The sequence below is a fragment of the Siminovitchia jepli genome (assembly GCF_047228825.1).
In the GTDB taxonomy this organism is placed as follows: Bacteria; Bacillota; Bacilli; order Bacillales; family Bacillaceae_C; genus Siminovitchia.
In genome coordinates this window covers 1-42,459 of sequence record NZ_JBFEGN010000025.1, presented here as the reverse complement: position 1 = coordinate 42,459, position 42,459 = coordinate 1, and the positions used below count along the sequence as shown (strand labels likewise).

Annotated in this window: 46 protein-coding genes, 1 other RNA gene and 1 other annotated feature; of the genes, 40 read left to right on the top strand and 7 right to left on the bottom strand. The window is 42.7% G+C overall.

Annotation, left to right across the window (positions count from 1 at the left end):
- Window positions 1-85: 85 nt before the first annotated feature.
- The gene (locus AB1L08_RS10720; protein ID WP_413064641.1) at window positions 86-1,027 is read right to left on the bottom strand and encodes a YaaC family protein; all 942 of its coding nucleotides are present in this window, start codon (window positions 1,025-1,027) and stop codon (window positions 86-88) included.
- Window positions 1,028-1,162: 135 nt separating this feature from the next.
- Between AB1L08_RS10720 and guaB the strand changes: the two genes are divergently transcribed.
- The 3 genes from guaB to serS all read left to right on the top strand — a co-directional run bounded on the left by guaB (window position 1,163) and on the right by serS (window position 5,762).
- Window positions 1,163-2,629 carry an IMP dehydrogenase gene (gene guaB / locus AB1L08_RS10715; protein WP_413064640.1) on the top strand — a complete coding sequence of 489 codons (1,467 nt, stop codon included), beginning with the start codon at window positions 1,163-1,165 and terminating at the stop codon, window positions 2,627-2,629.
- Window positions 2,630-2,776: 147 nt separating this feature from the next.
- A complete protein-coding gene (locus AB1L08_RS10710; protein WP_413064646.1) occupies window positions 2,777-4,117 on the top strand; it encodes a serine hydrolase in 1,341 nt (446 codons plus the stop codon).
- Between the two features lie 108 nt (window positions 4,118-4,225).
- Window positions 4,226-4,441: a binding site (T-box leader), on the top strand.
- A gap of 46 nt (window positions 4,442-4,487) precedes the next feature.
- On the top strand, window positions 4,488-5,762 hold the full coding sequence (serS, locus tag AB1L08_RS10705; RefSeq protein ID WP_413064639.1) for a serine--tRNA ligase: 1,275 nt from the start codon (window positions 4,488-4,490) through the stop codon (window positions 5,760-5,762).
- Window positions 5,763-5,796: 34 nt separating this feature from the next.
- Here serS and AB1L08_RS10700 read toward each other — a convergent pair whose 3' ends face one another.
- Window positions 5,797-7,083, bottom strand: coding sequence for a LysM peptidoglycan-binding domain-containing protein (locus tag AB1L08_RS10700; RefSeq protein ID WP_413064638.1), 1,287 nt, complete (start codon window positions 7,081-7,083; stop codon window positions 5,797-5,799).
- A gap of 128 nt (window positions 7,084-7,211) precedes the next feature.
- On the opposite strand from AB1L08_RS10700, the gene tadA reads away from it, so the two are divergent.
- The 23 genes from tadA to AB1L08_RS10585 all read left to right on the top strand — a co-directional run bounded on the left by tadA (window position 7,212) and on the right by AB1L08_RS10585 (window position 24,305).
- Complete coding sequence (tadA, locus tag AB1L08_RS10695; protein ID WP_413064637.1) at window positions 7,212-7,685, top strand: tRNA adenosine(34) deaminase TadA; 474 nt, start codon at window positions 7,212-7,214, stop codon at window positions 7,683-7,685.
- Between the two features lie 743 nt (window positions 7,686-8,428).
- Window positions 8,429-9,721, top strand: a complete 1,293-nt coding sequence (locus tag AB1L08_RS10690) for a M1 aminopeptidase family protein (protein WP_413064636.1) — start codon at window positions 8,429-8,431, stop codon at window positions 9,719-9,721.
- Between the two features lie 11 nt (window positions 9,722-9,732).
- Window positions 9,733-10,605, top strand: coding sequence for an ATP-binding cassette domain-containing protein (locus AB1L08_RS10685; protein WP_413064635.1), 873 nt, complete (start codon window positions 9,733-9,735; stop codon window positions 10,603-10,605).
- Window positions 10,577-11,305 (top strand): hypothetical protein, encoded by a 729-nt coding sequence (locus AB1L08_RS10680; RefSeq protein ID WP_413064634.1) that lies wholly within the window; start codon window positions 10,577-10,579, stop codon window positions 11,303-11,305. Before AB1L08_RS10685 ends, AB1L08_RS10680 begins: the two co-directional genes overlap by 29 nt.
- 72 nt (window positions 11,306-11,377) lie before the next feature.
- Window positions 11,378-11,642: signal recognition particle sRNA large type (gene ffs / locus AB1L08_RS10675), an RNA gene on the top strand.
- 107 nt (window positions 11,643-11,749) lie between these two features.
- The gene (locus AB1L08_RS10670; RefSeq protein ID WP_413064633.1) at window positions 11,750-13,435 is read left to right on the top strand and encodes a DUF2207 domain-containing protein; all 1,686 of its coding nucleotides are present in this window, start codon (window positions 11,750-11,752) and stop codon (window positions 13,433-13,435) included.
- A gap of 102 nt (window positions 13,436-13,537) precedes the next feature.
- Window positions 13,538-15,229: a DNA polymerase III subunit gamma/tau gene (dnaX, locus tag AB1L08_RS10665; protein ID WP_413064632.1), complete on the top strand. Its 1,692-nt coding sequence runs from the start codon at window positions 13,538-13,540 to the stop codon at window positions 15,227-15,229.
- Between the two features lie 27 nt (window positions 15,230-15,256).
- Window positions 15,257-15,574, top strand: a complete 318-nt coding sequence (locus AB1L08_RS10660) for a YbaB/EbfC family nucleoid-associated protein (RefSeq protein WP_413064645.1) — start codon at window positions 15,257-15,259, stop codon at window positions 15,572-15,574.
- A gap of 12 nt (window positions 15,575-15,586) precedes the next feature.
- Window positions 15,587-16,186 carry a recombination mediator RecR gene (gene recR, locus AB1L08_RS10655; RefSeq protein ID WP_413064631.1) on the top strand — a complete coding sequence of 200 codons (600 nt, stop codon included), beginning with the start codon at window positions 15,587-15,589 and terminating at the stop codon, window positions 16,184-16,186.
- 59 nt (window positions 16,187-16,245) lie between these two features.
- Window positions 16,246-16,455, top strand: a complete 210-nt coding sequence (locus AB1L08_RS10650; protein WP_413064630.1) for a YaaL family protein — start codon at window positions 16,246-16,248, stop codon at window positions 16,453-16,455.
- Between the two features lie 123 nt (window positions 16,456-16,578).
- Window positions 16,579-16,845 (top strand): pro-sigmaK processing inhibitor BofA family protein, encoded by a 267-nt coding sequence (locus AB1L08_RS10645; protein ID WP_413064629.1) that lies wholly within the window; start codon window positions 16,579-16,581, stop codon window positions 16,843-16,845.
- A gap of 178 nt (window positions 16,846-17,023) precedes the next feature.
- Window positions 17,024-17,197, top strand: coding sequence for a sigma factor G inhibitor Gin (locus AB1L08_RS10640; protein ID WP_413064628.1), 174 nt, complete (start codon window positions 17,024-17,026; stop codon window positions 17,195-17,197).
- 141 nt (window positions 17,198-17,338) lie between these two features.
- Window positions 17,339-17,971, top strand: a complete 633-nt coding sequence (gene tmk, locus AB1L08_RS10635; protein WP_413064627.1) for a dTMP kinase — start codon at window positions 17,339-17,341, stop codon at window positions 17,969-17,971.
- 132 nt (window positions 17,972-18,103) lie between these two features.
- Window positions 18,104-18,433 (top strand): cyclic di-AMP receptor DarA, encoded by a 330-nt coding sequence (locus tag AB1L08_RS10630; protein WP_413064626.1) that lies wholly within the window; start codon window positions 18,104-18,106, stop codon window positions 18,431-18,433.
- Window positions 18,434-18,441: 8 nt separating this feature from the next.
- A complete protein-coding gene (locus AB1L08_RS10625) occupies window positions 18,442-18,882 on the top strand; it encodes a YaaR family protein (protein ID WP_413064625.1) in 441 nt (146 codons plus the stop codon).
- A gap of 13 nt (window positions 18,883-18,895) precedes the next feature.
- Complete coding sequence (gene holB, locus AB1L08_RS10620) at window positions 18,896-19,903, top strand: DNA polymerase III subunit delta' (RefSeq protein WP_413064624.1); 1,008 nt, start codon at window positions 18,896-18,898, stop codon at window positions 19,901-19,903.
- The gene (locus AB1L08_RS10615; protein WP_413064623.1) at window positions 19,896-20,723 is read left to right on the top strand and encodes a PSP1 domain-containing protein; all 828 of its coding nucleotides are present in this window, start codon (window positions 19,896-19,898) and stop codon (window positions 20,721-20,723) included. The genes holB and AB1L08_RS10615 overlap by 8 nt, the downstream gene beginning before the upstream one ends.
- Window positions 20,724-20,735: 12 nt before the next feature.
- Entirely contained in the window at window positions 20,736-21,104 is a 369-nt protein-coding gene (gene yabA / locus AB1L08_RS10610; protein ID WP_413064622.1) for a DNA replication initiation control protein YabA, read from the top strand.
- A 79-nt stretch (window positions 21,105-21,183) separates the two neighbouring features.
- Window positions 21,184-21,927, top strand: coding sequence for a tRNA1(Val) (adenine(37)-N6)-methyltransferase (locus tag AB1L08_RS10605; protein ID WP_413064621.1), 744 nt, complete (start codon window positions 21,184-21,186; stop codon window positions 21,925-21,927).
- The gene (locus AB1L08_RS10600) at window positions 21,914-22,192 is read left to right on the top strand and encodes a GIY-YIG nuclease family protein (RefSeq protein ID WP_413064620.1); all 279 of its coding nucleotides are present in this window, start codon (window positions 21,914-21,916) and stop codon (window positions 22,190-22,192) included. Before AB1L08_RS10605 ends, AB1L08_RS10600 begins: the two co-directional genes overlap by 14 nt.
- Window positions 22,176-23,054 (top strand): 16S rRNA (cytidine(1402)-2'-O)-methyltransferase, encoded by an 879-nt coding sequence (gene rsmI / locus AB1L08_RS10595; protein ID WP_413064619.1) that lies wholly within the window; start codon window positions 22,176-22,178, stop codon window positions 23,052-23,054. The genes AB1L08_RS10600 and rsmI overlap by 17 nt, the downstream gene beginning before the upstream one ends.
- Before the next feature lie 139 nt (window positions 23,055-23,193).
- On the top strand, window positions 23,194-23,838 hold the full coding sequence (locus tag AB1L08_RS10590) for a class I SAM-dependent methyltransferase (RefSeq protein ID WP_413064618.1): 645 nt from the start codon (window positions 23,194-23,196) through the stop codon (window positions 23,836-23,838).
- A 2-nt stretch (window positions 23,839-23,840) separates the two neighbouring features.
- Complete coding sequence (locus AB1L08_RS10585; RefSeq protein WP_413064617.1) at window positions 23,841-24,305, top strand: S-ribosylhomocysteine lyase; 465 nt, start codon at window positions 23,841-23,843, stop codon at window positions 24,303-24,305.
- Between the two features lie 55 nt (window positions 24,306-24,360).
- On the opposite strand, the gene AB1L08_RS10580 is transcribed toward AB1L08_RS10585, so the two are convergent.
- On the bottom strand, window positions 24,361-24,654 hold the full coding sequence (locus AB1L08_RS10580) for an AbrB/MazE/SpoVT family DNA-binding domain-containing protein (RefSeq protein ID WP_413064616.1): 294 nt from the start codon (window positions 24,652-24,654) through the stop codon (window positions 24,361-24,363).
- Between the two features lie 349 nt (window positions 24,655-25,003).
- Between AB1L08_RS10580 and metG the strand changes: the two genes are divergently transcribed.
- From metG to spoVG, 12 genes are all read left to right on the top strand, one after another.
- Window positions 25,004-26,956 carry a methionine--tRNA ligase gene (gene metG, locus AB1L08_RS10575; protein ID WP_413064615.1) on the top strand — a complete coding sequence of 651 codons (1,953 nt, stop codon included), beginning with the start codon at window positions 25,004-25,006 and terminating at the stop codon, window positions 26,954-26,956.
- Between the two features lie 177 nt (window positions 26,957-27,133).
- Window positions 27,134-27,901: a TatD family hydrolase gene (locus AB1L08_RS10570; protein WP_413064614.1), complete on the top strand. Its 768-nt coding sequence runs from the start codon at window positions 27,134-27,136 to the stop codon at window positions 27,899-27,901.
- Window positions 27,902-28,035: 134 nt separating this feature from the next.
- The gene (locus tag AB1L08_RS10565) at window positions 28,036-29,226 is read left to right on the top strand and encodes a resuscitation-promoting factor (protein ID WP_413064613.1); all 1,191 of its coding nucleotides are present in this window, start codon (window positions 28,036-28,038) and stop codon (window positions 29,224-29,226) included.
- Between the two features lie 96 nt (window positions 29,227-29,322).
- Entirely contained in the window at window positions 29,323-29,880 is a 558-nt protein-coding gene (gene rnmV / locus AB1L08_RS10560; protein WP_413064612.1) for a ribonuclease M5, read from the top strand.
- Window positions 29,880-30,773 carry a 16S rRNA (adenine(1518)-N(6)/adenine(1519)-N(6))-dimethyltransferase RsmA gene (gene rsmA / locus AB1L08_RS10555; RefSeq protein WP_413064644.1) on the top strand — a complete coding sequence of 298 codons (894 nt, stop codon included), beginning with the start codon at window positions 29,880-29,882 and terminating at the stop codon, window positions 30,771-30,773. The genes rnmV and rsmA overlap by 1 nt, the downstream gene beginning before the upstream one ends.
- 90 nt (window positions 30,774-30,863) lie before the next feature.
- Window positions 30,864-31,754 carry a sporulation peptidase YabG gene (yabG, locus tag AB1L08_RS10550; RefSeq protein ID WP_413064643.1) on the top strand — a complete coding sequence of 297 codons (891 nt, stop codon included), beginning with the start codon at window positions 30,864-30,866 and terminating at the stop codon, window positions 31,752-31,754.
- Between the two features lie 264 nt (window positions 31,755-32,018).
- The gene (gene veg / locus AB1L08_RS10545) at window positions 32,019-32,288 is read left to right on the top strand and encodes a biofilm formation stimulator Veg (RefSeq protein WP_413064611.1); all 270 of its coding nucleotides are present in this window, start codon (window positions 32,019-32,021) and stop codon (window positions 32,286-32,288) included.
- A 223-nt stretch (window positions 32,289-32,511) separates the two neighbouring features.
- Window positions 32,512-32,694 (top strand): small, acid-soluble spore protein, alpha/beta type, encoded by a 183-nt coding sequence (locus AB1L08_RS10540; RefSeq protein WP_413064610.1) that lies wholly within the window; start codon window positions 32,512-32,514, stop codon window positions 32,692-32,694.
- A gap of 378 nt (window positions 32,695-33,072) precedes the next feature.
- Window positions 33,073-33,927, top strand: a complete 855-nt coding sequence (gene ispE, locus AB1L08_RS10535; protein ID WP_413064609.1) for a 4-(cytidine 5'-diphospho)-2-C-methyl-D-erythritol kinase — start codon at window positions 33,073-33,075, stop codon at window positions 33,925-33,927.
- A gap of 93 nt (window positions 33,928-34,020) precedes the next feature.
- A complete protein-coding gene (gene purR / locus AB1L08_RS10530; protein WP_413064608.1) occupies window positions 34,021-34,854 on the top strand; it encodes a pur operon repressor in 834 nt (277 codons plus the stop codon).
- 14 nt (window positions 34,855-34,868) lie between these two features.
- Window positions 34,869-35,243 (top strand): RidA family protein, encoded by a 375-nt coding sequence (locus AB1L08_RS10525; RefSeq protein ID WP_413064607.1) that lies wholly within the window; start codon window positions 34,869-34,871, stop codon window positions 35,241-35,243.
- 218 nt (window positions 35,244-35,461) lie between these two features.
- Window positions 35,462-35,755 (top strand): septation regulator SpoVG, encoded by a 294-nt coding sequence (gene spoVG / locus AB1L08_RS10520; protein ID WP_413064642.1) that lies wholly within the window; start codon window positions 35,462-35,464, stop codon window positions 35,753-35,755.
- Between the two features lie 180 nt (window positions 35,756-35,935).
- Here spoVG and AB1L08_RS10515 read toward each other — a convergent pair whose 3' ends face one another.
- From AB1L08_RS10515 to AB1L08_RS10500, 4 genes are read right to left on the bottom strand one after another with little or no spacing between them, the layout of a single operon-like run.
- Window positions 35,936-37,417, bottom strand: coding sequence for a PH domain-containing protein (locus AB1L08_RS10515; protein ID WP_413064606.1), 1,482 nt, complete (start codon window positions 37,415-37,417; stop codon window positions 35,936-35,938).
- Window positions 37,414-37,908, bottom strand: coding sequence for a PH domain-containing protein (locus AB1L08_RS10510; RefSeq protein ID WP_413064605.1), 495 nt, complete (start codon window positions 37,906-37,908; stop codon window positions 37,414-37,416). Before AB1L08_RS10510 ends, AB1L08_RS10515 begins: the two co-directional genes overlap by 4 nt.
- A gap of 42 nt (window positions 37,909-37,950) precedes the next feature.
- Window positions 37,951-38,856: an ABC transporter ATP-binding protein gene (locus AB1L08_RS10505; protein ID WP_413064604.1), complete on the bottom strand. Its 906-nt coding sequence runs from the start codon at window positions 38,854-38,856 to the stop codon at window positions 37,951-37,953.
- Window positions 38,856-39,545 (bottom strand): hypothetical protein, encoded by a 690-nt coding sequence (locus AB1L08_RS10500; protein ID WP_413064603.1) that lies wholly within the window; start codon window positions 39,543-39,545, stop codon window positions 38,856-38,858. The genes AB1L08_RS10505 and AB1L08_RS10500 overlap by 1 nt, the downstream gene beginning before the upstream one ends.
- Before the next feature lie 157 nt (window positions 39,546-39,702).
- Between AB1L08_RS10500 and AB1L08_RS10495 the strand changes: the two genes are divergently transcribed.
- Both AB1L08_RS10495 and AB1L08_RS10490 read left to right on the top strand, forming a co-directional pair.
- Window positions 39,703-40,419 carry a response regulator transcription factor gene (locus AB1L08_RS10495; protein WP_413064602.1) on the top strand — a complete coding sequence of 239 codons (717 nt, stop codon included), beginning with the start codon at window positions 39,703-39,705 and terminating at the stop codon, window positions 40,417-40,419.
- Window positions 40,406-42,136, top strand: coding sequence for a sensor histidine kinase (locus tag AB1L08_RS10490; protein ID WP_413064601.1), 1,731 nt, complete (start codon window positions 40,406-40,408; stop codon window positions 42,134-42,136). Before AB1L08_RS10495 ends, AB1L08_RS10490 begins: the two co-directional genes overlap by 14 nt.
- Window positions 42,137-42,459: the final 323 nt, after the last annotated feature.

Below are 42,459 nucleotides of genomic sequence, written 5' to 3'. Positions count from 1 at the left end.
GCTCTTCAGCGCCGATGGTAGTGAGGGGTTTCCCCTTGCGAGAGCAGGACGTTGCCGGGCAAACAAAAACATAGAGCATAAGGCTCTATGTTTTTTTGTTTCCCGTTAAATATTCAAGGATCATTTGCGGGCTTTTTTCAGCCGTAATATGTAAAAAAGCATGGATGAATGGATAATCCAGGTCGGAGGCCGTTTTTATGAGGTCCATCCACCATTCCGTTTCGTAACGGGCAATCATGCTTAAGTTAAATAAGAGCAAATAGTGGATCAAAAGGTCGGGAAGATGAATGGCAGTTTGCAGTGAGGAGCACAGTCCGAATCTTTTTTTAAATATATGATAGCGGAAAGGCGGAAAGAAGTCGGTACGATTGCCGTCAATTTGAAGCTCTGCTTCATTATCTTTGTTTTCAAGCCAATAAATCATTCCTGGATGCCTGTTTTCCAAAAACTGTTTTAACCTTTGAGCAGTTATATGGTAGTTTTGCGCCAATTCAGTCGGGATCGTCCAAATATTGTCGGGGAGCTGACCCAGTAAAACAAAATTGCTTTTTCCGCTTGTAAACAAGTAGAGATCGTCCAATTCCGGAATTTGCGCCAGCAATTCCTCCATTTTAAATTTCTCGCCTTCCAAGTGCTTCAGTTGATACATCTGCTCTGTAAAATAGGTGCACAAACCGTTTTTTTGAATTTTCACTTCGTCTTCAAGAAATTGGTAGTTGCGCTTTTTTCTTTTTCTGGCAGAAACGCCGTGGGCCAAAACGGAGGTTGTTCCCGGATAATTGGGATCCACTGTAAGCAGGCAGGCTTTCAGTAAATGAATCAATCCGTAATAAAGCAATACGGGCCTAATAGAAAAGGGGGATTGGGCAGCCTGTGTGTAATAGGTTTCGCCTTGTTCCAAATAGTACATAAATGGGTAACAATTATCATAGCTTTTTCTTTCAGCATCCTCTATTTGCATTTTTTCATAATTGCTTTTTAAATAAGAGCGAACTGTAGATGCCGACTGAAAAAAGTTGAATTGCATCCAAATTTTTTCATATGCAGACAGACAAAACACCTCCGAATAATTAGAAAAGTTGAACATCACCCGTTAACCTTGACAGTATTTTATCCAATTGATAACCTACTAATAATATTTTGGGCAGGGGGACGAAAAAAAATGTGGGAGTCTAAGTTTGCAAAAGAAGGATTAACCTTTGATGACGTGTTGTTAATCCCGGCCAAATCCGAGGTCTTGCCGAAAGAAGTGGATTTGAGTGTAAGCCTGACAGACAGCCTAAAGTTGAAAATACCTATCATCAGTGCGGGAATGGATACCGTTACCGAGTCGGACATGGCGATTTCCATGGCGCGCCAGGGCGGCCTGGGCGTCATTCATAAAAATATGAGCATTGAACAGCAAGCCGAACAAGTAGATAAGGTAAAAAGATCTGAAAGCGGAGTAATTACCGATCCGTTTTTCCTGACCCCGGAACATCAGGTATATGATGCAGAACATTTAATGGGAAAATATCGGATATCCGGAGTTCCGATTGTGAATAACGAAGAAGATAAAATATTGGTTGGCATTATTACCAACAGGGATATGCGTTTTATTCAGGATTATTCTCTTCCGATTACCGAGGTCATGACGAAAGAAAATCTTATTACAGCCCCTGTCGGAACTTCGCTTGCCGAAGCAGAAAAAATACTTCAGGTACATCGGATTGAAAAACTGCCTTTGATTGATGATCACGGAGTCCTCAAAGGATTAATTACGATCAAAGATATAGAAAAAGTAATTGAATATCCAAATTCTGCAAAGGATGAAAAAGGCCGCCTTCTTGCAGCCGCGGCAGTCGGGGTGGCGAAAGACACCTATAGACGGGTTGAAGCGCTTGTCAATTCGCAAGTAGATGCCATCGTGGTTGATACGGCCCATGGCCATTCAGACGGCGTACTGGGAACGGTCCGGGAAATCCGTGAGCAATATCCAAGTCTGAACTTGATTGCCGGAAACGTTGCCACAACAGAAGCGACGAGGGCTTTATATGAAGCGGGAGCAGATGTTGTAAAAGTTGGCATCGGACCGGGTTCCATTTGTACAACCCGTGTTGTTGCAGGAGTCGGTGTCCCGCAAATTACGGCTATTTATGATTGTGCGACAGAAGCAAGGAAGCACGGAAAAACGATCATCGCTGACGGCGGAATCAAATATTCCGGGGATATCGTGAAAGCTCTTGCTGCAGGCGGGCATGCCGTCATGCTCGGAAGCCTTCTTGCAGGAACGTCGGAAAGCCCTGGCGAGACCGAAATTTTCCAAGGGCGCCGTTTTAAAGTATACCGCGGCATGGGATCGGAAGGCGCCATGCAAAAAGGCTCAAAAGACCGTTATTTTCAAGAAGATGCGAAAAAATTTGTTCCGGAGGGCATTGAAGGCCGGGTTCCTTATAAAGGCCCGCTCGCCGATACGCTTTATCAGCTAACCGGAGGGCTTCGGGCCGGAATGGGCTACTGCGGTTCTCCCAACTTGGAGTACTTCCGTGAAAACGCCCAATTTATCAAAATGACCGGCGCCGGACTTCGTGAAAGCCATCCGCATGATGTACAAATTACAAAAGAAGCGCCAAACTACTCAATATCATAAAAAAATGAATGGCAAAGCCCTAATGAATCCAGTGAATGGGCTTTGCCTTTTTTTGTTAAGAAACTGAAAAGAATACAGCCTACTCAATGATGTTTATCTATGATAAAATGACAAGGGTGTACATATAATTTGGAGGGTAAACTTGTGATAATTAGCAAAAAGATACCATTTTTAGCATTATTTATGTCGTTAGTCATATTCACTAGCATCATTACCGTTCCTGAACGCACTTCTGCAGAAGATGCGCTCAATGTTAACGCGGATGCGGCGATCCTCGTTGAAGCGTCTACAGGAAAGATACTATACGCAAAAAATGAAGATACAGCGCTCGGCATAGCCTCGATGTCCAAAATGATGACCGAGTATTTAATGTTCGAAGCGATTAAAAATAAACAAATATCCTGGGAACAGGAACAAACCATCAGTGATTATGTTCACCAGGTATCCGTTGATACGAATCTTTCAAATGTGCCGCTGGAGGCCGGGAAAAAATATTCAATCCGGCAATTGTATGAAGCGATGGCGATTTATTCGGCGAACGGCGCCACGATTGCCATTGCCGAAGCCATAGCGGGATCGGAAAAAAAGTTTGTTGACATGATGAACAAAAAAGCGGAGGAGCTGGGACTTGAAAACTATAAATTTGTTAATTCAACGGGTCTAAACAATAAGGATTTAAAAGGCAAACATCCGGAGGGAACCGGACCGGAAGACGAAAACATTATGTCTGCACGAGCCATGGCAAAACTTGCTTCCCGGCTAATGAATGATTATCCGGAAGTATTGGAAACAACGAGTGTACCCGTGAAAGAATTTCCCGGCATGCCTGGAAAAATGAAAAACTGGAACTGGATGCTCCCTTCTCTGATCTATGGCTATGAAGGCGTGGACGGGTTAAAAACCGGAACAACAGACTTTGCCGGATACTGTTTTACCGGAACGGCAAAACGGGATGGCCTTAGGGTCATCACGGTTGTCATGAATGCGAAAGGGAAAAATGGACAAGGTGAATATAAATCAAGATTTGACGAAACAAAGAAAATGATGGACTATGCATTTACAAATTTCTCCGTAAAGGAAATTTATCCGGAAGGCTATCAGGCAAAAGGGAATAAAACAGTTCCTGTTGTAAACGGAAAAGAAAAGTCTGTTGCCATTCAGTCTAAATCACCTTTACAAGTTGTTGTCAAAAACGGGGAAGATAAAATGTACAAACCCCAAGTTAAAATAGACAAAAAGAAACTGGATAAAGAGGGGAAATTGGCCGCACCAATTAAAAAAGGCGACAAATTGGGCGTATTGGAAGCTGTATATCAGGGTGAAGATCCTTACGGATATTTATCAAAAAGCAAATCAGCATCCGTAGATATGGTCACTGCAGAAAAAGTGGAAAAAGCCAACTGGTTTGTTTTAATGATGCGCGGAATAGGGAGCTTTTTCGGGGACGTATGGGACAGCGCGGCCAAAACGGTTAAGGGCTGGTTTTGAGAAGAGGCTGTTGGTTTAGAACGTAGATAAATGGGCACAATACTAGGATAAGACAGGTAACATTTGCATTACATATGGATATGTAGTATATTATCAACAAAAATACGAGTGATTGCATTGAAAGGAAGTAGTAGCAGGGACTGTGTCCTTTTTAGAGAGCCGGTGGCTGGTGAAAATCGGCGGCACTGCCTGTGAATCCATCCTTGAGCAAAAATGCCGAATGCCTGGGGCTAGTAAGCATTTTCGGGTCAACCCGTTATCAAATGAAGAGGAAAGCTTTCGCTTTCAATTTGGGTGGCAACGCGGGTAACTCTCGTCCCTTTGGGATCGGGAGTTTTTTGTTTTTAAATAATTTTTAGGAGGTAATCGTATGCTTGATATGAAGACTCTTCGGGGGAATGTAGAAGAAGTCAAGGAAAAATTGCAGCATCGCGGCGAGGATTTGGCTGATTTGGACAAGTTTGAACAACTTGATCAAAAACGGAGGGAAATGATTGTCCAGTCGGAACAGCTGAAAAATAAAAGAAATGAAGTATCGGAAAGAATTGCCCAGTTAAAAAAGGAAAAACAAAATGCAGATGATTTGATTCGTAAAATGCGGGAAGTTAGCCAGCAAATAAAAGAGTTGGACGGAGAACTTCGAATTATTGAAGAAGAATTGCAGCAATTGCTTTTAGCCATCCCCAATATCCCTCATGAAAGCGTCCCGGTTGGAGAGACGGAAAACGACAACGTCGAGGTGCGGAAGTGGGGAGACGTTCCCCAATTTTCATTTGAGCCAAAGCCGCATTGGGAATTGGCCGCCAATTTGGGCATATTGGACTTTGAACGGGCAGCCAAAGTAGCTGGAAGCCGTTTTGTCTTTTACAAAGGACTTGGAGCCCGGCTTGAGAGGGCACTCATTAATTTTATGATGGATATTCACGTGGAAGAACACGGGTACGAAGAGATGCTGCCGCCATACCTCGTTAACCGTACAAGCATGACGGGCACCGGACAGCTGCCGAAGTTTGCGGAGGATGCGTTTCATATCGAGAGTGATGATTTTTTCCTGATTCCGACTGCGGAAGTCCCTGTGACAAACTACCATCGCGATGAAATATTGGACGGCGGGCGCCTGCCTCTCAACTATGTGGCATACAGTGCCTGTTTTCGTTCGGAAGCCGGGTCCGCCGGGCGTGATACACGGGGGTTGATCCGCCAACACCAGTTTAATAAAGTAGAATTGGTTAAATTTGTAAAGCCGGAAGATTCGTATGACGAACTTGAGAAGCTGACAAACGATGCAGAAAAAGTATTGCAGCTATTGAATTTGCCGTATCGCGTCATGAGCATGTGTACAGCGGACCTTGGTTTTACAGCGGCTAAAAAGTATGATCTTGAAGTATGGATCCCGAGCTATAAAACATACCGGGAAATTTCATCTTGCTCAAACTTTGAAGCGTTTCAGGCAAGAAGAGCCAATATCCGTTTCCGTTCCGAACCAAAAGCGAAGCCGCAGCATGTCCACACGCTGAACGGTTCTGGCCTGGCTGTAGGAAGAACCGTGGCGGCGATCTTGGAAAATTACCAAAGGGAAGACGGCAGTGTCGAAATTCCTGAGGTGCTGCGCCCTTATATGAGAAATAAAGAAGTCATTAACTGAAAGAAGCGGTTCAAATGAGCCGCTTTTTTGTCATTTATCTTTTCACAACATTGAAATTATCAGTAATCAAGAGCCAATTTTGCGGAAACGGAAGTCCAAGCTTCCAGTAGCCGACACCGCGAAGATCCAATTCTTTGACCAAATCAAACTTTGCCTGGATGGAACGCGCATCTTCAAACCAAACTTCGTGCCTTCTTCCTTCTTCGTCTGTGTAATGGAAAAAAGGGGCCTGTGCAGTTGTATCGTATTCGATGGCTACGTTGTTTTCAAGAGCGAGACGAATGGCTGCCTGTGGACTGAGGGCTCTCGCGGTTGTTCCAGGAACAAAGGGAAGTGTCCAGTCATATCCGTAAAGATTTTGCCCCATCATGATTTTACGTGATGGCATTTCAGTCAAGGCATATTCCAGTACGTCCCGGACCGGGCCAATGGGGGAAACTGCCATTGCTGGGCCGCCGCTGTATCCCCATTCGTAAGTCATGATTAAGGAATAATCGACTATTTCACCGTGGGCCCGGTAATCATGGCCGGCATACCACTCTCCTGCCTGTGTTGCACTTGTTTTGGGGGCAAGTGCCGTCGAGATGACAAAACCTTCCGCATGGAAGCGATCGCGTGCTCTTCGGAGAAATTGGTTATACGGTTCGCGGTCTTCTGCCGCGATTCTTTCAAAGTCAAAATGAATATCTGTAAATCCTACTCTTCGTGCCTCCGTGACAATATTATTTAACAAAGCCGTTTGAGCTTCCTCATTTGTCAGCAAGATATGAACGAGTTCAGTACTGAATTGCCCTTCTTCCTGGTTTGCCAGAACCATGGCGAGGGATGTGTTATTTGCCCGGGCTATTTCGGGAAAACGGTTCAATTGCGGGGGATCCAACGTTCCGTCACGCCTTGGCAAGTAGGCAAACGGAGCCAAATACGTTAAATATGGGGATGCTTCTCTGGCACTCGACTCCAATGCGGGGGATACGGCTCCTGTACGTCTGGGTTCGACATAGGCTAGAAATTCCCCTTCTCTTTTGGGCCCTTGTGGGATATACAGCCGCAAGCCGACATTGATGGGCTGGTTAACATTAATCGCATTGATTCTCGCCAGTTCCTGGTAGGATATGCCAAACCTTCTGGCAATTGTGTACAGACTGTCACCAGGCTGCACCCAATAAAACCTGCCAATGATGGGAATAACAATCGCTTGCCCGACAACAAGCCGATCAGGGTTTTCCAAATCATTGGCTTCGGTTATGATGGCTGGAGCTATTCCATACAAGGAAGCAATTGAGGACAATGTCTGATTGGGCTCGACGACATGAATTTGCATGCTTACCCTCCTTAACTCTTTAAACAAACGCTTATCTTGTCCCATTGTATGCATGCCAGTGAAAATAAAGACCTGCATGGATGAATTTTGATACAATCAAATGTAACAAAGCTTTGAGGAGAAAATCCATGGAAAATGAAGAAAAATACATGAAAATTGCAATTGAAGAGGCAAAGAAGGCCCGCTTAATCGGTGAGGTTCCGATCGGGGCCATTGTCGTTCTGGATGGGAAAATCATCGCCAAGGCTTCAAACAGACGGGAAACAGAACAAAATGCCACCGCACACGCCGAGATTATCGCCATTCAGGAAGCTTGCCGAAAATTGGGGACTTGGCGGCTGGAAAATGCGGAGCTGTACGTCACTTTGGAACCGTGCCCGATGTGCAGCGGTGCCATTATCTTGTCGCGAATTCAAAAGGTCGTATACGGAGCTCCCGACCCGAAGGCCGGCTGTGCAGGAACGCTGATGAATTTGCTTGCTGATAGTCGGTTTAATCACCAAAGCGAAGTAGTGAGCGGGATTCTTGCGGAAGAATGCGGGGAGCTTTTGAGCCAGTTTTTCCGTGAACTGCGCAGGAAAAAAAAGGGAAGCCGTCGCTGATATTTTGGACTTAGAATCAATATAAGATTAGTCCTAAATCCTTGTCTAATTTTATCTAAACTTAAAGCAAAATATGATTACCGCAAAACACCTTGCGGAAAACCGCAACCCGATTTACGGTGAGAACTTTTAAAACCTATGTAATAATCATGATATGGGAGCGTGGAAGTGTTGAGTCTATTCAATTAGGCAGAAAGAACTTGATAATTAGCTCAATTTATATAGTAAAATTTTGTGAAAAAGGAGTATTAAAGTATTTAGACAGAAAAGGATAGTGATAACTGCTCTGCCTGTTGCCTATGCGACTCAAAAATAAGTTCTTCATTTACAGCCCAATCAAAGAATAGCTCTGGAGAAAATCAATCCTATTATATCCGATGGGTGGGTAACAGCTCAAAAGCAAAGGCTAGTGTAAGAATTACGGATTAAATACTTTTATAATTCGTTCACTATATCAATTGAAAGGAGAGTAACCAGCCTTTATGAGGGCTGGTTATATTTGGTAAATGTTAAAGGCATTCTTATTTTACTTCAAAGTCATCGTGAAACATCCCATGTTGGTGTTTTGTATTATTTTTATCACTTTTTTAACCTATTATGTAAAAACCTCATTGGGTTCTTCGGTGTTTATGTTTGTAAAATACTATTATTTTGCATATATTTGCTCCAATATGTTTCTTTTAATCACTTCAACTAGAATTACGTCCAAAAGTTTTGATGTATTGAATTTTTTGGAGAGAGACGTGGTAAAAAAACAGAGAATGGTGTTATTTTCCGCGTTTCTCTTTAGCTTCATAACGGCCATTTTTCCAATCGCGACAATCTTGCTTTTTAAGAACAGCATGTTCGAACTTTCTTTTGTAACAAAAGGGATCGTTCATCTTTTATTTATATGGATTTTGTCCAATTTGATTGCTGCTGTGATTGGAACAACCATCGGCATGGTGATCAAAAACGATTTTTCAGTTTTTGTGTCCGGTGCTATTTACAGTATATTTTTATGGGAATCCATCAAAATATCGAATGCCCCTTTACATAAATTTTTAAATATTTTCGATGATTACACCAATGTTGGTTCCAATGAAATATCAGGTGTAATATTTAACAGTACTTATTATTTGGATAAAATCTTCTTGGTGCTTTTTATCGTATGTATCCTATTCCTTTTTCAAACCATTTTTGGACATACAAGGAGAAAACTTTCTCTTTTATTTTCCATCGTAACCCTTTTACTCCTTGTCTTTACAGCACTTACAGGAGAAAAAACTGTACAGACCTTTCATGGGCCCTACCATCCTATTAAGGCTAATTTTTTTGATGTTCAATCCTATCACATGGAGCTTGACCTCCAAAATAAACTTTATAATAAGGCTTTATTAAAGTTGGTCTTTTCCGAGGACGAAAATGAAATTCAGTTGTTGCTAGATCATAACTTCATTATCAAAAAAATTGAAGTTGAAAATAAATCAGTTGCATACTCGCACAAAAACAATATGTTGACTGTCCAATCATCCCACCGCAATGGAGAAGAGATTGACTTGTTGGTAGAGTATGAAGGCAAAGTGTTTGTAGAAAATGATTTGGGGGTTGTTACTTTTTATGTTTCCAAAAATGCCATCAATTTACCGGGGCATGTTTTTTATTGGTATCCCGGATTATCTGATACGCGGCTTGCCGATTTTGACGTTCAAATAAAAACACCTGTTACTGTGTATTCAAACCTGCCCAAAGCCGAACATGAACAAAATGTATGGAGGGGAAAATCAACAAGTCTCAATGTATTTGCCGGTCAATATCAAACGATTTCCGATAATGGAATAGATTATGTATTCCCAATCAGCTATCATTTTGAGGAGTTTAAATCAAATATTGAGGGATCTATCAAACAATTGATGAAAGATAAAAATTTATCGGAATCTGAATATATTACTTTAAAGGACAGGAAATATAAACAAGTCATTGTCGGGGTATGGCCATTATATATGGGCGATGCTCAAATCATTGGAGATACGCTGCTAATCAATTACATAGAATAGGGGTCCGGTTTATGGGAAATGAGTTGATTGTAGAAAATGTTTGTTATTCTTACGGAAAGAGTTTGGTTTTGGATCATGTTTCATTTACTTGCCATGACGGAATTATCGCATTGTTGGGGAATAATGGGGCTGGTAAAACGACATTGATGAGTATTTTGGCGGGATTAAAAAAAGCGGATGCCGGAAATATCATATTAAACGGAGAAGATTTACTGCATTCCACACCATATCCTATCGGCCAAGTAGGATATTTACCCCAAAACTTTGACATTTACCCCAATATTTCCGGTTACGATTTTCTTTCATATGCTTTTGAAATGAAAAATATTCGTGTATCCAATAAAAAGGAAGCCATTCAGGAAGTAGTAGAAAAGTTCAATCTTCAATCTGTCATTCGTAAAAAAATCGGAAGTTATTCAGGCGGGTACAAAAGGAGGCTGGGAATTGCGCAAGCCGTATTGGGAAAGCCGGCTCTCATCATCATCGATGAGCCTACCGCCGGATTGGATCCTGAGCAAAGAGTTGAATTTAGAAGCTATTTATCGGAAATCAGCAAAGAAACGATCACGTTGATTTCCACGCATATCATAGAGGATGTGGAATTATACAGCAACAAAATTTTGATACTGAAAGATCAATCCATTCAGTTTGAAGGCCCAATAGATGAATTGATTTCTGTTAGTGTCCCGAATATTTATACAGCAGAAATTGATCTTGAAACACTTCTTCGCATAAAAAAATATATGACGATCATAGAAGAAAAACGCATTCATTCCAATGTCATCAAAATTAGATTTATAAAGGACCGGGACATTGATATGGACCACTATCATGATAAGGAGATATCTTTAGAAAATGCTTACGTCTATTTTCAAAAAAGATAAAGTGCTGTACACCCATTTTTTTAAAATATATGATGTAAAAGGGCGGAAGATGAAACTATCAGGCATTGTACTGTTCGTTCTTTTCATATGGACGATGATCAATCCGGCGCCATCCGATTATATGGCTTCCATAAAAGCAAAGTACATGCTGCATAGCACCGATAATGTATTTGATTATACCGTCCCGCTCATCTCCGCCTTTATGATATGTCTCGTTTTTTTCAATAACTATAAGAATAAGACCCATGAGTTCCTTTCGTTTTATAATCCGTATCATTTCAATTATTTGGTGTTTTATAGATGGTTCATGTATGTGTCGATATTTTCTGCAGGTGCTTTTATATGCGGCATCTTTTATTATCGTCATGTCGCGTTTATGGATGGCACGAGCCTGCTATTAAGCATTCGGTTTCTTCCCAACATCTTTTTTCTGTCTGCATTGATTTTGTGTATAACTGCATTAACGAAGAATAATTACACCGGCCTTTTTGTCATGTTATCCTATTGTATTGTCGACCTTTTATCTGGCGGAAGATTATTTAAAATATTTTCCATCGGCGCTCATGCCAACAATTTTTATTATTCTATCTCGCCCGTATATTATATTGTCAATCGAATAGTCATCACTCTTATTGGTACAGTATTGATATATGTTGGGTGTAAAAAATCACTGTCTGTACGATTTAAGTGGAAAAGATGAATTCGTGTGCAGGGCAGAAAGTGCAAATCTAATCATTGATTTTTAGCCGAAAAAGTAGTAAAATAGAGTTTACCGTGCTAGACGGGGAAATAGCGGAGCCCTGTACCCGCAATCCGCTCCAGCGGGGTTGAATCCCTTCCCGAGGCTGTTGTTTTGTAAGGCCTGCCTCAAGTAAGTGGTGTGGACACCCGGGTCCCGCGCAATGGGAACCCATGAACCATGTCAGGTCCGGAAGGAAGCAGCATTAAGTGGGCCATCCCATGTGCCGCGGGGCAGCCTGGGTCGAGCTAACTGCTTGAGTAACGCTTATGGAACACCGTCGACGGAAGGTGCACGGCAATAATCTGATATTAAATCCATCTGCAATGGCAGGTGGATTTTTTATGTTTTGAAACTTTTCCTTTTTCCATTCGTAAAAACAAGAATAGAAAAGAGGTGGCTGTAATGAAGAAAAAGCTAATTTTCTTTTTGGTTTTATTTTTTCTGATGATATTGCCAGTTCAAGCATTGGCTGTGGAATTTTCCATAACGGATGTAAACATTGACGCTTATTTGCACAAAAATGGGGACGTGCAAGTAACCGAAGTTCATTCCTATTCCTTTGACGACAAATTTCGGGGAATTACCCGGGAAATAATTCCGAAGAAGGGAACGGAAATAACTCATTTTACGGCGAATGAAGGCGAAAAAGAGCTAAAAGTGAAGAAAGAAAAGGATTTATATAAAGTGTACCGCAGCGGGAATCATGAAGATATTACCTTGGAGCTCCATTATGTCATTAAAAACAGCCTCTCCAGGCACCCCGATTTAACAGTGTTTTATTGGCCTTTTTTTGATGAGCGCAATGAAGCAGATTACGAGAGGATGACGATAACAATCCATCCGCCAGCTGATACCGATGATGTGATTGCCTTTGGATATGATGAAGCATTCGGCAAGGAAACCGTTGAACAGGACGGTGCTGTCACTTTTCATTTAAACAAGGTGGATGCCGGCCAAAACGGGGACATTCGGGTGGCATATGATTCGACATTATTTCCGGGCGTGGCCGAATCTTCTGATCAAAAGATACGTCAAACATTGCTGGATGAGGAGCAATTGTTCATCAACAAGGCACAAACATTTGCGGAAAACCGAAAGAAAACCGCTTTGGTTGGAAAATGGCTTTTATTTGTTTCTGCTGCCCTTTTGATCGGGTTGATGGCATCCGAGACGGTGAGGAGGAAACAAAGAAAAAGAGCAGCCAAAGAAGAAGTGTACAATAGGGAGAATATGATTCCGAAACAAAAGCTGAGCATGCCGGCTGTTCTTTATTTTTTACATCACTTTACACCGGAACTGCTGGCCGCAGCCTTAATGGATCTTGTGCGGAAAGGATACGTCAGGCAGGTTTCAGAAGATCAGTTTATGCTGCTGGATCGGGAAACAGAAGAAATTCATGAAAAGCTCCTGCTTGAATTGCTGTTTGAAAAAGTGGGCGGAGGCAAAACATTTAGCCTGGATGATCTGAAACAATACGTACAGTCGGAAATAAACCGTGCCACATATCAGGAAGAAACGAGGAAGTGGCAAGATACGGTTAAAAAAGAGATCGATCGATTCAACCTTTATGAAAACAACATGCCATTAAGGCGGACGCTCGGAATAGCGGGCATGGCCGTGCTTACATCGTCTATTTTTTTCATCATGTACGACCTTTATTGGCTTATGTTCCTGTCTATGGCATTGGGAATCACCAGTTTATGCTTGGCGATATTTTATCGACCTTTCTCTTACGAAGGCTTGCTTTTAAAAGAAGAGTGGGCCAGGCTTGAAAATGAATTTGAGCAAATTTCCATTTCGGAGTGGGACCGTTCCGGCGATGATGAAAAATGGCGCTTGCTTATATATGGAGTAGGAACGAAAAAAACGCGCCTGGCGGATTATTTTGCCCAAATGATGCCAAAGACTGTACCGGCCGCGGACAATCACTCCGCGGCGGGCTTTTTCTATACAGGACCATTCATTGCTTCTTCGTTCGAAACCGCAGATGAACATGTTCGGCAATCAACAACTTCCGACAGTTCCGGCACGTCTTCCTTTTCCGGAGGCGGCGTTGGCGGCGGAGGCGGAGGTTCAGGTGCTTTTTAATCGCTGTTGTCGCATGGATTGCTTCTGTAATTTCCGGATTGATTAAGGTATAATAATAACAAAGAAAAATTCGCTGAAATAGCAAAAGAAGGAGGAGCGGCATTGAGTTACCAAGCGTTGTATCGGGTTTGGCGCCCGCAGGCGTTTATAGATGTAGTCGGGCAGGAACATGTAACCAAAACGTTGCAAAATGCTCTCCTTCAGGAAAAAATATCGCATGCATACTTGTTTTCCGGACCGAGAGGAACCGGGAAAACGAGCGCGGCCAAAATATTGGCGAAGGCCGTAAACTGTGAACGCATGCCGGTATCAGAGCCGTGCAATGAATGTGCAGCCTGCCGCGGGATTATGGACGGGTCGATTTCGGATGTCATTGAAATTGATGCGGCATCCAACAACGGAGTGGAAGAAATCCGCGATATCCGCGATAAAGTCAAATATGCACCCAATTCCGTATCTTACAAAGTGTATATCATTGATGAAGTGCATATGTTGTCGATCGGGGCTTTTAATGCCCTGTTAAAAACACTCGAAGAGCCGCCGCGGCATGTCATTTTTATTTTGGCAACAACCGAGCCGCACAAAATCCCGTTAACAATTATTTCCAGGTGCCAGCGTTTTGATTTTAAAAGAATTACTGCTCATGACATTGTAAAAAGAATGGTTCACATTGCAAACGAAACAGGCTTGAATTATGATGAAAAGGCATTGCATGTCATCGCAACCGCAGCGGAAGGCGGCATGAGGGACGCCCTGAGCCTGCTCGATCAGGCTATATCCTTCAGCACCGATAAGGTGACGCTCGAAGATGCCCTCACAGTAACCGGTTCGATTTCACAAAACAGTTTGAACAAACTGGCGAAGGCGATTCATGACAAAGAAGTTGCGGATGCTTTGGAAGCCCTTGAGGAGCTGCTCATGCAAGGCAAGGATCCGGCCCGGTTTGCGGAAGATTTTATATTATATTTCCGCGATTTATTGCTGTACAAAACAGCTCCCGGCCTGGAGGAAGCAATGGCCCGGGTTCAATTGGACGAGGATTTTAAACAGTTATCTGAATCAATGCTCCCTGAGCAGATTTATGAATACATCGATATATTAAGCAAAACGCAGCAAGAAATGCGTTTTTCAAATCATGCGCGCACTTATTTGGAAGTTTGCCTTGTCAAACTGTGCCAAACGGAAGTAAAGTCTTTCCAAAATAATGCGCCGGAAGTGGCGGAGCTGTATAAGAAAATCGAGATGCTTGAAAAAGAGATTAAAACGTTGAAAGAACATTCAACAAAAAGAGCGGCTGAAGCAAAAAGCGATCCGCCTCCAAGAAAGGCGGTCCGAAGCAATGCAAAAGAGTTTCGGGTCAATGCCCGGCCGATCATGAAGATTTTGGAGAATGCAACGCGCCAGGATTTAAATGCCATTAAAAGCTGCTGGGGAGACTTGCTCGAATCTTTAAACAGCCGGAAGATGGTTCAGCTGGCGGCACTTCTCCACGATGCAGAACCATCTGCAGCTTCACCGGATGCGTTTGTACTAAAATTCAAACACGATATACATTGCCGGATGGCCATGGAAAATGAGTCGTATTTTCAAACACTTTCTCAAACGCTGGAAGAATTAACTGGAACAGCCTGCCAAATTGTTGCCGTTCCCGAAAAACAATGGTCTGACATTCGCCGGGAATTCATACAAACGAAAAAGCCGGATGGCGATCAGCCGCAAACAGATGAAGAAGATCCGCTTGTGGCGGAGGCAATGAAACTTGTCGGGTCTGATCTTCTTGAGATCAAAAACTAATTTCATACGTTGGAGGTTTTTTGAATGATGCGAGGAATGGGAAATATGCAAGGCATGATGAAGCAAATGCAAAAAATGCAAAAGAAAATGGCGAAAGCGCAAGAAGAGCTGGGTGAAAAACGGATTGAAGGCACGGCAGGAGGCGGCATGGTCACCGTCATTGTTTCCGGCCATAAAGAAGTGCTGGAAGTGAAAATCGATGAGGAAGTTGTCAATCCCGACGATATTGAAATGCTTCAGGACCTGGTTTTAGCTGCGACAAACGATGCTCTTAAAAAGGCAGAAGAATTAACAAGCCAGACGATGGGGCAGTTTACGAAAGGATTAAACCTTCCTGGCTTTTAGGAGGTTAACAATATGCATTATCCAGAACCAATATCCAAGCTGATTGACAGCTTTATGAAACTGCCGGGAATCGGGCCGAAAACAGCAGCCCGCCTGGCGTTTTTCGTGCTTGGCATGAAAGAGGATACCGTCCTTGACTTCGCAAAAGCGTTGGTCAATGCAAAAAGGGATCTTGGGTACTGCTCGGTTTGCGGGCACATTACCGACCAGGATCCTTGCTATATATGCAAGGAGGAGCGGCGTGACCGCAGCGTCATTTGCGTTGTCCAAGAACCGAAAGATGTCATTGCCATGGAAAAAATGAAAGAATACAACGGTCTTTATCATGTTTTGCACGGGTCCATTTCCCCAATGGAGGGGATTGGCCCGGAAGATATCAATATTCCGGATCTGCTTAAAAGGCTGCAAGACGAAACCGTTCAAGAAGTGATTTTGGCGACGAATCCCAATATTGAAGGGGAAGCGACAGCCATGTATATTTCCCGGCTTCTCAAACCGTCCGGCATTAAAGTCACAAGAATTGCCCATGGGCTGCCGGTTGGCGGCGATCTTGAATATGCGGATGAAGTCACTTTATCCAAAGCATTGGAAGGCAGAAGAGAAGTTTTTTGATTATCCCGTGATTAAAACCGCGGGCTTCAATCGGCAATCATTGTAAGGAGAGGCGCCGCATGTTTCAGAGACAAAAACTCCGTAAAGAATTTGACCAAAAATTCATCGAACTGATGGAAGAGGCCAAAAAAGACTGGTCCCATTTGAAAAAAATGATGGATTTAAGCTATGGAGAGAATGAGGAATTAAGATATAAAGCGCTGCTTGCCAAAGCGAAATATGTTTATCTTTTGCGCGAGGCAAAAATAAGAAAGATTTCAATAAAATGAAACCTTGCACCGGAGTCTTACTGGCCTGCAGGAAAAAAAAGAACTTCCAAGCTGCCTGCCGTTCTTTTTGGACAAACCGTTCATACAATGAATAACAAAGGGGGAAGGACAGGAGGGGAAAGCTTGGAGTCAGTTATCATTATTTCATCATTGGCCGGTTTGATCATTTTCTTGCTCATGGCGGGAAGACCGGGGCGGCTGTTTCGATTCATCGGTCAATCAGCGATGAAACTGGTCATTGGAGCGTTATTTTTATTTTTTTTAAATGCCTTTGGCAACCAATTTGGTTTATATGTTCCGATTAATTGGATCACCGCGGCCGTTTCCGGTTTTCTCGGGTTGCCGGGAGTTGCTGCACTGTCCCTCATTCAACTATATGTCATTTCATGAAACATTCGTCAAATTTTGGCGGATGTTTCAGTTTTTTTTTCTGTTTTTTAAAAGACAAACACAGTAACTGTCCACCCTGCATAAACTTTACAGACCAGTTATTGAAAACTCACAAATGTTAGAAATTGTGTATACAATTATTCTTGATGGGTACAATAAATTGTGTGGAGGTGGAGAGATGGAAAAGTGCATCATTTGCGAGAAGGAGAAAAAAATCGGGATACATCTTTATACATCATTTATTTGTACGGACTGCGAGCGGGAAATGGTAAAAACGGATACGGATGACCCAAAATATAAATTTTATATTGAACAAATGAAAGTGATTAAAGAAACGAAAATCGTCACATAAAACCAGGCTGTTGAAGGTTCAGCCCGGTTTTTTGTTTTTTATAGTAAAATTGGACATGGGACATATAACGGATTGCAAGATAGCTGTTTGTTCCTAAAAGCGTTATACTAAACGACATATACAATTAGCGGAGGTAAATGGATGGGCGGATTGTTTATTACGGTAGAAGGTCCGGAGGGTGCCGGCAAAACGACCATAATGGAAAAATTACGTACCTACTTTGCTGCTTCCGGGGTACCGGTGCTTGCTACGCGGGAACCGGGCGGCATCGAGATTGCTGAAAAAATCCGAACGATTATCTTGGACAAAGAACATACGATGATGGACGGAAGAACGGAGGCATTGTTATATGCAGCGGCGCGCCGCCAGCATTTAACGGAAAAAATCGTGCCGGCACTCCGGCGCGGAGAAATTGTATTATGCGACCGTTTTATTGACAGTTCTCTTGCTTACCAAGGCTTTGCCAGGGGTCTTGGCATAGACGAGGTGTATGCCGTCAATCAATTTGCTGTTGATAATCTTATGCCGGATTTAACATTGTATTTTGATATCGAGCCTGATATTGGGCTTAAACGAATTGCCAAACATGCTGGAAGGGAGAAGAATCGCCTTGATTTGGAAACAATTGAATTTCACCGGAAGGTAAGAGAAGGCTATAAATTGCTGTTAAACCGTTTTCCCGGCCGGATTGTAGAAATTGACGCCAGCCAGCCGATGGATAATGTATATGGGACTGCAAAGAATATTATTGAAAAGCATTTATCCGGGATGTAGGAGTATTGTCGATTTCACATGAAAGATGTTTGGATATAATGAAGAATATAACGATGTCACATATTCGTTTAGCTGATATAATAATGATAATAACAAATATTTGTTTTTCACTTTTTAAAGGGGTGATACACAATGAAGTTGATTTTAGCCGTAGTTCAAGACCAGGACAGCAACCGGTTGATGAACGCATTGGTTGAACATAATTTTAGGGCTACAAAACTTGCATCGACAGGCGGGTTTTTAAAATCGGGCAATACGACGTTCATGATTGGAACGGAAGACATTCGTGTTGAAAAAGCGCTTGAAGTGATCAGGGAAAGTTGCAAATCTCGGGAGCAGCTCATGGCACCGGTTTCTCCGATGGGCGGAAATGCCGATTCCTACATTCCTTATCCCGTTGAAGTGTCCGTTGGAGGAGCTACCGTTTTCGTACTTCCGATTGAACAATTTCATCAATTTTAGGGTAGCTTATGAAGATTAACGAGACATCCAAATCAAGAGTAGGCCAATTTTTGGGCGGACAAAAAATAAACCGTTCGGACAACCCGGGGTTTTCCGAAATGGTTGCTTTCCAGGGAATGAAGTTGCAGGAAGAACAACTTGCCCAATTGATGGCCGATTTGTCCGCAGCCGGCGAACGGCTCGGGAAGACACGAAGTTTCCAGGACTTGGCCAAATATAAGCAGCTCGTCAAAAGATTTGTACAGGAAGCTGTTGAATTCGGCATGAATCTAAAGCAATCTCATAGCTGGAACAGATTTTCTGAAGGAAGAACGCTTCAGATCGTTGAGACGATAGATGAAAAATTAATTGAATTAACGAATGACATATTGGAAGAAGAAAAGCAGTCCATTCGTATTTTGGAGAAAATCGGAGAAATAAAAGGGCTGCTCATTCATTTATATACGTAAGGATGAGTTACCGGTGGCTTTAAAATGGGAACAATTTGAACAAGTACAGCCCGCGGCTGCCAGGCTGCTGAAAAATAGCCTCCAATGCGGCCGGGTTGCCCACGCCTATTTGTTTGAAGGTGAACATGGGATCGGCAAACGTGAGGCAAGCATGCTGCTCGCATCCAGCATGTTTTGTGAGGACAACAGCAATGATGTAAATCCTTGCGGACACTGCAACAACTGCAAGAGAATTGAAAGCGGCAACCACCCTGATGTTCATATCGTGGAACCGGACGGGGCTTCCATTAAAATAGATCAAATACGGTCATTGCGGGGAGAATTCAGCAAATCGGGAATGGAATCAAATAGAAAAATATATATTCTTATTGATGCAGAAAAAATGACAGTGCAAGCAGCCAACAGCCTGCTCAAATTTTTGGAGGAGCCGCATGGGCAAACGATGGCGATCCTCGTTACGGAGCAGCCGCAGCAACTGTTGCCGACCATTATTTCAAGGTGTCAAAAGGTATCTTTTCACCCATTAAGCCAGGAACAATTTTTCGGGAGACTGTTGCAAATGGGGGTTCCCGAAACGAAAGCTGTCCTGCTGGCGGCTGTGACGAATGATTTGGAAGAAGCGCTTAGGCTGAATGGCGAAGATTGGTTTGCACAAGCCCGAATGATAGTGTTAAAATTATATGACATCTTAAAAGAAAATCCGCTCTATGCCATGACGGCTTTGCAAAATGATTGGCTGAGCCATTTTAAAGAGAGATCCCAGCTTGATTTAGGCTTATCGCTATTAATGCTTTTATATAAAGATTTATTTTATTTGCAAGTGGGGAAGGATCGGATGCTTGTTTATCCTGATGTGAGGGATAAACTGGAAAGAGATGCACGGCAAATGCCGCTGAGCAGGATTTCCGAACAAATTACTGCCATATTGGAAGCCAAAAGAAAATTACACGCAAATATGAATCCTCAGCTATTAATGGAACAGCTTGTGCTGAATTTGCAGGGGGGACCTTCTTTTGTATAACGTAGTAGGTGTCCGGTTTAAAAAAGCCGGTAAAATATATTATTTTGATCCCCAGGCTCATCCCGTCGGAAAGAACGACTATGTTATCGTCGAGACGGCCCGGGGCATCGAGTTTGGAAAAGCCGTTACAGACAAGAAGCAAGTAAGTGAACATGATGTTGTGCTGCCGCTAAAAAAAATCGTCCGGATTGCCAATCTGGACGATAAACAAAACGTGGAAGAAAATAAAAAAGCAGCGGAAGAAGCATATGAAATCTGTTCAAAGAAAATTGCCGAACATCAGCTCGATATGAAGCTCGTAGATGTTGAATATACATTTGACCGCAATAAAGTCATCTTTTATTTTACCGCAGATGGACGGATTGACTTCAGGGAATTGGTGAAAGACCTGGCCTCTATTTTTCGTACGAGAATCGAATTGAGGCAGATCGGTGTAAGGGATGAAGCCAAAATGCTCGGAGGGATTGGGCCGTGCGGGCGTATGCTCTGCTGCTCCACCTTCCTCGGGGATTTTGAGCCTGTTTCGATAAAAATGGCGAAAGACCAAAACCTTTCATTAAATCCAACCAAAATTTCCGGACTGTGCGGACGGCTGATGTGCTGTTTGAAATATGAAAATGACGAATATGAAACAGCCAAAGCCGAGCTCCCCGATGTGGGAGAGATGATTCGCACGCCGAACGGATCGGGAAAAGTAATTGGTTTAAATATTTTGGAAAGAATTTTGCAAGTGGAACTGTCCGGTCAAGAGCGGATTTTAGAGTATACGTTGGAAGAGATTACAGCTCAAAGTGTGACGTCTGTTCAGGCCTCGGACTAATGGGGTGGTATGATGAATGATAAGAAGGAATTCTATGATTCGGTAAGCAATATGGAAATGCAAATCGGCGAGTTGTATCAGCAGCTTGGCGAATTAAAACAGTATCTGGGCGAATTGATTGAAGAAAATCATGCCCTGAAACTGGAAAACGACCATTTGCGGAGACATCTGAATCAAGGAATGGAGCAGGGGAAATTCTTATCGGCCGGCAAAAAAAAGGACGAGCACGTTGAATATGATTATATGAAAGAAATTGGTGAAGGCTATGACAATTTGGCCCGCATATATCAAGAAGGCTTCCACATTTGCAATGTGCACTTTGGAAGTCCCCGCAGGGATGAAGATTGCCTATTTTGCCTTTCCTTTCTGAATAAAAAATAATGATGAACATATGGCCTTCCTGTATTTGGGAAGGCTATTTTTCAAGTGTACAATGCCTGCTGCAATGGAGTGAAGATACGTGGTTGAGTTATATGAAGATGAACGATTGGATTACCTGCTGGCTGAAAACCTTAAAATCATTCAAAGCCCGACAGTATTTGCTTTTTCCCTCGATGCCGTCCTGCTGGCGCGCTTTGCTTATATTCCGATTCAAAAGGGAAATATTATCGATTTGTGCAGCGGCAATGGAGTTGTCCCGCTTTTATTGAGCAATAAAACGAAAGCGGCCATTACAGGGGTGGAAATTCAAGAGCGCCTTTACCAAATGGCTGTCAGGAGCATCCGTTACAACGGGCTGGAGGACCGGATTCAAATGATCCATGGCGATTTAAAAGAAATGCCTAAAACAGTCGGTCACGGCAAGTTTGATGCCGTAACCTGCAACCCCCCTTATTTTGCCTCCCCCTCCCCGCATGTCATGAATGAAAATCAATATTTGGCCATTGCCCGCCATGAGATTCTTTGTTCATTGGAAGACGTCATCCGTGTCAGCAGCCAGTTGCTCCGCCAGGGGGGCAAGGCGGCTTTCGTCCACAGGCCCGATAGATTAATGGATATTTTAACGTTCATGAGGCAATATCGGCTGGAGCCAAAGCGCCTGCGCTTTGTGTATCCAAAAAGCGGGAAAGAGGCCAATACGATTTTGGTGGAAGGGACAAAAAACGGAAATGCCGGCTTAAAGGCGCTTCCGCCTTTGTTTGTCTACGATGAAAATAATGAATATACACCTGAGATGAGAGAGATTTTATATGGGGAACAATAACAAACATTATTTTTATGTACTCCAATGCAGCGACGGATCCTATTATGGCGGCTACACGGTGGATCCTGAACGAAGGCTTGCGGAGCATAACGGCGGGAAAGGTGCAAAATATACGAGGGCAAGGCTGCCCGCGAACATGATCCATCTTGAGGAGTTTGGGGATAAAGGCGAAGCGCTGCGGGCCGAATATGCTTTCAAACGGCTATCGCGGCACCAAAAAGAGCAATTTTTAAAGGCTGGTGAACTAAATGCACAGTCAGAATAACAATTATGAACATGCCGGCGGAGCCCTATATTTGATACCCACTCCGATCGGAAACTTGGAAGATATGACGTTCCGGGCCATTCGGCTTATGAAAGAAGCGGATGTTATAGCGGCTGAAGATACGAGAAACACAAAAAAACTATGCCATTACTTTGAAATCAATACCCCCCTCGTCAGCTATCACGAGCATAATAAAGAAACGAGCGGCCGCCGGCTGGTTGATCGATTGTTGAAAGGGGAAAAAGTGGCGCTTGTGAGCGACGCCGGAACGCCATGTATTTCCGATCCCGGTTTTGAAATTGTCGGGGCCGCAATTGCAGAAGGAATTCCGGTCGTTCCATTGCCGGGGGCCAATGCTGCCATCACGGCGCTCATTGCATCCGGACTGAACCCGCAGCCATTTTATTTTTACGGCTTTTTGCCGCGGGGAAAAAAAGAAAAGAAAGAGGCGCTTATACGTTTAAAATATCAGGAAGGAGCGATCCTTCTCTATGAGGCGCCCCACCGCTTGAAGGAAACACTGCAGCAAATGCTGGATATTTGGGGTAACCGAAAGATTGTTCTATCACGGGAACTGACGAAGAAGTTCGAGGAATTTTTGCGCGGGACGGTCCAAGAGGCGCTTGAATGGGCAAAAGCCGAACAAATTCGCGGTGAATTTTGTTTGGTTATTGAAGGAAACGGTGATGATAAGCAGGAAGAACCGTCGTGGTGGGCGCCGCTTACGATAAAGGAGCATGTGGAACAGTATATATTGGAAAAAGCAATGCCTCCAAAAGAAGCAATCAAACTTGCTGCAAAGGACCGAAAGCTGCCAAAAAGGGAAGTATACCAGGCCTATCATATAAAAGACGAATCATAATGCACGAAGTTCCAAGGATGGAACCCGTGCTTTTCTTAATTTTTCGCTATTTAAACATAAATTGCTTTTTTTTGAATCAGATGGTACATTATATCATATGTTAATTCTGAGTATTTTTATGGGGAAAGGGTGAAAAAGGTTGACTAGACAATTTGATGCTTTATTCGATGAATGGTCGATGACGTATGATCATACCGTAAAAGGTTCGGACATTGAATATAAGGAAGTATTCGAAGGCTATGATGATATTCTTTCAGAGGTTGCAAAAAAAGCAAAAGGGTATATATTTGAATTTGGGGCAGGTACGGGGAATTTAACCGAAAAAATGATAAAGATGGGCAAACAGGTTTATGGAATTGAACCTTCCGAAGGGATGAGACGCATTGCTCGCAAAAAATTGCCCGGGGTGACGATTGTAGAAGGAGATTTCCTGGAATTTCCGATGCCGAAACAACATCCGGATACGATTGTCAGCACGTATGCCTTTCATCATTTGACAGATGACGAAAAAACCGGGGCCATTCAGCAATTTGGAAAAATGCTCGGGGAAGGCGGGCGAATTGTGTTTGCCGATACGATATTCGTGAGTAATGAAGCGAAACAGGATATGATAAAGGAAGCGGAGAGCAAACAATTCAACCGGCTGGCCGCTGACCTGAAGTCCGAGTTTTATACGACCATCCCAAAAATGAATCAATTATTTGGCGAAGCGGGCTTTGATGCATCCTTTACTCAAAAAAACCGGTTTGTATGGCTTGCAGAAGCAATGAAAAGGAGAGAGTGATAATGGCGAAGCAAAAGATGAATGTTGAAAGTTTCAATTTGGATCATACGAAGGTGAAGGCCCCATATGTCAGGCTTGCAGGTGTCATCAAGGGAGAGAAAGGGGATATCATCAAAAAATATGATATCCGTTTTTGCCAGCCGAACAAAGAACATATGGAAATGCCGGCATTGCATTCACTTGAGCACATGATGGCGGAGTTCAGCCGGAATCATTCCGACAAGATCGTGGACATCAGTCCAATGGGCTGCCAAACGGGCTATTACATGTCCTTTGTGAATCACGATGATGATGATGATGTATTAAACATTTTGGAGAAAACGTTAAACGATGTATTGGAAGCAACGGAAGTCCCTGCGTGCAACGAGATTCAATGCGGATGGGCTGCCAGTCACAGCCTTGAAGGAGCCAAAGAAATTGCACGGAAGATGCTCGATCATAAAGATGAATGGACGGAAGTTTTTTAAAATTTGACCAATAAGAGCCGTTTCCTTTTAAAAGAAACGGCTCTTATTTATTTAGCTATACATCCAGTTCTTTCGTTTTAAAAGCTTCCTGAATTTCATTGATGAGCTGGTCGGCGCCTTCCTTGCTTAATACCAATTTTCCTCCTGCAATCAGTACGTTGTCGTCTGACACAATGCCGGTTATATGGCAGCTCATGCTCGGTTTGTACTTTTTTAAAATAATCCTGTCATCGTCTACATATATTTCCAATGCGTCTTTTTCCTCAATTCCCAGCGTCCGCCTCAGTTCAATCGGGATGACAACCCGCCCGAGTTCATCCACTTTTCGCACAATTCCGGTCGATTTCATTAAATTGCTCCTCTCCGATTTTTCTTCTTTTTTTATCCCATCTATATCAAAACGATCATGTTTAATAGACTAGTTAGTTACATTCATCGTACCAGTCTTTCCCATATCCGTCAATTATTAAATAAAAAAATTGTCAATTTCTTGAATAGAATGTCCTATGAAAAGATAACTAGCTCCAAGCGATCAAATGCTTCAATTTAATAAAAACGTCCGTTTTGCCATAAGTTCCCCAGGTTGCAGGATTGTTTGATTTCACGTATATTTTTACTGTAGAAGAGGCCATGATGATTGCAAATAGGCATTTAATATATAGTCCATTTGAGGCAGTGATAAGAGGGAGGAAAACAGCGTGAAGGAGAAACTGAAAACTTTTTACTTAACGACACCGATTTATTATCCGAGCGGCAATTTGCATATCGGCCACGCGTATACGACGGTAGCGGGCGATGCGATGGCACGTTATAAAAGAATCCGCGGTTATGATGTCATGTATTTGACGGGGACGGACGAGCACGGTCAAAAAATTCAAAAGCAGGCGGAAAAGGAAAATATTACGCCGAAAGAATATGTAGACCGGATGGCGAGCGGCATCCAGGAACTTTGGAAGCTGCTGGATATATCTTACGATGATTTTATCCGTACAACTCAACCGCGCCATAAGGATGTTGTTCAAAAAATATTTAAACGCCTTCTTGATCAGGGGGATATTTATTTGGACGAATATGAAGGCTTTTATTGCACACCCTGCGAATCGTTTTTTACGGAGCGCCAGCTTGTTGACGGCAATTGCCCCGATTGCGGCCGCCCGGTGGAAAAGGTAAAGGAAGAATCTTACTTTTTCAAGATGAGCAAATATGTGGACAGGCTTCTTCAATATTATGAAGAAAATCCCGAATTCATCCAGCCTGAATCAAGAAAAAATGAAATGATCAACAATTTCATTAAGCCGGGGCTTGAAGACCTGGCTGTATCGAGGACAACGTTTGACTGGGGAATCCCGGTGCCGGGGGATCCGAAGCACGTCATTTACGTATGGATCGATGCGTTGACAAACTATATTACAGCTCTTGGCTACGGTTCGGACGACGATTCAAAATACGTAAAATATTGGCCTGCTGACGTACATCTTGTCGGGAAAGAAATTGTCCGTTTCCATACCATCTATTGGCCGATCATGCTGATGGCTTTGGATTTGCCGCTTCCCAAAAAAGTGTTCGCCCACGGGTGGCTGCTCATGAAAGACGGCAAAATGTCCAAATCGAAAGGCAATGTCGTCGACCCGGTAATGCTTGTGAAACGTTACGGGCTCGATGCCGTCCGATATTACTTGCTGCGGGAAGTGCCGTTTGGTTCTGACGGCGTTTTTACTCCGGAAGGATTCATCGAAAGAATCAACTTTGATCTGGCAAATGACCTCGGCAACTTGTTAAACAGAACGATTGCGATGATCAATAAATATTTTGATGGAGTCATCCCTGCCTATAGGGGCTCTATCACTCCTTTTGACAATGAATTGCTCGCTGAACAGAAAAAGGCCGTCGAGCATTATGAAAATGCGATGGAGCATATGGAGTTTTCCGTAGCCCTTTCGTCCGTATGGCATATGATTAACCGGACAAATAAATATATCGATGAAACCCGGCCGTGGATTTTGGCGAAAGACGAAGAAAAACGCGGGGAATTAGGAAGTGTCATGGTGCATTTGGCCGAGTCCCTGCGCAGGGCAGCGGTGTTATTGCAGCCGTTTTTAACAGAATCGCCGAAAAGGATATTTGCTCAATTAAATATCACCGATGACCAGTTCAAATCATGGGAAAGCCTGGAAACGTTCGGCAATATTCCGGAAGGGACAAAAGTGGTTGAAAAAGGAGAACCGATTTTTCCAAGGCTTGATATGGAAGAAGAAATCAGCTATATCCAGAATGAAATGAGGGGGCCCCAGCCGGCAAAGGAACCTGAAGAAAAGCCGGAAACATCTCCTGAAATTACGATCGATGATTTTATGAAGGTGGAATTAAGGGTAGCTGAAGTGATCGACTGCGAACCGGTCAAAAAAGCGGACAAACTGTTGAAATTGCAGCTTGATCTCGGGTATGAGAAACGGCAAGTCGTTTCCGGAATTGCCGAATTTTATAAACCCGAAGAGCTAATCGGCCGAAAAGTGATCGTGGTCGCCAACTTAAAACCGGTCAAACTTCGCGGTGAATTGTCGCAGGGAATGATTTTGGCCGGAGAAGAAAATGGCATTTTATCAGTTGCTTCCGTCGATCAAGATTTACCAAATGGTGCCATTGTAAAATAAACTTAATTTAATTAAATGTTCAGAAAACAATCAAAGCGTTGGGGGCATAGAGAGAAAGGCTGATTAGTCCCTGTTTCAGCCTGACTTTCTATGTTCTTTTTTTGTAATACAAATGTTAGCTTGCTGTGACTTATGTTACTTTTAAATACTTTATACTCGAAAAGGAGAGAAAAGCCCATGCTGTTTGATACACATGTCCATTTAAATGACGATCAATTTAACGATGATTTGGAAGAGGTTATCGGTCGGGCAAAAGAAGCAGGGGTAGAGCATATGGTCGTTGTCGGTTTTAATCGGAAAACGGTCAAAAAAGCGCTTCAACTAGTCGACGAATACGATTTTTTGTATGCGAGCGTCGGCTGGCATCCGGTTGATGCCATCGATATGACGGAAGAGGATTTGAAATGGCTTGAGGAAAAAGCCCGCCATCCGAAGGTAGTGGCTTATGGGGAAATCGGGCTTGATTATCATTGGGATAAATCGCCGAAAGATATTCAGCAAAAAGTTTTCCGCAAACAGATCAGACTCGCAAAGAAGCTGGGCTTGCCGCTGATCATACATAACCGGGAAGCAACTGAGGATATTGTTCAAATTCTCAAGGAAGAAAACGCCAAGGAAGCTGGCGGTATTATGCATTGTTTCAGCGGGAGTGCGGAAACGGCCAAGGAATGTTTGGCACTTGACTTTTACATTTCCTTGGGCGGCCCTGTTACGTTCAAAAATGCCAAAAAGCCGAAAAAAGTGGCTGTAGAGGTTCCGCTTGACAGGCTGCTGATCGAGACAGACTGTCCGTACTTGGCGCCGCACCCGTATCGGGGAAAGAGAAACGAACCGGCATACGTGAAACTGGTAGCTGAGCAAATTGCCGAATTAAAAGGAATTTCCTATGAAGATGTCGCCCGGGCGACTGCCGAAAATGCCAAGAGATTATTCGGGATACAATAACCGACATTCCTGCCCCTGAACTTTGAAAACTCTTCCTGAATCATTGAATGAAAGTAAGCCGAAACCATTCCAATAAAAAGGAATGGCTCTTGATACAAAATGCTCATTCATGAAACGAAAAGGAGGAGTCGTTCATGGGCCATAATATTCATATAAAAAAACGAAAAAAAATGGGTCTCGCTGCTGCGAGTATTCTCGTTTTTGCAGTTACCCTCACCACCCTGATCTACGAAGGCACGAAAAAAACGGTGGCCTTAACCCTGGATGGAGAAAAAGTCGTGGTCAAAACGCATGCCGAAACGATCGGGGATATATTGGATGAATTGGAAGTTGACGTAAAAGAATGGGACTATTTATCGCATAAACCGGAAACGGTTTTAAAAGATGAATTCTCTTTTGTCTGGGAGCCGGCGAAGAAAGTAGAGATCACAGACGACAATCATTCAGCAACTGTTTGGACAACTGCGAAAACCGTAAAACAGCTTTTGGAAGAAAAAAACATTAAATTAACAGAACATGATAAGATCAATGTATCCCTCAACGAAAATATTGTTGCCAATTTGGGCATTCAAATAGAGCGGGCTTTCCCCCTTGTCCTAAAGGATGGGGAAAACGAGGAAAAAGTGTGGTCTACTGCCACTACAGTCGCTGACTTTTTAAATCAGCAAGGGATTGCCCTCGGCCAATTGGACCGGGTAAAGCCCGGGCTTGAAGAAGAAATTTCTCCCAACGGCGAAGTTCATGTCATTCGGGTCGAAAAGGTCACTGATGTAGTGGAAGAACCGATTGATTTTGATGTTGTTACAAAGAAGGATCCTTCTTTGCCAATCGGAACAGAGAAAGTAGTTCAGGAAGGAAAACAAGGCTTTATTAAAAAACAGTACGAAGTGACAATGGAAAATGGCGAGGAAGTAAAACGGGCACTTCTCTCGGAAAAGAAAATAAGAGAAAGTGTCGAAAAGGTGGTTGCTGTCGGAACAAAACAGCGGTCCGAGGAAAAAACGCCACAACCTGAACAAAAAACAGTCAACGGCGAAAATGAGATTTCCGTAAACGCAACCGCTTATACAGCAACATGCAGCGGCTGCTCGGGTGTTACGGCTACCGGAATGGATTTGCGGTCGAATCCGAACGCCAAAGTGATTGCCGTTGACCCGAATGTGATACCACTTGGATCAAAGGTTTGGGTTGAAGGTTATGGTTATGCTGTTGCCGGGGACACAGGCGGCGCGATTAAAGGAAACAGAATTGATGTGCACGTTGAATCGAAAGGACAGGCACAAAGCTTTGGCAGCAAACAGGTCAAGGTGAAAATTTTGGACTGAGCAGGAGAGCCATCTCCTGCTTTTTCTTTTTTCTCATGAGGCAGGTTATAATATGAGAGACGTAATCATCCTTGGCGTATGGAAAATGGAGGAAAAATGAAAATCAAAGAAATAATTGTTGTGGAAGGAAAAGATGATACGAAAGCAGTCAAGCGGGCGCTTGACGCTGATACGATTGAAACGAACGGTTCTGCCGTGTCCGGGGAAACGATTGAAAAAATCCGGCATGCCCAGCAAAAGAGGGGCGTAATCATATTAACGGATCCTGATTTTCCCGGTGAGAAAATCCGCAAAACGGTGAGTGCCAGCGTCCCGGGCTGCAAGCATGCCTTTATCGATAAAAAAGAGGCGATGCGAAGGGGCGGGAAAGGCATCGGTGTGGAGCATGCGTCGCCTGAAGCGATTCGCCAGTCCTTAAAAGAAGCGCATACGATGACCGAAGAGTTGAAAGAGGTTATTACAAAAGAAGACTTGCTTGATGCGGGGCTTATTGGGGGAATGCATGCCGCAAGGCGGCGGGCGCGGCTTGGCGAATTGCTGAAAATCGGCTATACGAACGGAAAGCAGCTGCATAAACGGTTAATGATGTTTCAAGTGTCCCGCAAAGATTTCACGGACGCCTTGGAAATGGTCAGACAGGAGGAAGGCCAGTGATGCACAAAGACATCGCCACCCCGGGAAGGACGAAGGAGATTTTGGGAAAATACGGATTTTCTTTTAAAAAAGGTTTGGGGCAAAACTTTTTGATTGATACGAATGTTTTAAGGAATATCGTTGAACACGCGGGCCTGACGAAAGAAACAGGAGTCATAGAAATCGGTCCGGGAATCGGTGCCTTGACGGAACAATTGGCGAGAAATGCCCAAAAAGTGGTTGCCTATGAAATCGACCAACGGCTTTTCCCCATCTTGAAAGACACACTCTCCCCTTACGACAATGTTCGTATTATTCATGAAGATGTATTAAAAGCGGATATTCAAGCAATGATCCCAACCGAATTGGCCGGATCAAAGGAGATCATGGTTGTTGCCAATTTGCCGTATTATGTCACAACACCCATCATTTTCAAGCTGCTTGAAGAACACCTTCCGATCCGCGGGATTGTCGTCATGATGCAAAAGGAAGTGGCTGACCGAATTTCAGCCCGCCCCGGCACGAAAGATTACGGATCGCTTTCCATTATGGTCCAATACTACACATTGGCGGAAACAGCGATGATCGTCCCCAAATCCGTCTTTATGCCGCAGCCGAAAGTGGATTCGGCCGTTGTGAAAATGCTATTGCGGGAAAAACCGGCTATTGCCGTTAAAAATGAACCATTCTTTTTTCAAGTAATAAAGATATGCTTTGCCCAAAGGCGCAAAACGATCCTGAATAATTTGGCCAGCGGTCTGCCGAATGGGAAATTGAAAAAAACGGAAATCTTAAAAGGGATGGCAAAAGCAGGCATCGACCCCGCGCGACGGGGAGAAACACTGTCGGTAGAGGAATTTGGCGCTTTAAGCGATGCACTCCTTGAGACGTTTGGCGAAAAGACAACAGAATAAAGCCTTACTGCGAGTGAATCCGGGATGAACAGACACATTGAACGGGAAGGCCGCATAGCCTATGGCAAAGGAAATAAATTTGCGCTGGTTATGGAGTTGACGACCGTGATATCAATTAATACGATTGTCGGCCGCTTATCCTACCAATGTGATCTATTATTCCGGGTCATTGACATCATGGAGATGGACGGTCAAACAACAGCAATTCTCTATGGGGAGGATTACAGGCTGATAGCTGATGCACCAATAGATGATATAGTTCCTTTTTCCGAGGAGGAGAGGTTAACAAGATCTTCGAATATCCGCTCGCTGGAAGAACAGTCGCTCAAGCTTTTTCGGCAGGATCTGGAACTGATCCGGTCCAGGCAGGAATATACGGCCACGGACGGCTATAAGCGGGAATACAACTATTTTCAAATACCGGGACGTGTCCTTCATTTGGACGGAGACCCGAATTATTTGAGCAGGTGTCTCGATTTATATAAAAAATTCGGTGTATCTGTCAGGGGAGTACATTGTGACGAAAAAGAAATGTATAAAAAAATTCCAATTCTCATGGATGAATGCCGCCCCGACATCCTTGTCATCACAGGCCACGACGCCTATTCAAGTGCGAAGGGCAAGAAAATGGACTTAAATGCATATCGGCATTCCAAATATTTTGTGGAAGCCGTCAGGGAAGCGAGGAAGAAAAATCCAAATCTTGACCAACTCGTTATATTTGCCGGTGCTTGCCAATCGCACTTTGAATCTTTGATTTTGGCCGGAGCCAACTTCGCCAGCTCGCCGCAGCGCGTCAACATCCATGCGCTGGATCCCGTCTATATTGTAACAAAAATCAGTTTTACGCCATTCATGGAAAGGATAAATGTTTGGGATGTTCTTCGAAATACGCTGACAGGCCAAAAAGGATTGGGCGGACTTGAAACGAAAGGCGTCCTCCGTACCGGAATGCCGTTTAGGCCGGTAGATGATGAATAAATTATAAGATGTGTAAGCGGGTCAATTTTCTAAAAAGGAGTTGGCCCCTGTATTTCGGGGGTCAATTTTCAGTGAAAACACCAATCTTGCCGCATTATACATATATTTATACCGCGGTGTAATACTATTATTGTTGAAAAATGGGTCATTACGTAGAAAAAAATTGATTGACAACACCCTGCTTTCATTGATAAAATAATTAATTTATTTGACCTTTTTTACCTGGCGTGATATAATGGAAATCAGTGAGGTGGAGCGAAAAAAATGCCAAAAACATTAGCGAGCATTAAGAAATCCCTTGATTCAAACTTGGGCAAGAGATTGATGTTAAAAGCCAATGGAGGCCGAAGGAAAACAATTGAACGTTCCGGGGTATTGGCAGAAACATATCCATCGGTTTTCGTTATTGAACTGGATCAGGACGAAAATGCATTTGAACGTGTATCTTACAGCTATGCCGACGTTCTGACAGAAACGGTTGAGCTTACTTTTTATGATGAAACGACAGGTAATGTAGCGATAGGGCAGCAATAATGCTGCCTGTTTTTTTTGCTGTTAAAGAAAACATAAATTTTCTTTTGCAAATTTGGACCAATCCGGCTTCTGCCCCCTTGCTTCCCAAGAAAGAAGCTTTAACGTTTTCCCTTACCATAAATCCCCGCCAACGGCCATCTTGTGCCGGGATCTGCAAACATTGGAAGTCATAAACAAAAATGTTTGGACCAAAATATAAAAGCGGGCGAAGGGGGAATTCGCTTTGGGACGGAGAAGAGGAGTCATGTCGGATCAATTGAAAGAAGAGTTGGCAAAAGAGTTGGGATTTTACGACGTCGTCCAAAAAGAAGGATGGGGCGGAATTAAAGCCCGCGATGCGGGAAATATGGTGAAAAGAGCCATTGAAATAGCAGAACGGCAACTCGGCCAATCAAGACAATCGTGAAGAATGATGTGTTTTCTAGCCTGAAGTAAATAAACTGCCCGCACAAAGCCGGAGCACTTGCTTCGGCTTTTGTTCTGCCAAATTTTCTTATGAATATGAGGCCGAAAAAATATCCGCTTTGTCCAGATTCGACGGACAGGACGTCGCTGCCTGAGCCTGTCGACGGACAGGACGTCCTAGTGCAAAGGCGAAGCGACAGGACGCCGCTAAACAGGGGCTTGTGCATTTCTTATTTTTTTCCGGGTTATTGATCGAATGGTTTTTGGAAAAAGATCATGGTAAAATGGAAAAAATACGGTAAACGCCCAAGACGAACAAAGGCGCCAATTACAGCGGGCTCCTGTCTGTTGAGTCAGAATGCGAAGTAGGTGAAGCAGTTTGAAACTTTTAATCAAGGCGCCGGCAAAAATCAATTTAACTTTGGATGTACTCGGTAAAAGAAGCGACGGATATCACGAAGTGGAAATGGTTATGACAACCATTGACCTCGCGGACAGGCTGGAACTGAATGAGGTGAAGGAAGACCGGATATCCATTCTTTCCCACAGCCGGTATGTTCCCGGAGACGAACGGAATTTGGCCTATCAGGCAGCCAAGTTGCTGAAAGAACGCTATGGTATCCGCCAAGGTGTTGAAATATCGATTAATAAAGTAATCCCGGTAGCAGCCGGACTTGCAGGCGGAAGCAGTGATGCAGCCGCCGCGTTAAAAGGCCTGAACGAATTGTGGCAAATCGGTTTATCGGTGGAAGAGCTGGCTGCTCTTGGCTCGGAAATCGGTTCGGATGTGGCATTTTGTGTTCATGGAGGTACAGCATTGGCGCGCGGCAGGGGGGAAAAAATTACAAAACTTTCGTCACCGCCTTCATGCTGGGTGGTATTAGCCAAACCATCCATTGGGGTTTCCACTTCCGAAATATACGGAAATCTGGATATAAGCCGAATCGAGCACCCTGATACGGAAGGGATGATCCGGTCCATTCGGGAAAAGGATTATGAAGGTGTTTGCCAAAAAATGGGCAATGCCTTGGAGAGTGTCACGCTGTCCATGTATCCCGAGGTATTGCATATTAAAAATCAGATGAAACGGTTTGGCGCGGATTCCGTGCTGATGAGCGGAAGCGGGCCGACCGTCTTTGGGCTCGTAAGGCGTGATTCCAGGCTGAATAGAATTTATAACGGTTTGCGCGGGTTTTGCGATCAAGTATTTGCGGTCAGGATGCTCGGTCATTAGCTAAACATCATGTAACAATCCTTGCCTGCATACGTACAATTGTGTATATTTGCATTAAAATATTCGCTTATACATATTACTGGAGGTTGCATAATGAAATTTCGCCGTAGCGAGCGGCTTGTTGATATGACACATTATTTAATGTATCATCCTCGCGAGCTCGTTTCTTTGACCTGGTTTGCCGATCGTTATCAATCTGCAAAATCATCCATCAGCGAAGATCTTGTCATCATTAATGACATTTTTAAACATCAAGGCATCGGCTTTTTGCAAACCGTTCCCGGCGCCGCAGGCGGGGTGAAATTTTACCCGATGGTAAAAAAAGATCAGGCAGAAGCAATGATCAACGAGCTTTGTTCGTTAATTGCCGATCCCGAACGCCTTTTACCCGGGGAGTATTTGTTTATGACCGATTTGCTGGGAAATCCCAAAATCATGAATGAAGTCGGAAAGCTGCTCGCTGCCGCAGTGGCTGACCGGGAAATTGATGCCATCATGACAGTCGCCACAAAAGGCATTCCGATAGCGCAGGCTGTAGCAAACCAATTGAACGTCCCCTTTGTAATCGTCAGGCGTGATCCAAAAGTAACAGAAGGGCCTACAGTAACGATCAATTATGTTTCCGGCTCGTCAAAGCGCATCCAAACGATGGTTCTTTCAAAACGAAGTTTAAAGGAAGGCGCTCGGGTGCTGATCGTAGATGATTTTATGAAGGCGGGCGGGACGGTAAACGGCATGATTAATTTGCTTGAGGAGTTTAATGCGTCTGTTGCCGGAATTGCTGTTTTGGTCGAATCTGAACATGTGGAGGAAAGGCTTGTTGATGATTATATTTCATTGGTGAAATTGACCAATGTCAATATGAAAGAAAAAAAGATTAACGTCGTAAAAGGGAACTATTTTTCAAAGAAAATAAACTTTTTGTAAAGGAGAAAAAGAAAATGCGTACAATTTCAACTGGAAGTGCACCTGCTGCGATCGGCCCTTATTCTCAAGGAGTAGTCGTAAACAATATGTTTTACAGCTCGGGACAAATTGCACTTACACCGGAAGGAAAACTCGTTGATGGCGGTATTGTTGAGCAAACCCATCAGGTGTTTCGCAATTTGCAGTCGGTATTGGAAGCGGCGGGAGCATCTTTTGAAACAGTCGTAAAGACAACCGTATTTATAAAAAATATGGATGATTTTGCATCGATTAATGAAATCTACGGACAATATTTTCCAAATCATAAGCCGGCCCGTTCATGCGTAGAGGTAGCCCGTCTTCCGAAAGACGTCCTTTTGGAAATTGAAGTCATCGCACTCGTAAAGTAAACATTGGATCAAGGTGGATCCGGCGATAATGGCAAAGCCGAGAAGTATACCTTGATGTAAATGAAGCCCGCTGCTTTGCTGTTTTTCACCATCACGAACAATAAGCGCTCATATATTAAAAAATTCAAAAAAGTTATCGACTTTAAGAAGGAGAATAGCAAGTTATGTTGAATAACTACATTATGTACTATTTAGAGCGAGAAGGTGGTGAACACACAATGGAAGTAACCGATGTGAGGCTGCGGCGGGTCAACACCGAGGGGAGAATGAGAGCGATCGCCTCAATAACCCTCGATGATGAATTTGTTGTTCACGATATACGTGTTATTGACGGAAACAATGGGCTGTTCGTAGCCATGCCAAGCAAAAGAACACCGGACGGGGAATTTCGAGATATTGCCCATCCCATTAATTCCAATACCAGAAATAAAATCCAGGAAGTGGTTTTGGCGGAGTACCACCGTTTAGGTGAAATTGAGGAGCCGGAATTAGAAGAAGCTGGTGCTTCCTAACCCATATAATGACATAGAGCCTGCTGAACAGTAAGGCTCTTTTTCATAAGTTGCCAAGAGTATTTTTCTTCAAAAGAAGCTTATCTGCGTCCAGCTCCGACGGAAGGACGTCCTAGTGCCGCCTGCGCCACAGAAGGTGGCGGCCTAAGGCGGCCACGCCTATCGAGCTTTCCATATTTCCTATTTAACCCTTATTTCATTTTTTCGCCCCATATACCACTGGAAGAATTTATTCGCTCGTTCCACTGGCACATCGTTCACGCCTGAATGATGCACTGGCTTTCCCCTATTGGTTGTCTCAATGGACGCGAGACCCAGCATTTTTTGAATGATATTTCGTGTGACCTTTACCTCAATTACCTTTTCCCGTTTTGATACGAATAAAGAGGTAGTGAGCGCACCCTTTTTAAATTGAATAAACTGATCGTTTATGAGGTAACGAGTGTGAAAAAAGTCTAATAATCTTAAGATTAATATGCAAAGTAATAGGGCTGCTGAAAAAAACATCCAAGCCCATTCCATATCCAAAATGGTTGGCTTGAAGTAAAATAATGCACCTGTTGCAATGAGCCAGAACCAGCTTGGCCACAATATGCGTATCCAAAAGGATTTTTTCGGAAGACGGATCATTTCTTGTGTAATTTGATATGATGGCAAAATGTCCGAGACCATTTCATATGCTTTGTTGACCGGCAGAAAGGGATAAAGTGTATTAATTTCGAGCGTACCTTCTTCAGAACTCAAACTGCCGGCACTTGTTAGCTTCACTTCTGCAAGCCCAAGCAATCTTTTTATCAGCGACTGTTCAATTTCAATTGCCTGTACTTTTTCTTTTGAAATAGAGAAGGCTGTTTCATCTATGACGCCTTTACGGATGTAAATTTGGTTTGAATCAGAAGATATTTCATACTTCCCATACTTTAAAAAGGTTCTCACGATTCCAAAGGTGGCGGAGGCAATTAAGATTACAATCACAACGATTGTTACAATCCACCATGATCCCATTATTTTTTCCAAAAATCCACCCGCAGTATCATCGACATGAAAAATTTCGTTGATTTTGTAATAAAATGAAGCAATTAAAGGAATGAGAACTAAAAAACTTAGAGATGAAAAGGATGCTTTTATGATGTCCTTTCTCGTCGGTTGAAAATGAATGATTCGATTCGAATCTTTATGTTCAGTTTCAGCATGATCTAAATGCACCGCCTCGCCATGATCTGCATTTCTTACGTGTGCTTCCATTCGTTCTGCCTCTATTTGCGAGATCACTTCGAATGTTACAGTCGCATCCTCACCCGCCATCCCGGTGTCAAAATGGATAGATGTCATTTTAAACATACGATGGAATAACGATGTGTGACGATTGACGGTTTGAATTTTAGAAAACGGAATTGTTCGCTCCGTTTTGCTGAAAAGCCCTTTGTAAAGATGAAAAGATGTATGATCAAGTTCGTATTTATGGGTGAACCATTTATAGATGATTGAAAAGAGTGACAATCCAATTGAAATGAGGAAAACGATCCTCCCATATTTAATCAAGAGTGATTCCGACCCTGCCTTCAGTACATATAAGTAAATCACAAAGAAAAAAGAATTTCTAAATAATTTTCCTATATTAAAAAGCATAGTGAGCGGAGAATAACGTTTTATCTTCGTCATTGCTCCACTTCCTTTATTTTTGCGTATTTGGCAATTTGATCCCTCAACCTGACGGCCTCCTCTTTTGGCAGAGCGGGTATGGAATGAGAAGATCCCATCGTTTCAACCGACACGGAGCAGAGGCCATATTTTCTAAGAATGGGTCCCTGTTCGGTGGCAACCGATTGGATTTTTGTCATCGGAATAAGTTGATGCGTTTCAGTGATTGCACCTGATTTTAATTGCAAAAACTCTTCATCCACATCGTAACGCCAATTTTTATACAGTAAAAAGGGACTAATCAATGACCAAACCGCGCCGATGATGGCTAGCACTGTTATCCCGATCAATATCCACCCAATCCATTCTTTCCATGAGAAACGGTAATCAAGGTAAAATAAAATACCCAAAATAAGGACGCCGATGGCATTCGTAATCGTATCACCGATAAGCCAAACCTTGATTGCGTCCTTCGATAAACGTTTTTCAGGTGTATTTAACGGAGTATACACAATATCACCACCTGCATTCTCTCTCTATTATATATCATTGAATTATTCATCAAGAAATATCTCTTCAAGAGAAGGTTCGTCCACCTCGACACGGTAGACATCTATTTTATATTGGTTAAAAGCCCGTATGATTTCTGCGATTTTTTTCTCGTGTTGAAGCGTAATCGTAACATACGACTCTTTTATTTCTAGATCTGTTCCTGCTGAGTGCAGCCACTCATTAAGTGTCATCTGAAATGCCTCAGGGATTGGAGAATGCTTGAATTTTACTGTGAGCGTAGATCGATAGAACGATCTAAGTTCATCCATGGTGCCGATTTTAATTACTTCACCATCTTTCATAATGGCGATTCTCGTACAAATTTTCTCTACTTCATCTAAGTTGTGGGATGTCATAAAAATCGTTTTTCCTCTTTTTTGCAGATCATGGATCAGATTATGAATATGAATGGCGGATTCTGCGTCCAAGCCTGAAGTTGGTTCGTCAAGAAAAATTAACTCGGGATCGTGGATGATGGCTTGTGCAATCCCAAGTTTCTTTTTCATACCGAATGAATATTTAGAGGTTTTTATTTGGGCATGGTCCGCTAAACCAACTAATCGCAATACTTCCAGACAACCGTGTCTCCCTATGGGTTTTCCCGAAAGAGCGGATAGGAATTTCAAATGATCGATAGCGGTTAAAGAGCCATAAAAAGTGGAGTAGTCAGGCATAACGCCAATTCTTTTCTTAACTTGATCATTCGGTCCCATTACGCCTAAAAGCGAGTAAGTGCCGGAGCTCGGTTGAATAATGCCGGTTAACATATTGATGAATGTTGATTTTCCAGCACCGTTCCGCCCTAGAAAACCGAAGACTTCTCCTTTTTCTACCACCAAATCTATTCCCTGTACGACTTGAACCGCTCCATAGAATTTCTTTAGCTGCTTCGTTTCAATGGCGGTCATTAGCATTCTCTCCTTTTGAATATCAGATGGGCGATTAACAGCATCAAGCTGGCAAATAGCAATATCACTGCTATTGTGTAGTCTTCACGTTCCAAATAATAAAACGGTGTAATAAACTTTATCCAGCTCACCCATCCATTTGATGTGAATGTAACCCATAACCCGAAAATCGGAAAGGCAAGACCAATGATGGTCCCGAGAAACATTGTAATTCCGGGTTTTGGAATGAGAACCGATAATAAAACAGTTAAAGCAATTTGGTATATTAATAAGCTCATCGTTTGAGAAAAAATAAATACAGCAAACTGTTTAGAAAAGATGCTTATAATGATGAACGAGATTGCCACACAAACAAACCAAAAGAGTGCAATACCGAAAAATTTTCCATATAAAATCGACGCTCTTGATGTCCGCGTTACTAAAAATCGCATCGTTCGTTCACGTGTTTCTCTATTCATACAATCATGGGACAGCCCCATAACAAATAATTGCCCAAATAAAAAGAGTAAAGTCAACAGGCCAAGAGTGTGAATATGCTCCATCTCTTCAGGCGTAAACTCAATTACATTCAATAATACATTTGAAAATTTGGCTGAATAATAGGCGGTCAATAATAAAATCCCAATAATTAAAATGGATTTAATGCTTTTAAATAGGCTGAAAAATTCTCTTTTACTGATGACATACATACATTGCTTCCCCTCTCTCGTGATGATCCATCCAAAGTTATTATAAGTTGCCTACCTTAATAGGTTGGAAACTCCACCTTAATTTTTTCTTAATCCTTCAACATTTTATATCCGGATGATATGATGGCTAATAGATAAAAAGAGACTAGGTGATCGTATGCAAGAAGCACATTTATTGATTGTAGATGATGAAATAGCGATTTTACATATGTTAGAGACGATATTAAAAAGGGAGTCGTTCAAGTATATTGATACTGCCTCTACAGCAGAGGATGCACTTGCCTTAAGTAAAACAAAAAGATACGACTTAATCTTATTGGATGTAATGCTTCCAGACCGGAGTGGCTTTGAAATTTGTCCACTTATTAGGGAGACGACAGATGCTCCTATCTTCTTTTTAACGGCACGATCAACAGATTTTGATAAGCTTTCAGGTTTTGCATTAGGAGGGGATGACTATATTACAAAACCTTTCAACCCATTGGAAGTTGTCGCAAGAATTAAAGCCCGCTTGCGTAGGAAACCAGTAAATATAGCACATGCTTCGGAAACCATTTATCAATATGGAAACATTTATGTAAACACGTTTTCCGGAGAAGTAAAAATAAATGGAAGATCCGTGGATTTGCCTGCTCAAGTATACCAACTTTTACTTTTCTTCTGTAAACATCCAAATCAGTTGTTTAGTAAAAGTCAGCTTTATGAACAGGTATGGGGAGAGGAATTTCTAGGTGAGGATAATACTGTGATGGTTCATATAAGAAAACTTCGTGAAAAAATTGAGGAGAACCCAAGTAAGCCACAGTACATTGTTACAGTAAGAGGCCTTGGATATAAATTTGTTCCAGATTGTGACAAACATGAACATTCATAAACGATTTATTGTCCATTTTTTCATTCAAATAGTCTTAGTCTTTATTTTGTTATCTCTTATTTTATTGACGATATGGGGCATTATTGGATTTTATGCCATGAGTTCGGAGGCTGCAAAGGATTTATCCAAAGCGGATGACTTGTTCTTTTCAGACAGAATTTCAATTAAAGATGAGAAGGTTACATTTGATGAAAAACTAAAACAAATGGCGAAGAATCAGAATGGGCAACTCATAGTTCTGACAGAGAATGGTGATGTGGTCGGCTCCTATAATACTCTTGAACCTATACCCTCACCTATAAATAAAAGCGAACTGGCTTCATTGATTTTAGGCACTTCTACAGAATACTCGTATTGGAAATTAGATGGAGAGTATACACAACCGTATTTCCTTTTATTCCGTAAAAAGAGTCCGGAGATATTAAATGAAATGAAGTCCGAGATTGATTGGAAAAATCATCAACTTAACCTTTCCGAGGAGACTCTGCAAAAATTGAATAAAGAAAACGGCTGGGTTCAATTGGTCGATTCAACCGGAAAAGTAGTGGATGAATATGGCACGAAGAAACAGCCGACGAATTACTCGATTCAGAATCTCGACACGTTATCACAAGATCAGCATCATTCAACTGCTGCTTATTTTGATCAGGGGACCGGGCAATCAATCATTGTGGGGACGTATAACGCGAGTACCCCAACTAATTTAGAAGGAGGTCTTTATAATGCAATCAGTCAGGGTCTTTTAATCACTTTTATCCTTGTATTCCTTTTGCTTTTATTGGGAACATTTTGGTATGCACGTAAATTCGGCGTTCCCTTGATTATGATGATGAAATGGATTGAAAACCTTGGGAACGGTGTATTCGAACAGCCATATGATCTCCAACAACATCCCGTCTTGTTAAATAAAAAGGGAAAACTGAAAAAGAAATACCGATTATATAAGGATTTCATTGCAACTCTTGTTCAATTAACCGAAACCTTAAAACGAAACGAATCCGAGAGGCTTAAAGCGACTCAAACAAGGGAAGAGTGGATAACCGGCATTTCTCATGACTTAAAAACGCCACTAGCTTCAATCTCAGGTTATTCACAGATGTTAGAATCTGAAAATTATTCGTGGAATGAAAAAGAAACAAGAGAGTTTGCCAAAGTTATTTCGGAAAAGTCCTCTTATATGATGGAATTACTTGAAGACTTAACATTAACATACCGATTAAAAAACCAAGCCTTGCCCATTGTAAAGGAAAAGTTGGACATAAATGAATTCATACGCCGAACCATCATTTATTTTATCAATGAGCCCGCCAATAAAGAGATGAAGTTTATCTTCCAACCTTATCATGAAAGCATTCCTGCATTCATTGATCCAAAATGGTTTCAGCGAATTATCGATAATCTGATCGCGAATGCTGTCAAGTATAATCCACCAGGCACTACGATCACAGTATCTATCTCTTTGATTGAGCACCATCTAGTCATCATCAAGATTGAAGATAATGGAATCGGCATGAATAGTGAAACACTTGATAAGCTATTTCAGCGTTACTATCGCGGCACCAATACGAGCGGCACGAGCAGCGGAACCGGTCTTGGAATGGCTATTACCAAACAATTGGTACAGCTTCATAATGGATCCATTCAAGTGAAAAGTACTCCGAACAAGGGTACGACGATTCGAATTATCCTGCCAATCCAAGAGCAGGACGATGGGTAAGGTCCATATTTTAAAAATAAGGGTTGCCTTTTCAGGTCAAAAAGGACAATCCTTTTAATCATGAGCGATGTTTGTTTTGGAGTCAAACATTAAAAGGTTTTTCTGTGTCTAGCTCCGACGGACAGGACGTCCTGGTGCAGCCGCGCCACAGGACGTCGCTGTTTGAGCCTGCGTTCCTTGCCCGTGTTTCCTTTGTCTTGTCAGAGGCATTCAGTCTGTATGTCGATGGGCAAAGGCGCATGCGCCTTTTTTAAAAGATAAGAAAGTATAAAATTTGGGTCTACCACGGTCATTTTGACTGTGGTATTTTTGTTTTATGGAGA

Excerpts from the sequence above, each read along its gene's own strand:
- AB1L08_RS10680 (WP_413064634.1), top strand. The coding sequence starts at position 10,577 with ATGCTTACGTCTATTTTCAAAAAAGATAAAGTGCTGTACACCCATTTT.
- rsmI (WP_413064619.1), top strand. The coding sequence starts at position 22,176 with ATGCACAGTCAGAATAACAATTATGAACATGCCGGCGGAGCCCTATAT.
- rnmV (WP_413064612.1), top strand. The coding sequence starts at position 29,323 with ATGAAAATCAAAGAAATAATTGTTGTGGAAGGAAAAGATGATACGAAA.
- AB1L08_RS10670 (WP_413064633.1), top strand. The coding sequence starts at position 11,750 with ATGAAGAAAAAGCTAATTTTCTTTTTGGTTTTATTTTTTCTGATGATA.
- AB1L08_RS10580 (WP_413064616.1), bottom strand. The coding sequence starts at position 24,654 with ATGAAATCGACCGGAATTGTGCGAAAAGTGGATGAACTCGGGCGGGTT.
- veg (WP_413064611.1), top strand. The coding sequence starts at position 32,019 with ATGCCAAAAACATTAGCGAGCATTAAGAAATCCCTTGATTCAAACTTG.
- guaB (WP_413064640.1), top strand. The coding sequence starts at position 1,163 with ATGTGGGAGTCTAAGTTTGCAAAAGAAGGATTAACCTTTGATGACGTG.
- AB1L08_RS10640 (WP_413064628.1), top strand. The coding sequence starts at position 17,024 with ATGGAAAAGTGCATCATTTGCGAGAAGGAGAAAAAAATCGGGATACAT.
- AB1L08_RS10505 (WP_413064604.1), bottom strand. The coding sequence starts at position 38,856 with ATGACCGCCATTGAAACGAAGCAGCTAAAGAAATTCTATGGAGCGGTT.
- AB1L08_RS10700 (WP_413064638.1), bottom strand. The coding sequence starts at position 7,083 with ATGCAAATTCATGTCGTCGAGCCCAATCAGACATTGTCCTCAATTGCT.
- AB1L08_RS10660 (WP_413064645.1), top strand. The coding sequence starts at position 15,257 with ATGCGAGGAATGGGAAATATGCAAGGCATGATGAAGCAAATGCAAAAA.
- yabG (WP_413064643.1), top strand. The coding sequence starts at position 30,864 with ATGGAGTTGACGACCGTGATATCAATTAATACGATTGTCGGCCGCTTA.
- AB1L08_RS10515 (WP_413064606.1), bottom strand. The coding sequence starts at position 37,417 with ATGACGAAGATAAAACGTTATTCTCCGCTCACTATGCTTTTTAATATA.
- AB1L08_RS10600 (WP_413064620.1), top strand. The coding sequence starts at position 21,914 with ATGGGGAACAATAACAAACATTATTTTTATGTACTCCAATGCAGCGAC.
- AB1L08_RS10495 (WP_413064602.1), top strand. The coding sequence starts at position 39,703 with ATGCAAGAAGCACATTTATTGATTGTAGATGATGAAATAGCGATTTTA.
- AB1L08_RS10565 (WP_413064613.1), top strand. The coding sequence starts at position 28,036 with ATGGGCCATAATATTCATATAAAAAAACGAAAAAAAATGGGTCTCGCT.
- purR (WP_413064608.1), top strand. The coding sequence starts at position 34,021 with ATGAAATTTCGCCGTAGCGAGCGGCTTGTTGATATGACACATTATTTA.
- rsmA (WP_413064644.1), top strand. The coding sequence starts at position 29,880 with ATGCACAAAGACATCGCCACCCCGGGAAGGACGAAGGAGATTTTGGGA.
- recR (WP_413064631.1), top strand. The coding sequence starts at position 15,587 with ATGCATTATCCAGAACCAATATCCAAGCTGATTGACAGCTTTATGAAA.
- AB1L08_RS10585 (WP_413064617.1), top strand. The coding sequence starts at position 23,841 with ATGGCGAAGCAAAAGATGAATGTTGAAAGTTTCAATTTGGATCATACG.
- tmk (WP_413064627.1), top strand. The coding sequence starts at position 17,339 with ATGGGCGGATTGTTTATTACGGTAGAAGGTCCGGAGGGTGCCGGCAAA.
- AB1L08_RS10490 (WP_413064601.1), top strand. The coding sequence starts at position 40,406 with ATGAACATTCATAAACGATTTATTGTCCATTTTTTCATTCAAATAGTC.
- AB1L08_RS10570 (WP_413064614.1), top strand. The coding sequence starts at position 27,134 with ATGCTGTTTGATACACATGTCCATTTAAATGACGATCAATTTAACGAT.
- serS (WP_413064639.1), top strand. The coding sequence starts at position 4,488 with ATGCTTGATATGAAGACTCTTCGGGGGAATGTAGAAGAAGTCAAGGAA.
- AB1L08_RS10625 (WP_413064625.1), top strand. The coding sequence starts at position 18,442 with ATGAAGATTAACGAGACATCCAAATCAAGAGTAGGCCAATTTTTGGGC.
- yabA (WP_413064622.1), top strand. The coding sequence starts at position 20,736 with ATGAATGATAAGAAGGAATTCTATGATTCGGTAAGCAATATGGAAATG.
- spoVG (WP_413064642.1), top strand. The coding sequence starts at position 35,462 with ATGGAAGTAACCGATGTGAGGCTGCGGCGGGTCAACACCGAGGGGAGA.
- AB1L08_RS10500 (WP_413064603.1), bottom strand. The coding sequence starts at position 39,545 with ATGTATGTCATCAGTAAAAGAGAATTTTTCAGCCTATTTAAAAGCATT.
- AB1L08_RS10720 (WP_413064641.1), bottom strand. The coding sequence starts at position 1,027 with ATGCAATTCAACTTTTTTCAGTCGGCATCTACAGTTCGCTCTTATTTA.
- AB1L08_RS10650 (WP_413064630.1), top strand. The coding sequence starts at position 16,246 with ATGTTTCAGAGACAAAAACTCCGTAAAGAATTTGACCAAAAATTCATC.
- tadA (WP_413064637.1), top strand. The coding sequence starts at position 7,212 with ATGGAAAATGAAGAAAAATACATGAAAATTGCAATTGAAGAGGCAAAG.
- AB1L08_RS10685 (WP_413064635.1), top strand. The coding sequence starts at position 9,733 with ATGGGAAATGAGTTGATTGTAGAAAATGTTTGTTATTCTTACGGAAAG.
- AB1L08_RS10525 (WP_413064607.1), top strand. The coding sequence starts at position 34,869 with ATGCGTACAATTTCAACTGGAAGTGCACCTGCTGCGATCGGCCCTTAT.
- AB1L08_RS10630 (WP_413064626.1), top strand. The coding sequence starts at position 18,104 with ATGAAGTTGATTTTAGCCGTAGTTCAAGACCAGGACAGCAACCGGTTG.